At 62.9% G+C, this 54,443-nt stretch carries 56 protein-coding genes, 1 tRNA gene and 1 pseudogene (1 of these 58 running past the window's edge); 29 read left to right on the plus strand and 29 right to left on the minus strand.

The genetic code is table 11. The features are described from left to right. A pseudogene (locus tag AC0L3S_RS26075) lies at positions 1 to 670 on the plus strand (ATP-binding protein); the annotation flags it as partial. 12 nt (positions 671 to 682) lie between these two features. Here AC0L3S_RS26075 and AC0L3S_RS26080 read toward each other — a convergent pair. From AC0L3S_RS26080 to AC0L3S_RS26090, 3 genes are all read right to left on the minus strand, one after another. Beyond that, positions 683 to 1,495, minus strand: coding sequence for a class I SAM-dependent methyltransferase (locus tag AC0L3S_RS26080; protein WP_473282170.1), 813 nt, complete (start codon positions 1,493 to 1,495; stop codon positions 683 to 685). A gap of 117 nt (positions 1,496 to 1,612) precedes the next feature. Continuing rightward, positions 1,613 to 2,149: a VOC family protein gene (locus AC0L3S_RS26085; protein WP_473282171.1), complete on the minus strand. Its 537-nt coding sequence runs from the start codon at positions 2,147 to 2,149 to the stop codon at positions 1,613 to 1,615. Between the two features lie 25 nt (positions 2,150 to 2,174). Further along, on the minus strand, positions 2,175 to 3,164 hold the full coding sequence (locus tag AC0L3S_RS26090) for a Bug family tripartite tricarboxylate transporter substrate binding protein (RefSeq protein ID WP_473282172.1): 990 nt from the start codon (positions 3,162 to 3,164) through the stop codon (positions 2,175 to 2,177). 116 nt (positions 3,165 to 3,280) lie between these two features. Between AC0L3S_RS26090 and AC0L3S_RS26095 the strand changes: the two genes are divergently transcribed. From AC0L3S_RS26095 to AC0L3S_RS26105, 3 genes are read left to right on the plus strand one after another with little or no spacing between them, the layout of a single operon-like run. Continuing rightward, positions 3,281 to 3,982, plus strand: coding sequence for a TetR/AcrR family transcriptional regulator (locus AC0L3S_RS26095; RefSeq protein WP_473282173.1), 702 nt, complete (start codon positions 3,281 to 3,283; stop codon positions 3,980 to 3,982). Then, positions 3,960 to 4,511 carry a carboxymuconolactone decarboxylase family protein gene (locus tag AC0L3S_RS26100; protein ID WP_473282175.1) on the plus strand — a complete coding sequence of 184 codons (552 nt, stop codon included), beginning with the start codon at positions 3,960 to 3,962 and terminating at the stop codon, positions 4,509 to 4,511. Before AC0L3S_RS26095 ends, AC0L3S_RS26100 begins: the two co-directional genes overlap by 23 nt. 9 nt (positions 4,512 to 4,520) lie before the next feature. Next, positions 4,521 to 5,369 (plus strand): SDR family NAD(P)-dependent oxidoreductase, encoded by an 849-nt coding sequence (locus tag AC0L3S_RS26105; RefSeq protein WP_473282177.1) that lies wholly within the window; start codon positions 4,521 to 4,523, stop codon positions 5,367 to 5,369. Between the two features lie 15 nt (positions 5,370 to 5,384). Here the strand turns inward: AC0L3S_RS26105 and AC0L3S_RS26110 are convergent, their stop codons facing one another. Genes AC0L3S_RS26110 through AC0L3S_RS26125 form a run of 4 tightly spaced genes read right to left on the minus strand, consistent with a single transcriptional unit; the run spans position 5,385 to position 7,929 of the window. Beyond that, on the minus strand, positions 5,385 to 5,894 hold the full coding sequence (locus AC0L3S_RS26110; RefSeq protein ID WP_473282179.1) for a DoxX family protein: 510 nt from the start codon (positions 5,892 to 5,894) through the stop codon (positions 5,385 to 5,387). Continuing rightward, the gene (locus tag AC0L3S_RS26115) at positions 5,894 to 6,673 is read right to left on the minus strand and encodes an HvfC/BufC N-terminal domain-containing protein (RefSeq protein WP_473282181.1); all 780 of its coding nucleotides are present in this window, start codon (positions 6,671 to 6,673) and stop codon (positions 5,894 to 5,896) included. The genes AC0L3S_RS26110 and AC0L3S_RS26115 overlap by 1 nt, the downstream gene beginning before the upstream one ends. After that, positions 6,663 to 7,577, minus strand: a complete 915-nt coding sequence (gene bufB / locus AC0L3S_RS26120; protein ID WP_473282183.1) for an MNIO family bufferin maturase — start codon at positions 7,575 to 7,577, stop codon at positions 6,663 to 6,665. Before bufB ends, AC0L3S_RS26115 begins: the two co-directional genes overlap by 11 nt. A gap of 46 nt (positions 7,578 to 7,623) precedes the next feature. Then, on the minus strand, positions 7,624 to 7,929 hold the full coding sequence (locus AC0L3S_RS26125) for a BufA1 family periplasmic bufferin-type metallophore (protein WP_007600627.1): 306 nt from the start codon (positions 7,927 to 7,929) through the stop codon (positions 7,624 to 7,626). A gap of 318 nt (positions 7,930 to 8,247) precedes the next feature. Between AC0L3S_RS26125 and AC0L3S_RS26130 the strand changes: the two genes are divergently transcribed. The 4 genes from AC0L3S_RS26130 (at position 8,248) to AC0L3S_RS26145 (ending at position 13,288) form a co-directional block, all read left to right on the plus strand. Further along, a complete protein-coding gene (locus tag AC0L3S_RS26130) occupies positions 8,248 to 10,338 on the plus strand; it encodes an adenylate/guanylate cyclase domain-containing protein (RefSeq protein WP_473282185.1) in 2,091 nt (696 codons plus the stop codon). A 103-nt stretch (positions 10,339 to 10,441) separates the two neighbouring features. Continuing rightward, complete coding sequence (locus AC0L3S_RS26135; protein WP_473282188.1) at positions 10,442 to 11,026, plus strand: HutD/Ves family protein; 585 nt, start codon at positions 10,442 to 10,444, stop codon at positions 11,024 to 11,026. A gap of 142 nt (positions 11,027 to 11,168) precedes the next feature. After that, positions 11,169 to 12,353 carry an adenylate/guanylate cyclase domain-containing protein gene (locus AC0L3S_RS26140; RefSeq protein WP_473263326.1) on the plus strand — a complete coding sequence of 395 codons (1,185 nt, stop codon included), beginning with the start codon at positions 11,169 to 11,171 and terminating at the stop codon, positions 12,351 to 12,353. Positions 12,354 to 12,490: 137 nt separating this feature from the next. Continuing rightward, the gene (locus AC0L3S_RS26145) at positions 12,491 to 13,288 is read left to right on the plus strand and encodes an adenylate/guanylate cyclase domain-containing protein (protein ID WP_473263324.1); all 798 of its coding nucleotides are present in this window, start codon (positions 12,491 to 12,493) and stop codon (positions 13,286 to 13,288) included. A gap of 31 nt (positions 13,289 to 13,319) precedes the next feature. Here AC0L3S_RS26145 and AC0L3S_RS26150 read toward each other — a convergent pair whose 3' ends face one another. Together AC0L3S_RS26150 and AC0L3S_RS26155 are read right to left on the minus strand one after the other, a co-directional pair. After that, positions 13,320 to 14,321: an NADP-dependent oxidoreductase gene (locus AC0L3S_RS26150; RefSeq protein ID WP_473263323.1), complete on the minus strand. Its 1,002-nt coding sequence runs from the start codon at positions 14,319 to 14,321 to the stop codon at positions 13,320 to 13,322. Positions 14,322 to 14,368: 47 nt separating this feature from the next. Then, positions 14,369 to 15,226, minus strand: coding sequence for an oxidoreductase (locus AC0L3S_RS26155; RefSeq protein ID WP_473263322.1), 858 nt, complete (start codon positions 15,224 to 15,226; stop codon positions 14,369 to 14,371). 115 nt (positions 15,227 to 15,341) lie between these two features. On the opposite strand from AC0L3S_RS26155, the gene AC0L3S_RS26160 reads away from it, so the two are divergent. Further along, positions 15,342 to 15,893, plus strand: coding sequence for a TetR/AcrR family transcriptional regulator (locus tag AC0L3S_RS26160; protein ID WP_473282191.1), 552 nt, complete (start codon positions 15,342 to 15,344; stop codon positions 15,891 to 15,893). A 406-nt stretch (positions 15,894 to 16,299) separates the two neighbouring features. Here the strand turns inward: AC0L3S_RS26160 and AC0L3S_RS26165 are convergent, their stop codons facing one another. After that, entirely contained in the window at positions 16,300 to 17,106 is an 807-nt protein-coding gene (locus AC0L3S_RS26165; protein WP_473282193.1) for a hypothetical protein, read from the minus strand. Between the two features lie 576 nt (positions 17,107 to 17,682). On the opposite strand from AC0L3S_RS26165, the gene AC0L3S_RS26170 reads away from it, so the two are divergent. From AC0L3S_RS26170 to AC0L3S_RS26195, 6 genes are all read left to right on the plus strand, one after another. Next, on the plus strand, positions 17,683 to 18,201 hold the full coding sequence (locus AC0L3S_RS26170) for a hypothetical protein (protein ID WP_473282195.1): 519 nt from the start codon (positions 17,683 to 17,685) through the stop codon (positions 18,199 to 18,201). A gap of 303 nt (positions 18,202 to 18,504) precedes the next feature. Beyond that, on the plus strand, positions 18,505 to 18,675 hold the full coding sequence (locus tag AC0L3S_RS26175) for a YegP family protein (protein ID WP_473282197.1): 171 nt from the start codon (positions 18,505 to 18,507) through the stop codon (positions 18,673 to 18,675). Between the two features lie 11 nt (positions 18,676 to 18,686). Then, positions 18,687 to 18,983: a hypothetical protein gene (locus AC0L3S_RS26180; RefSeq protein WP_473282199.1), complete on the plus strand. Its 297-nt coding sequence runs from the start codon at positions 18,687 to 18,689 to the stop codon at positions 18,981 to 18,983. A 120-nt stretch (positions 18,984 to 19,103) separates the two neighbouring features. Beyond that, positions 19,104 to 19,976, plus strand: coding sequence for an RNA polymerase sigma factor RpoH (rpoH, locus tag AC0L3S_RS26185; RefSeq protein WP_473282201.1), 873 nt, complete (start codon positions 19,104 to 19,106; stop codon positions 19,974 to 19,976). 163 nt (positions 19,977 to 20,139) lie between these two features. Beyond that, positions 20,140 to 20,631 (plus strand): Hsp20/alpha crystallin family protein, encoded by a 492-nt coding sequence (locus tag AC0L3S_RS26190; RefSeq protein WP_473282203.1) that lies wholly within the window; start codon positions 20,140 to 20,142, stop codon positions 20,629 to 20,631. 155 nt (positions 20,632 to 20,786) lie between these two features. Next, the gene (locus AC0L3S_RS26195; protein WP_473263317.1) at positions 20,787 to 21,077 is read left to right on the plus strand and encodes a hypothetical protein; all 291 of its coding nucleotides are present in this window, start codon (positions 20,787 to 20,789) and stop codon (positions 21,075 to 21,077) included. A gap of 73 nt (positions 21,078 to 21,150) precedes the next feature. Here the strand turns inward: AC0L3S_RS26195 and AC0L3S_RS26200 are convergent, their stop codons facing one another. From AC0L3S_RS26200 to AC0L3S_RS26215, 4 genes are all read right to left on the minus strand, one after another. Next, the gene (locus tag AC0L3S_RS26200) at positions 21,151 to 21,447 is read right to left on the minus strand and encodes a hypothetical protein (protein ID WP_473282205.1); all 297 of its coding nucleotides are present in this window, start codon (positions 21,445 to 21,447) and stop codon (positions 21,151 to 21,153) included. Between the two features lie 105 nt (positions 21,448 to 21,552). Beyond that, the gene (locus tag AC0L3S_RS26205) at positions 21,553 to 21,765 is read right to left on the minus strand and encodes a hypothetical protein (protein WP_473282207.1); all 213 of its coding nucleotides are present in this window, start codon (positions 21,763 to 21,765) and stop codon (positions 21,553 to 21,555) included. A gap of 193 nt (positions 21,766 to 21,958) precedes the next feature. Next, entirely contained in the window at positions 21,959 to 22,138 is a 180-nt protein-coding gene (locus AC0L3S_RS26210; RefSeq protein ID WP_473282209.1) for a hypothetical protein, read from the minus strand. 123 nt (positions 22,139 to 22,261) lie between these two features. Further along, a complete protein-coding gene (locus AC0L3S_RS26215; RefSeq protein WP_473282211.1) occupies positions 22,262 to 22,471 on the minus strand; it encodes a hypothetical protein in 210 nt (69 codons plus the stop codon). Between the two features lie 248 nt (positions 22,472 to 22,719). On the opposite strand from AC0L3S_RS26215, the gene AC0L3S_RS26220 reads away from it, so the two are divergent. Continuing rightward, on the plus strand, positions 22,720 to 24,132 hold the full coding sequence (locus AC0L3S_RS26220; RefSeq protein WP_473282213.1) for an FAD-dependent oxidoreductase: 1,413 nt from the start codon (positions 22,720 to 22,722) through the stop codon (positions 24,130 to 24,132). A 28-nt stretch (positions 24,133 to 24,160) separates the two neighbouring features. Here the strand turns inward: AC0L3S_RS26220 and AC0L3S_RS26225 are convergent, their stop codons facing one another. From AC0L3S_RS26225 to AC0L3S_RS26260, 8 genes are all read right to left on the minus strand, one after another. Then, complete coding sequence (locus AC0L3S_RS26225; RefSeq protein WP_007600646.1) at positions 24,161 to 24,289, minus strand: hypothetical protein; 129 nt, start codon at positions 24,287 to 24,289, stop codon at positions 24,161 to 24,163. 72 nt (positions 24,290 to 24,361) lie between these two features. Then, entirely contained in the window at positions 24,362 to 24,829 is a 468-nt protein-coding gene (locus tag AC0L3S_RS26230) for a universal stress protein (protein ID WP_473282215.1), read from the minus strand. Positions 24,830 to 25,231: 402 nt separating this feature from the next. Further along, positions 25,232 to 26,872, minus strand: a complete 1,641-nt coding sequence (locus tag AC0L3S_RS26235; RefSeq protein WP_473282217.1) for an amidohydrolase — start codon at positions 26,870 to 26,872, stop codon at positions 25,232 to 25,234. 979 nt (positions 26,873 to 27,851) lie between these two features. Beyond that, the gene (locus AC0L3S_RS26240) at positions 27,852 to 27,977 is read right to left on the minus strand and encodes a hypothetical protein (protein ID WP_473282219.1); all 126 of its coding nucleotides are present in this window, start codon (positions 27,975 to 27,977) and stop codon (positions 27,852 to 27,854) included. Positions 27,978 to 28,041: 64 nt separating this feature from the next. Continuing rightward, positions 28,042 to 28,641 (minus strand): hypothetical protein, encoded by a 600-nt coding sequence (locus tag AC0L3S_RS26245; RefSeq protein ID WP_473282221.1) that lies wholly within the window; start codon positions 28,639 to 28,641, stop codon positions 28,042 to 28,044. 1,036 nt (positions 28,642 to 29,677) lie between these two features. Beyond that, the gene (locus AC0L3S_RS26250) at positions 29,678 to 30,034 is read right to left on the minus strand and encodes a hypothetical protein (protein WP_473282223.1); all 357 of its coding nucleotides are present in this window, start codon (positions 30,032 to 30,034) and stop codon (positions 29,678 to 29,680) included. Positions 30,035 to 30,458: 424 nt separating this feature from the next. Beyond that, on the minus strand, positions 30,459 to 30,896 hold the full coding sequence (locus AC0L3S_RS26255; protein WP_473282225.1) for a hypothetical protein: 438 nt from the start codon (positions 30,894 to 30,896) through the stop codon (positions 30,459 to 30,461). A gap of 191 nt (positions 30,897 to 31,087) precedes the next feature. Then, positions 31,088 to 31,822 carry a GIY-YIG nuclease family protein gene (locus AC0L3S_RS26260; protein ID WP_473282227.1) on the minus strand — a complete coding sequence of 245 codons (735 nt, stop codon included), beginning with the start codon at positions 31,820 to 31,822 and terminating at the stop codon, positions 31,088 to 31,090. 830 nt (positions 31,823 to 32,652) lie between these two features. Between AC0L3S_RS26260 and AC0L3S_RS26265 the strand changes: the two genes are divergently transcribed. Continuing rightward, positions 32,653 to 33,147, plus strand: a complete 495-nt coding sequence (locus AC0L3S_RS26265; protein WP_473282229.1) for a hypothetical protein — start codon at positions 32,653 to 32,655, stop codon at positions 33,145 to 33,147. Positions 33,148 to 33,445: 298 nt separating this feature from the next. Here AC0L3S_RS26265 and AC0L3S_RS26270 read toward each other — a convergent pair. Further along, positions 33,446 to 33,521: transfer RNA gene (locus AC0L3S_RS26270), tRNA-Ile, on the minus strand. 368 nt (positions 33,522 to 33,889) lie between these two features. Then, a complete protein-coding gene (locus AC0L3S_RS26275; RefSeq protein WP_473282231.1) occupies positions 33,890 to 34,864 on the minus strand; it encodes a Bug family tripartite tricarboxylate transporter substrate binding protein in 975 nt (324 codons plus the stop codon). A gap of 107 nt (positions 34,865 to 34,971) precedes the next feature. On the opposite strand from AC0L3S_RS26275, the gene AC0L3S_RS26280 reads away from it, so the two are divergent. Then, positions 34,972 to 35,949: a TAXI family TRAP transporter solute-binding subunit gene (locus AC0L3S_RS26280; RefSeq protein WP_473282233.1), complete on the plus strand. Its 978-nt coding sequence runs from the start codon at positions 34,972 to 34,974 to the stop codon at positions 35,947 to 35,949. 179 nt (positions 35,950 to 36,128) lie between these two features. Here AC0L3S_RS26280 and AC0L3S_RS26285 read toward each other — a convergent pair whose 3' ends face one another. Next, a complete protein-coding gene (locus AC0L3S_RS26285) occupies positions 36,129 to 37,358 on the minus strand; it encodes an ABC transporter substrate-binding protein (protein ID WP_473282235.1) in 1,230 nt (409 codons plus the stop codon). A 98-nt stretch (positions 37,359 to 37,456) separates the two neighbouring features. After that, positions 37,457 to 38,350: a substrate-binding domain-containing protein gene (locus AC0L3S_RS26290; protein ID WP_473263307.1), complete on the minus strand. Its 894-nt coding sequence runs from the start codon at positions 38,348 to 38,350 to the stop codon at positions 37,457 to 37,459. A gap of 299 nt (positions 38,351 to 38,649) precedes the next feature. On the opposite strand from AC0L3S_RS26290, the gene AC0L3S_RS26295 reads away from it, so the two are divergent. The 3 genes from AC0L3S_RS26295 to AC0L3S_RS26305 are packed head-to-tail and all read left to right on the plus strand — an operon-like array spanning position 38,650 to position 42,606. Further along, positions 38,650 to 39,483, plus strand: coding sequence for an ABC transporter substrate-binding protein (locus AC0L3S_RS26295; protein ID WP_473263306.1), 834 nt, complete (start codon positions 38,650 to 38,652; stop codon positions 39,481 to 39,483). Between the two features lie 54 nt (positions 39,484 to 39,537). Next, positions 39,538 to 40,644, plus strand: coding sequence for a molybdopterin-binding protein (locus tag AC0L3S_RS26300; RefSeq protein ID WP_473282237.1), 1,107 nt, complete (start codon positions 39,538 to 39,540; stop codon positions 40,642 to 40,644). Positions 40,645 to 40,656: 12 nt separating this feature from the next. Then, positions 40,657 to 42,606, plus strand: coding sequence for a molybdopterin biosynthesis protein (locus tag AC0L3S_RS26305; RefSeq protein ID WP_473263304.1), 1,950 nt, complete (start codon positions 40,657 to 40,659; stop codon positions 42,604 to 42,606). Between the two features lie 7 nt (positions 42,607 to 42,613). Here AC0L3S_RS26305 and mobA read toward each other — a convergent pair whose 3' ends face one another. Together mobA and fdhD are read right to left on the minus strand one after the other, a co-directional pair. Then, entirely contained in the window at positions 42,614 to 43,291 is a 678-nt protein-coding gene (gene mobA, locus AC0L3S_RS26310; protein ID WP_473282239.1) for a molybdenum cofactor guanylyltransferase MobA, read from the minus strand. Continuing rightward, a complete protein-coding gene (gene fdhD / locus AC0L3S_RS26315; protein ID WP_018456157.1) occupies positions 43,236 to 44,126 on the minus strand; it encodes a formate dehydrogenase accessory sulfurtransferase FdhD in 891 nt (296 codons plus the stop codon). The genes mobA and fdhD overlap by 56 nt, the downstream gene beginning before the upstream one ends. A gap of 208 nt (positions 44,127 to 44,334) precedes the next feature. Here fdhD and mobB point away from each other — a divergent pair, with 208 nt between their 5' ends. The 8 genes from mobB (at position 44,335) to ybaK (ending at position 54,102) form a co-directional block, all read left to right on the plus strand. Further along, positions 44,335 to 44,862: a molybdopterin-guanine dinucleotide biosynthesis protein B gene (mobB, locus tag AC0L3S_RS26320; RefSeq protein WP_473263301.1), complete on the plus strand. Its 528-nt coding sequence runs from the start codon at positions 44,335 to 44,337 to the stop codon at positions 44,860 to 44,862. A gap of 9 nt (positions 44,863 to 44,871) precedes the next feature. Beyond that, positions 44,872 to 46,128 carry a molybdopterin molybdotransferase MoeA gene (locus AC0L3S_RS26325; RefSeq protein ID WP_473282241.1) on the plus strand — a complete coding sequence of 419 codons (1,257 nt, stop codon included), beginning with the start codon at positions 44,872 to 44,874 and terminating at the stop codon, positions 46,126 to 46,128. Between the two features lie 55 nt (positions 46,129 to 46,183). Then, positions 46,184 to 46,447: a sulfurtransferase TusA family protein gene (locus tag AC0L3S_RS26330; RefSeq protein ID WP_473282243.1), complete on the plus strand. Its 264-nt coding sequence runs from the start codon at positions 46,184 to 46,186 to the stop codon at positions 46,445 to 46,447. Positions 46,448 to 46,765: 318 nt separating this feature from the next. Further along, a complete protein-coding gene (locus AC0L3S_RS26335; RefSeq protein ID WP_473263298.1) occupies positions 46,766 to 48,421 on the plus strand; it encodes an OFA family MFS transporter in 1,656 nt (551 codons plus the stop codon). Between the two features lie 90 nt (positions 48,422 to 48,511). Then, on the plus strand, positions 48,512 to 48,799 hold the full coding sequence (locus tag AC0L3S_RS26340) for a hypothetical protein (RefSeq protein WP_473263297.1): 288 nt from the start codon (positions 48,512 to 48,514) through the stop codon (positions 48,797 to 48,799). A gap of 245 nt (positions 48,800 to 49,044) precedes the next feature. Then, positions 49,045 to 50,754: an NADH-ubiquinone oxidoreductase-F iron-sulfur binding region domain-containing protein gene (locus tag AC0L3S_RS26345; RefSeq protein WP_473282245.1), complete on the plus strand. Its 1,710-nt coding sequence runs from the start codon at positions 49,045 to 49,047 to the stop codon at positions 50,752 to 50,754. Then, positions 50,751 to 53,519 (plus strand): formate dehydrogenase subunit alpha, encoded by a 2,769-nt coding sequence (gene fdhF, locus AC0L3S_RS26350; RefSeq protein ID WP_473282247.1) that lies wholly within the window; start codon positions 50,751 to 50,753, stop codon positions 53,517 to 53,519. The genes AC0L3S_RS26345 and fdhF overlap by 4 nt, the downstream gene beginning before the upstream one ends. A gap of 109 nt (positions 53,520 to 53,628) precedes the next feature. Beyond that, positions 53,629 to 54,102 (plus strand): Cys-tRNA(Pro) deacylase, encoded by a 474-nt coding sequence (gene ybaK / locus AC0L3S_RS26355; protein WP_473282249.1) that lies wholly within the window; start codon positions 53,629 to 53,631, stop codon positions 54,100 to 54,102. 12 nt (positions 54,103 to 54,114) lie between these two features. On the opposite strand, the gene AC0L3S_RS26360 is transcribed toward ybaK, so the two are convergent. Beyond that, on the minus strand, positions 54,115 to 54,443 hold the end of the coding sequence (locus AC0L3S_RS26360; protein WP_473282251.1) for a GntR family transcriptional regulator. Its footprint extends 367 nt past the window's final position; 329 of the gene's 696 nt are visible here — the last part of the coding sequence; the start codon falls outside the window, past its right edge — the gene reads right to left on this strand; it ends in the stop codon at positions 54,115 to 54,117.

Raw genomic sequence — 54,443 nt, forward strand, 5'->3', positions numbered from 1 at the left:
GCGACGCCATCCGGTGTCATGGGATCGGCCTTTCTCGTCCGTCGGCGCGGGAACGGTCTATCTCTGGCGCGGCAATCTCGACGCCGCCCAGCAGTACATCGATCGCTCCTATTCCCTGGCCGAAGCAAACGCCATGGGTCCGCTGATGGCGATCGGCCGGTGCCGCAAGGCCGAACTGATGATCCGCCGCGGAGACGTGAGGCTGGGGGTCGACGATTTGCGGGCCGGTCTCAAACCCATTCACGCCGCACGCCACGAATTGCTCACCACCGAGTTCAACATGGAACTCGCGCTGGGCTTGCTTGCTCTCGGGGAGGCCGGGGATGGCCTGATCCTCGTCAACGAGGCGATCGACCGGGTCAATGGAAGCGGTGAGCTGTTCCAGATGCCCGAGCTGCTGCGTGTGAAGGGCAAGCTCCTCGGCGCGATGCCGCGATCGAGCGGCGACGAGGGGGAAGGCTGTTTCCGCCAATCCATCGATCTGGCGCGCGCTCAGGGCGCCCGATCCTGGGAGCTGCGGGCGGCAACAGACCTGGCTGCGCTCATGGTCGAAACGGACCGTCGGGCGAGCGCCAGGGCACTGCTTCAAGACGTCTACGGCAGCTTTTCAGAGGGCTTTGCGACGGCAGATGTCAAAGCGGCGGCTGATTTGCTCGCCGATCTGGTGTAGCGGCTCCCGCGACTACCGTCGCGCCTCGATCACGATAGCCTGAATCTTGCCTTCGATCGGCCCGGCCCCATGGCGCATTCGGATCGCCTTGGCAACGATGTCGGTCGCGGCCTGAAGCTTGCTGGCATCGCGTGCCTCGATCTCGCTGCGCAGCGGCGTGCCCTGGCAGAGCGCGATCGCGACGTGCTCGGGCGACGGCGCGCGGCTTATTTCAGCTCGCGTTTCGATCGATATGTCACGGAAGCCTGCGCGTTCGAGGTCGGTTCTGATGACCGCCTTGTCGTGATAGCCGTGCGGCGTCCGGGCCATGAAACGAGGCGGGTCGTCGGGAAACAGCTTTTCGAGCGCGACCGTGGCTTCATGCGTCAGCACATTGTCCTCGATGCGATCCCAGACGTTGAACACGAACGTGCCGTCGTCCTTCAGGACGCGCTTCACTTCCCCGTAAGCCTTGACACGGTCCGGAAAGAACATGGCGCCGAACTGGCAGCAGACCACGTCGAATTCGGCATCGTCGAAGGGCAGGGCCGATCCGTCGGCCTGGCGCCACGAGATGCGATCGTCGTCTGCCTGACGCTGCGCCGCGACAGCGAGCATGGGCTCGTTGAGGTCGGTCGCGACATAACGGACGCCGCGCGGCAGCGCCGCCGCGACAGCGCGCGTCACGGCGCCGGTGCCCGCCGCGATCTCGAGCAGCACGGAGGGCGAGCGGGCCGCGACACGTCTTGCGATGTCCTCGGCGTAAACGGCGAAGATCAGCGGCACCAGATAGTCGTCGTAGAGTTTCGGGATCGAGCCGGCGAAAACCTTGTCAGTGTTGGACATGCTTGCCTCGCTGAAGGTTCGGACACGAAGCTCACGTTACCATGGATTGCCGTCTACCGCGCCAGCAGCACGGTGAGCCCGGCCGATTGCTGCATCGCCTTTGCCGGGCCGCCGGCGTCATCGGCTCCCGCCGACCTCCCGGATCGGCCGCGTGCCGTCCCAGCTCAAAGCAACCTGCCGGACCTTCTCGAAGAACGGCCCCTTGGTGCCGCTGATGTCGGAGATTTCGATCACGGTGCCTGGATGGGCCTGGGTGTCGAAATAGGCAAAGCGGCCCTTGTCGCCGCCGATCTGGCCCTCATGGCCGATCCTGTAGCCGAGCCCGAGCGCCCTGTCATAGAGCGCCTGGTAGTCGTGGCTCCAGTAGGACATGTGCTGGAGGCCTTCGTGGCCGGACTCGAGGAATTCCCTGTACAGCGAGGGCGCGTCGTTGCGCTGCTGGATCAGCTCGATCTGGAGATCGCCGGAATTGGCCAGCGCGATGCTCATCTCGACGGCAGAGTTTTCGCCGCGATGGCGAAACCAGTCGGTCTTGACGCGGTCCATGTAGTACCAGGGACCGACGCCCATCACCTCGATCCAGTGCTTCATCGCGGCGTGGATGTCCCGCACCACATATCCGTTCTGGCGCACCGCGCCGAAGATGCGGCTCATGCCAGCGTCCTCCTCGTCACTTGGCTCACTTCACTTCAATGCCCGCGTCCTTGGCAACCTGCTTCCAGGCCGCGATGTCGCGGGCGTTGATGTCACGCTGCTCGTCGCCGGGCACGAATTGCGGCGTGATGCCGAGCCCCAGCAGCTTCTCCTTCACGGTCGTATCGCCGAGCGCCTCCTTCAGCGCCGCCGACAATTTCTGCGCGATCGGCGGAGCGACACCCGCAGGCGCATACATCGCCCAGGACAGGCTGCGGTCGAACGGCACACCCTGTTCCTTGTAGCTGGCGACATCCGGCAGGCTCGGCGAGCGCTCGCCGCAGGCGGCCAGCGCCTTGATCGAGCCGTCCTTCACCAGCGGCGTCGCGGTCGCCATGTCGAGTGTCGCCAGCGAGATATGGCCGCCGAGCAGATCGCCGGCCAATTTGGCGATGCCATTGAACGGCACGTGGTCCATCTTGATTCCGGTCTGCTGCATCAGGATTTCCGCGCAGAATTGTCCGGTCGAGCCCACGCCCCAGCTTCCGTACTGGATCGGTTCGCCCTTCTTGCTCAGCGCAATCAGGCCCTTGATGTCGTTGGCGGCAAAATCCTTGGTCGCCACCAGCATGATCGAGGACGTGCCGATGCGCCCGATCGTGGTGAAGTCCTTGATCGAATCGTAAGGCAGTTTCGGATAGATCGCCGGCGCCAGCACATGCGTGGTCATGCCGCCGACGGTGATGGTGTAGCCGTCATTCGCCGATGCCGCGACCATCTGCGTGCCGAGCGTGCCGGCAGCCCCGGTGTGGTTCTCGATATAGACGCTCTGTCCGAGCGTCTTGCCCATCCTGTCGCCGAGCAGCCGCCCGATCACGTCGCCGCCGCCACCGGCCGCATAAGGCAGCAGCATCCTGATCTTGTGCGTGGGATAGGCGGCTGGGTCCTCGGCGCGCGCAGGCAGCATTGCCGAGGACGCTACGACCAATGACAATGTTGCAGCGCGCAGCAGACGAAAATGGACGAAGCGCGCCATGACCAAGTCTCCCAGATTGCTCTCCGCTTCTTTTGAGAGCGGAGTTGAAGCGCAAGACCGAACGAGCGATCGCGCCGACTGTTGACTAGCGAGCGATCGTTCGTTAGTCAAGCCGGATGGCTGTCCACACCACCAGCGCGGCCGAAGCGGCTGCGCCCACGACCCGCGCGCGCATCCTCACCGAAGCGCTCCATCTGTTTGCGCAGAGCGGCTATGGCGGCGCCTCGATGCGCGAGCTCGCGCGTCGCGTCGGCATCCGCGAGAGCAGCCTCTACAATCACTTCGCCGGCAAGGCCGCGATACTCGAGGCGATCGTCAGCGAGCACGGTCCGGCCAGCTCGGCGAGCCGGCTGGAAGAGCCGCGCTACAAGCAGCTCGCGCGCCAGCCCGCCGCGTTCTGCCGGCAGTTTGCATTGGACCTCGTCGAGCAATGGTCCGATCCGCGCGAGCACCAGTTCCAGAAAGTCATCACCGCCGAGCGCAATCGCGTGCCCGGCATCCGCGCCAAATTCGCCGATCATTTCTACGCGCGCGAGCAGAGCATGATGACGGATTACTTCCGCGGCTTTGCGCTCGCCGGTCTGGTCTCGACGCCGGACCCGCGCGAGACCGCGCGGCTGTTCGCAGCCGGGCTGATCTACATCCGTCTCGAGCATTACGTGATGGGCGCGGCACCGTCGCCGCGGCCAAAGGTGATCGAGGCGATCGATCGCTATCTCGCCTTCTTCCTGTCGCTGATCGCGGCGGATGGCGGGACGCGGGACAACAAGAAACGAAAAGCCAAGGGAGAGAATCGTGGCAAGGCTGCCCCTGATTGATCCGGAGACGACCAGCGGCGACATCCGCGCCTCGTTCGACCGCATGCCGGTCAAGCTGAATATTTTCCGCATGATGGCCCATGCTGAGGCCAACATGATCCCGGCGATGCGGCTCGGCAATTCGATCCTGCACAAGCAGAAGCTCAGTGCCGTCAACCGCGAGCTGTTGATCCTGCAGGCCGCGCAGCTCGAAGGCGGCGCCTATGAATGGCGCCAGCACGTGCCGATCGCGCTCGGGGTCGGCTGCAGGCAAGCCCAGATCGATGCGGTCGAGCGCACCGATTACGATGCCGCCGGCTTGAGCGGGGCCGAGCGCGCGCTGCTGAAATTCGGCCGGGAAGTGGTCGAGAACGTTCGCGTTCCCGAGGCGGTCTTCGCCGCCATGCGCGAGCATTTCAGCGACCAGGAGATCGTCGAATCCATCGTCGCGCTCGGCTTCTACATGATGATGGCGCGTGTCACCGAGGCGACCGAGACCGATCTCGATCCGGCAGCCGGCATGAAGGTGTATGACGGCGGCAAGAAATAGGCGGCTCGCATGTCCGAAAATCCCGACACCAGGCCGGAGCGCTATGTCCGCCCGCCGAGTGCGGAATCGCTGGGCGAAGCGCCGGGCAGGGGGCGCCTTAAGGGGCGCCGCATCCTGATCGTCGGGGGTGGCCAGCGTGTGTTCGACGCCGTCACCGATCCGATCGGCAACGGCCGCGCCATGAGCATTCTTTGCGCCCGCGAGGGCGCCAAGGTCGCGGTCGCCGATCGCAACCGAACCTCGGCCGAGCATACCGTCAAGCGGATCATCGACGAAGGCGGCGAAGCCTTTGCAATTGCCGCCGACGTCACCTCGGAGGCTGACGTCGCGCGCATGATCGACGAGGCGCATCGCGCCATGGGCGGGCTCGACGGCATGGTGCTCAACATCGGCACCTTCGGCAAGGTCGGGCTCGACGCCGTCAGCCCCGAGGAGTGGAATGCGATCTACGACGTCAACGTTCGCGGCCCCATGCTGTGCTGCCGCGCCGCGATGCCGAAGTTCGACAACGGCGGATCGATCGTCTTCATCTCCTCGATCGCCGCGCTGAAGGCCGGCTCGCAGATGGCGGTGTATGATTCCTCGAAAGCCGCGCTCGGCGGCCTCATGCGCAACATCGCCCATCTCGGATCGCGCCGCGGCATCCGCGCCAACCTGGTCTATCCCGGCCTCGTCGACACGCCCAACGGCCGCGAGGCCGGCGCCGGCCGCCCCTCGCGCGGCAAGGGCCACGTCCCGTTCGGCCGCCAGGCCACCGCCTGGGAAATCGCCTATGCTGTGCTGTTCTTCCTCTCGGACGAGAGCGTTTACGTCACCGCGCAGACGCTCGCGGTCGATAGCGGTCTGAGCGGGATGTGAGAGGGCGGCTCGCGCCTATGGCCGGGGGCCGCGCGCTTGGCAGATCAGGTGGTCCAGCGAGACGCGTCCGGGCCCGTAGGCCATGATGCCGAGCGCCATCGCCGCCCAGGTAATGTGGATCGGCCAGCCGTCAGGCACGGTCAGCTCGACGATGACGGTCATGAGCAGCAGTCCGAGCGCCGCAAACCGCGTGCCGAAGCCGAGCAGGAGGAGGATCGGGAACATGATCTCTCCGCATCCGGAGAGGAACGCCATCACCGTCGGCGCCGGATAGTGATAGGGCCCGCCGGGCAGATGCAGCATGAACTCGTCGCCGAACAACGTCACCGCGGTGTCGTTGAGCCTGAGGAAGCCTGCCCATTTGAGCATGCCGGAACGCCAGAACGGCACCGCCAACGCAAAGCGGAGCACGAGCTGAACGACCGACGGCGAAGCGATCGTCTGCACGAGATGATTGGCCTTGTCGACGAGGAGCCCGAGCGAGGGCAGGCCGCCACCCGCCTGCATGCGTTGGTCCGTGATCATCAGACGTCTCCGAAAGCGATTGAGGTGAAGGCGCCTGCCTCGATCAGGCCGGTGATGTTCGAAGCGAGGTCGAAGTCGGCCGCGGCGTCCAGCGCGCGTGCAGCGGCCTCGCCGAGCGGCCGACCCGACATCAGGCTGCTCGCGAATGCGGCTCCGCCGGGCGGCAGATGCCGGACCACGACTTCGAATTCGGCGCGCGTGACCAACGCATCCTCCGGTGTCGCAGCGTCGATGCGCCCGACCGGCGACGTGTCGCGATTGGCTGCGAATATCGTCACCGCCGCGAATTGCGACCGCACGATTCCCGCTGCCGGGTGCGGTACGAGAACGAGATCGCCCAGCCGCTCCGGCGCAAGCGCTGCAAGCTGCGCCGGCGACAGCGGTGCCGCGTCCGCGGCGTGATAGGCATCCAGCCATGCCCGCTCGATGCGGGCGACATCTGCGAGCCATGGCATCATCTGCGCATGTTCATATTGCGCGATGAAGGCCGGGAAGTCGCGGCCATAGTCGAACAGCAGCGGTGAGATCGGGGGCGTCTGGCGAACATGGAAGCGCGCCATGGCGCGGAAGAAGTCGGTGCCGGTGATGCGCTGCACCGCCGGATAGATCGCAGCGAGCGCGTCGATCAGGCTGACCGTGACGTTGTTGCGGTAGATATCGTAGCGCTTGCCGGGTGCCTTGCCGTTCGGACCAGCCACGATCTCAGGCGCGGGGCGCGCCGGGTCGAGCAGCGCCGGTGCAAAGGCTGCGGCAAAGCAAAGGTCAGGCTCAGGCGGCATGACGATCTCCCGTCAATCCGACCGTGCGGCAACGATCGAGGATAGCCTGCGCGGCGGCGGCTTCCGCCTGCAGGACCGGCCAATCCGGGATGTTGCTGTCCCACTCGATGAGCGTCGGCACGCCACCGCGGCGCTGGACGACGATCTCGTACAGCTTCCACACGGCGTCCGCGACCGGGCCGTCATGGCTGTCGATCAGCAGCAGATCGCCTTCGTCGTCGGTCTGCTCGGCATGGCCGGCGAGATGGATCTCCCCGACGCGCGCCAGCGGAAAGCCCGCGAGGTAGTCGAGCGCGGAGAATCCGTGATTGGTCGCGGATACGAACACATTGTTGATATCGAGCAGCAGCCCGCAACCGGTCCGTTCGGCAACGGCGCGGATGAAATCCGTCTCACTCATCGACGATTCGCGGAAGGCGACATAGGTCGACGGGTTTTCCAGCAGCAGCGGGCGGCGGATCGCGTCCTGCACCTGATCGATGTGATCGCAGACGTTTCGGAGCGTGGCTGCGGTGTAAGGTAGCGGCAACAGATCGTTGAAGAAGCTGGTCTCATGCGTCGACCAGGCGAGATGCTCGGATACCAGCGCGGGCTGGTAACGCGCCACCAGTTCGCGAAAACGGGCCAGATGCGCCTTGTCGAGCGGCTGCGGTCCGCCGATCGACATGCACACGCCGTGCAGCGACAGCGGATGGTCGCGGCGGATGGCTTCCAACGCGCGATGCGGCGGTCCGCCTGCGCCCATATAGTTCTCGGCGTGGACCTCGAAGAAGCCGCGCTGTGGTTTCGCGCCCAGGATCGCCTGAAGATGTTCAGGCTTGAAGCTCGTCCCGGCGACGTCGCCGATGGGGGCGGAATAGCGGAGGGGCACCGCAGACATGTCAGGCGCGATTGCCGTCGTCATGGTTTCTCTCCGCTCTTCCGTGTTGTGGTGGTCGCGAGCCAGCGCGTCAGACCGGCTTGAGCGAGCCCTTCTTGCCGCCCGGCAGCTCGATGCTGGTGCAGGTGCCGCCCTGGACGAATTTCCAGGCATTGCCCTGGAAGTCGGCGGTCGAGGTGCCCTGGCAGGTCGTGCCCGGTCCGGCGGCGCAATCGTTCTGGCCCTTTAGCGCGACGCCGAAGCATTTTTCCTTTTTGGCCGCGACGGCCGCGTCGCCCTCGGCCTTGGTCAGCGGAGCGGCAGTGGCCAGAGTCGCCAGTGCGGTCGACATGGCGCCGGCGAGAACGAGCGTGGTCACGGCAAGTTTGGCAGACATTGAAGTTTCTCCTGTTCGAGATGGCATCGCCTGGCAGGCGAACAGCGCCTTGTTCGGTTCGCCTCGCACCCGGCTCGCGTTACCAATCAAGTAGGTCACGAGTTTGTGAGGCGGTTAGATGGGCGCACGGGCTGTGCGCTTGGATCGGATTAGCGGTGACTGGCCGGTCAATCCAATGCCTAGTCTCTATCGAGACCTTAGCCGGAGAGCATTGGCGGCGGGGCGCGGTGGCTGCCACAGGTAACGAATGCATACGCGCTGCGTAGAGCGGTAACAGGAGGTGGCCAGTCGCCGCTTTGCCGGAGAACGGAAACAGCGATGAATGTTGATCCCGGACGGCACCTGCGCGCGATCGCGAAGCTGACGGTCAGCATTCGGCTCGCCGTCTCGGCGCTGGTCCTGACCGCGATCCTTTTGACCGCCGCCCTCTCCAGCCTGTTGTGGTGGCGCACGGCGGAGGCGGCGAGCCGGCAGCTCGCATCGACCATCAACGAACAGATCGTGGCCGCTGTCCGCAAGGAGGTCGCCGCGATCGTGGACGAGGCGCGTGCCGCCCACACCGCGATCCGCACCCTGTTCCTGCAGAACGTGCTCGACACCCGCGACGCCGACAAGCGCGAATTCGTGTTCTTGTCGCAACTACAATCGCAGGCGACGATCTCCTGGGTCGCCTTTGGCTGGCCCGACGGCTCCTTCTTCGCCGCGCACAAGCTCGGCGACCGCCGCCTCGAAATGATGGAGATCTCGCTGACTGATCATGCCGGCCAGCGCCGCATCGACGAATACGAGGTGGTGCCCGGCGACATCGAATTCGCCAATCGCCGTTTCGAGCCGACCGATTTTCGGGTCGCCGATCGCGCCTGGTTCAAGACCGGGCTGGCGGCCGGGGAGCCGGAGTGGTTCAAGGTCATGGACCATCCGACCGGCGAGCGGCCGTCGATTGCCTTTGCCGGTCCGATCGACGTCTACCAGGAGCGGCAGGGCGTCCTCGCCATCGTCATCGAGTACACAAGGCTCGCGCGCTTCCTGTCGCAGCTCGAGGTCGGCCGCACCGGAACGGCTTTCATTATTGACGGCAGCGGCGAGCTGATCGCGGCACCTGACAAGGATGCCGACGAGCTGCACGCCGCGAAGAGCGATACGACGCTGCTACCGCTGGCGCGGATGGCACTCGTGAAGGCGGGCGAAGATGGCCACAAGGAAGCCTGGCGAAGCCGGCTGACATCGGTTGGCGCGGCTTACGAGGTGGCGCTGACGCCGCTGCCGTTTCCTGGCTGGTCGTTGGCGACCGTGATCCCCGAGGCCGAGTTCCTCGGTCCGGTCGAGACGACATTGCGCCGCCTGATCCTCGGCCTTGCCATCGGCGCCGTGCTCGCAGCGCTGGCCTCGGCGATGCTGGCGCGCTCCGTCATCGCCGCACCGCTGTCGCGCGTCGTCGGCGAGCTGCGTCACGTCGAAGCCTTCGCGCTGGAGCAGGTCCGCCGCCATCCGTCGCGGCTGAAGGAGATCGCGAGCCTGTCCGGCGCGATCGCCGAGATGGCGGCCGGCCTGTCGGCATTTCGCAAATTCATCCCGGCCGATCTGGTCCGCTCGCTGTTGCGCCAGGGCGTCGAGGCTAGGCCAGGTGGCAGCATGCAGGAGCTCAGCGTGATGTTCGTCGACATCGCCGGCTTCACCGGGCTGTCCGAGCGGCTGGGCGACCGTGTCGTGCCGCTGTTGTCGCGCTATCTCGACCTCGCCTCCGAGGCCGTCGTCGCCCATGGCGGCACCATCGACAAGTTCATCGGCGACGCCGTCATGGCGTTCTGGGGCGCGCCGCAGCCGCAGGCCGACCACGCGCTGCGCTGCTGCCGCGCGGCGCTCGGCTGTTGCAGGGCCATCGCGGCGTCGGGCCTTGCCGACGATCTCGGCCAGCCGCTCCAGATCCGGATCGGGATCAACTCCGGCCGCATGCTGGTCGGCAATATCGGCTCCGAGCTGCGCCTGAATTATACCGTAATCGGCGATGCCGTGAACGTCGCGAGCCGCCTCGAGGGCGCCAACAAATCCTACGGCACGCAAATCCTCATTGGCGAAGCGACCGAACGTCTCGCACGCGGCGCCATCGTCACGCGCGAGATCGACAGCATCGCCGTGTATGGACGCGAGGAGGGTTTTGCGGTTTACGAATTGGTCGGACTCGCCGGCGAGGACGGCGGCCAGACGCTTGATTGGATCGTCCGCTACGAACAGGGCCTCGCCAACTATCGCGCGCGCCGGTTTGCGGCCGCACTCGCCGATTTCGAAGCCGTGCTGAATATGCGCGGCCCGGATCGCCCGGCTGAACTGATGCGCGACCGCTGCCGGCAGTTGCTTGAGAGCACGCCTGATGTCGCGTGGCGTCCGGTCGCGGCACTGACGACGAAGTAGTCGCCAAAGATTGGCGTGCTGCCGGAAGCGAGCTGGCTACGATCATGTCTGCATGATACGCAACTGACACTCGCCCTCTTGCGCTCCCGGACCACCTCGAGACATGAAAACCACACTGCTGAAATCCGAAGACTACACCCGCTCGCCCTGGAAGAACGGCGGCGGCATCTTCACCGATATCGCGGACGCCCATCGCGCTGGTTCCCCAGTGAAGGATTGGGACAGCCTGCTGTGGCGCTTCGCGGCCACGCCGATCGTGGCGCCCGGGCCGTTCTCCCATATGCTCGGCATCGACCGCTTGCAGATGGTGGTCGGCGGACGCGGGCTGGTGCTGAAATCGCCCACCCAGGAATTCGACGAGCGCGAGCCGTTCACGACGGTGCGTTTCACCGGCGAGCTCGATATCGTCACCGAGCTCGAAGAAGGGCCGGTCGAAGTCGTGAATTTGATGGGTCGGCGCGGTGCGGTCGCGCTTGAGCTCGAAGCGCTCAGGGAGCCCGGTGAGCGGCGATTGTCCGCCGGCACGCATCTAATTTATGCGGCGCGCGGCGACTGCAGCATCCGTCTCGACGGCACGGATTTTACGGTTTCGCACGAAAACACGTTGAAGGTCGAACTGACGGGGGCGTCGATGCTTGCGCTCGTCTCGGGGCTGGCCGTGCTGGGCTCCATCCAGATCGTCGGCTGAACGGCGTTCCCGCCCATCAGGCGATGCGTACAATCCGTGCAACTGGCTAGGTTGACGCCGTCGCGCCGGAGCACAATATCTGCCCTGATGCAGACCGCCGCCCAAAGCACGATGTGGGTGGCCACGATATGAACGGGCAGATATGACCACGCCAGAGAAGAAATCCGCCACGCTGTCCGACGGCGTCGTCGATTGGCTGATCAACGGAACGCGCGACGAGCGCTTCATCGACAATATCTTTGCCGAGATGTGCATCCGGCTTCAGCAGGCCGGCATTCCGCTGGCGCGGTCGACGCTTCACGTGCTGATCCACCATCCGCAATGGCTGGGGGCCCGCTTCATGTGGTCCGACGGCATGCGCGAGGCGGAGATTGCACGGGTCGACCATGACGTCCGCGAGCGGTCCGAGTTCATCGGCAGTCCCGCCAACGAAATGTTCGACGGCGCGACCGAGTTGCGCGAAAATCTCGAGCAGGACCCCGCGCTCGGCCGCAAGCACGCTCTCTACCGCGAGATGCGCGCGCAGGGCCTCACCGACTATGCGGCCTGGCCGCTCTATCACACGCTCGGCAAGCGCCATCTCGTCACCTTCGCGACCAACCGGCCCGGCGGCTTCGACGACGCGCACGTCGCCGCCCTCAAGAACATATTGCCGGTGCTGGCGCTGGTCAGCGAGATTCGCATTAAGAACCGGCTGGCGCGGACGCTGCTCGAGACCTATGTCGGCTCCCACGCCGGCGAGCTCATCCTCGCCGGCGCCACGCGGCGCGGCACCGGCACGACGGTGCGCGCCGCGATCATGATCTGCGATCTGCGCGACTTCACCAAGATTTCCGACAATTGGCCGCGCGACGACGTCATCGATCTGCTCAACGACTATTTCGACGCGATGTCGGAGCCGATCGCGCGACATGGCGGTGAGATCCTGAAATTCATCGGTGACGGCCTGCTCGCCATCTTTCCACTGAGCGAGCCCAAGGCCTGCGCAAACCTGCTGCATGCCGTGACCGAAGCCCGTCAGGCCATGATTGCGTTGAATGCGCGCAACGACGGCACCGGCCGCGCGCCGCTGAACTACGGCATCGGCGTCCATGTCGGCGACGTCATGTACGGCAATATCGGATCGTCCACCCGGCTCGATTTCACCGTGATCGGTCCCGCCGTCAACATGGCCTCGCGACTCGAAGCCTTGACCAAGCAATTGGGAAAGAAGGTGCTGCTGTCACGCGACTTCGCCGAACTGGTCGAGCGAGAGTTCGAGCTGGAGCATGTCGGCAAATATGAGGTGCGCGGCTTCAGCGATCCGATCGAGCTTTTTGCGTTTTGAAGATGACGGACGCCCCCGGGGCTACGCAGCGGGCGAGCTCCGAGTCCTGTTGCCAACGCAGGATTGTGTGACTACGCTCTGGGGCGACGCCGCCCGAGCGTTTCATCCAAGCGTGTCATTCGATCGGCCGCACGTTCATGCCAAAATTCCTCCGAATCGGAATCCATCAGTCGAACGTATCGGGTTACACGTCGAAGGCGTGGTGCGTCCGGCGCGTGGGCACGGCGATCCTCCTGAAATGGGGCGCCGTGGAGGTCCAGGGCGCCGGTGACGGACGAAAGGTCTACTGGACCCGTCTGCCGCAGGAGAAGACCATTCGCTGCGGCAGCGCGCAGCGTGCCCAGGATTACGCCAAGGCCGCGATCGCGCGGCGCCGCAACCATCGCTATGAACCGCTGACCGGCGCCATCGTGCTCCGGCGCCGACCGGCCGCGGGCAACACCGAGCTCAAGCGAGCCCTCGCCACGATCCTGATCGTCGATATCGTCGGCTCCACCGCAAAAGCCGCAAAGCTCGGCGATGTCCGCTGGACCAAAATCATGGGCCATTATTACGCGGCGGTCCGCAAGGAGCTGAAGAGCTCGCGCGGCAAGGAAGTCACGACGACCGGCGACGGCGTGCTGGCGACGTTCAAGACGCCGGCTGCGGGAATCAATTGCGCGGCCGCGATCCAGAAGGCCGTGCGTACGCTCGGCCTCGAGGTCAGGGTCGGCCTGCATGCCGGCGAATACACCGTGAGCGGCACCGAGGCGGTCGGCCTCGCCTTCCATATCGGCACCCGCGTCGCCGCAAAGGCGCGCGCCGGTGAAGTCTTGGTCTCCAGCGCGGTCAAGGAGCTGCTGGCGCCGCAGTCCGAGATCCGCTTCAGGGATCACGGCGTGCATCAGCTCAAGGGCGTCCCGGAGCGCTGGCGGCTGTGGCGGGTGGAGGGCTGAGGCGATTGCGCGTGAGCGCGCGTCAACGCCATCATCTCATCTGGACGACGACCTTGCCCTTGGCCCGCCCCTTTTCGAGATAGGCCAGCGCCTGTTTCGCCTGTTCGAACGGAAATACCTTGTCGATCACCGGTCGGATGCGCTCGGCCTTGAGAAGCTCGCCGATCTCAGCGAGCTGGCTGCCGTCGGGATGCACGAACACGAACGAATATGAGGCGCCGATCTTGCCGGCGTGGCGAATGATCTTGCGGCTCAGCCATCCGAACAGGAACACCATGACGAAGTTCATGCCCCGGCCCCGCGCGAACGCGGCGTCCGGCGGCCCGACCAGCGAAGCAATCCTGCTCCCCCGCTTCAGGATTTGAAGCGATGTCTCGAGCGCATCGCCCCTGAGCGTGCCCAGCACCGCGTCGTAGTCCCGCAGCACCGCTGCGAATTGCTGCGTCTTGTAATCGATCACCTCATCGGCGCCGAGGCTGCGCACCAGATCAATATTGCCGGTGCTGGTCGTCGTCCCCACTTTTGCTCCGAGATATTTCGCGAGCTGGATCGCGAACGTGCCGATCCCGCCGGCGCCCGCGGGGATGAACACCTTCTGGCCGGGCTTGAGGCCTATGCGCTCTCTGAGCGCTTGCCACGATGTCAGACCGACCATCGGAATCGAGGCCGCCTGTACGAAGTCCAGGTTTGGCGGCTTGAGCGCGGCGGCATCCTCCGGCACGATCGCGAATTCGGCGAGAGCGCCGGTGCCGAGATCGAAGATGCTGGCAAAGACGGCGTCGCCCGGCTTGAAGCGGGTCACGCGGCTTCCGACCTCGACGACGACGCCCGCGAGGTCGCTGCCGAGCGTGGCCGGCAGCTGAAACTTGAGGATCGGCTTGAACGTCCCTTTCGGAATCATGTTGTCGATCGGGTTCAAGCCCGCGGCGTGAACCTGGACCAGGATTTCGTTCGGCTTGGGCGTCGGCCGGGGGATGTCGGCCAACGCGATCTGGTCCGGCTTGCCGTAGCGCTTGAAGACGAGTGCTTTCATTTTTCCTCTCGATCCGAAGGTTCTTCGCAACGGCAAGCTTGCTGCCGTCAGAAAGCCCGCGCGGTGCGGGCGGGCTGCGGCGTCGGCGGCGTATCAAGCCGCAAATCCTTTCGAAGCCCGGCATCCACCAGGGCTGCAGGCGCAAACCGCCGTAGAAATCGCAGGCGCTTCGCAAGGCTGCCGGCCGCGTATTTGAGCTGCGGGCGCGCCGCGCTCGCGGCCTTCAGCACGGTCTCGGCCACCACGCCGGGCTGTTCGGCCGTCGCCATCACCTCGTTCACCCGCTTGGTCACGCCGGCGCGCGCCTCGCGATATTCATCGAGCGTGGCGTCGGGCTCCATGAAGTTCGCGTCGAACGGCGTCTTGGTGTAGGCGGGCTCGACCACGGAGACGCGGATGCCCCGCGTGCGCAGTTCATGGTCGAGCGATTCCGAATAGCCTGCCACCGCATGCTTGGTCGCGGCATAGAGCGCGCCATAGGGCATCGGCAGAAAACCAAGCACCGAGCCGATGTTGATTATGCGGCCATTGCCCTGGCGGCGCATGTGCGGCACGACGGCGCGCGTCATCCGGATCAGGCCGAAGAAGTTCGTCTCGAAAATCGCGCGCGCCTGCTCCATCGAGCTCTCTTCCGCGCCGGCAGGCGCAACGCCGAAGCCGGCGTTGTTCACCAGCAGTTCGATGCGGCCCTCGCGCCGGATCAACTCGCCGACGGCGGCTTCCACCGATGCATCGCTGGTGACGTCGAGAGCCAGCATCTCGAAGGCTTGCTTGCCCGCCTGCGCGCCCCGCCTGCTGGTGCCGAACACCTTATAGCCGGCATTGGCGAGCCGTTCCGCCGTGGCCTGGCCGATGCCTGAGGAGGCGCCGGTCACCAGCGCGATCTTCGGTGTAATCCTGTTCATAATGCCTCTCCGACGCCACTACAGGGCCTGAAATCGTTTGATTACGATCGTAACTATTGATATACATGACGACCGTAATTATAAAAGTCAAGCCCCGTGCCCGAGGATCAGTCCCATGCGCGTCTCAAAGGAACAGGCCGCCAAAAACCGCGAGCATATTCTCGAGACCGCCTCGCGGCTGCTGCGGGAGCGCGGCATCGCGGGCGTCGGTGTCGACGCGCTCGCGGACGCAGCCGGGATGACCCACGGCAGCCTGTACAGCCAGTTCGGCTCCAAGGAGCGGCTGGTCGAGGAAGCGGTGGCCCATGCGATCAAGGCCAAAGGCCAGGAATTGCCCGAGGCCTTCGCGCTCGAGGATTATCTTTCGGAATATCTCTCGCCGGGGCATCGCGACGATCCCGCCGCCGGCTGCCCCTTCGCTGCGCTCGCTTGTGAGGTGTCACGTCAAGGCAGCGGCCTGAGGCAGCGCTTCACCGCCGGCGTGCGCGGCACGATCGCCCTGCTGAGCAGCCGGATGGCCACCACGCTGAAGCCGCGTCAGCGCGAGGACAAGGCGCTCGCAGCGGCCGCCTCAATGGTCGGCGCCCTCGTGCTCGCCCGCGCCGTGGACGATCCCAAGCTGTCGGATGATATTCTTCGCGCGACGAGGAAGTCGCTGGAGGGGTGAGGGGGCGCGTCGGGGGGACGCTGGCCTGTTTCCGACCTCAGTGGCCTAGCGTGATTTTGCGGGCGGCCTGATTTGGATCTGAGGGCTTAAAAAGCAAAAAGCACCTCGGTCGCGACCCTGGGTGCTTTCTGTGCTTATCATGGCACTTGGCGAGGGTGATAAAGTCCCGCCAAATCACTGTGCGGACGTCAGCATAGTTGGGCTGGTTGAACATTCCCAGTCCACGCCCTCTGGGGACAGTGGTGGGTTTGGGGCTGGCTGGCCTAGTCCAACTTGAGCTTACCTTGGCTCCCTAGATGCAAATCGTAGGTTTAACGTTCCCGACTACTTTTGCCGGTTTTTCCACGCGGTAAGCATCGCTCCCAGCTTTAGGCAGAAGTAAGGCCGCCTCAGCGGGCGGCCTCTTTCATTCTTCGTCTGGATTGCGGCCGTATCGTTCCGGGGCCGCCTTATCGGCTTGGCGTTTTGCCTTCCGCAAGAACAGGTCTAAGTAATCCTTCAAGTCCTCGTAGCTCTCTGCAGACAGAGAGGCAGGGAAGGTCAGCGTCACCGGACCCTCGTCGAGATTGAAAACCTCCTGCAACATCCCTGTTTTTTGTTTGGACGCTTGATAGGCAGCGTACCCGGCCACATTTCCGTCTGTCGGTAAGCTGGAGGCTGCCGCCTGTGGTTGATCCATTACCGGCTCCTCTTTTTCTGCTTCAACGGGAGCAGCCTTATCACCAGCCTTGAGTTCGGCAAAGGCCAGATTTTCCTTATAAATTGCTAGCAAGCTACGCGCGCCCTGATCGTTCAAGCCACGCTCTGCCTTTAGGTGACTGCGCGCTACCGTATCAGCGGGCGGCGACGCATGCCAGGTTAGCCACAGTGACTGAATCAGCTTCGGGCCAAGCGCAAAATCGCGAGCTAGCTTTTTCTTTTCCTCGTCGCGCTCGTCTCGAAAATAACGCAGTGCCGCATCGGAAAGGGCAACCTTCCGGCTGTCACCGGAGCTGGAATCCTTCAGGAGAAGGTACATTTTTAGCGCTGCAATCGTTTGGAACCCGCCGCTGCTTTTCTCGGAGTATCCCCACACCCCAAAAGCGGCAGCGATTGGCATCTCGCGCCCCTTTTGATCGGCGTTGAACAATTCCTGAGCGCGACCGATTGCCTTCTCCAAATTGATAAATGGAAAACGGGTCGTGGCGGGGTTGGGTCTAATTTCCAGTTCCATCCTTCTCCTCCTACCTTTGGAAGGTTATGGCAGCGCCGCCTGAAATAGTCAAACTGAATTTCAAAATTACTTCTTTCACCCTTGCCTGAAATGTGGTTTCTTCAGAATCAGCAAGGATGGAAGCCATGATCAGAAGGGTTTGAGCCTTTCGACGCGCTGGCCGAGCGACGAAGGGCGGGAAAAAGGAAGGGCCGCTGCGCTAAACCTCGGGGGAGGAACGCAACGGCCCTGCAATCGGCTCTATTTCTCAGGGATCGCCTAACGGTAGGACACCTGCCCTACAAGGGTGAAAGGTGTCGGTCCGAATCCGGCTCCCTGAACCATCCGAACTAGTGGGACCGGCCGCGTTGGCGCGCTGCCGATCCCAAGCTACCAACCCCGGTATTGCGCCCCGAAGCGATAATCAACAGTGAATATAGGCCTTGGCGGGCCAAATATCCAGAGTCGCTGACGGGCCATCCTAACCAGAGGACTGCGCCCTCATGAACGTCTTGTCCCGCGAAAAGCAGATTGAAGTCATTGCCGCCCTCTGCGAAGGCGTCGACTAGCGTAGCCCTCCGCGTTGGCCTTGGCTGCATGGAATTGCACGACCGCATCATGGTCGGCGTGCGCACCGAGCGCCTAGAGCTTCACGAGCTGTGGAGTTTCGTCGGCAAGAAGCAAAAGAACGTCCAACGCCACGAGATCAACGCCAAAGGCGACCAGTACGTTTTCATCGGCATGGCCGGGACGCAGAAGGCAATCATTGGGGAGTCGGCAAGCGGAATGCCGAAAGCGCAAGGTGACTACCATGGCCGAAGCGGAAGCCCTTCTAGACAGCCAGCTCAAAAATCTGAGCCGCCAAGTATTGAGGGCTGCGGTGCGGTTAAAGCCGTACAAGCCAAAGCTCATGCCCTTGAACAATACAAGCTGTTCAACGTTAGGCGCAAAGCAGTGCGCCGCGCTGAGGCCGATGCAGCCTTAGCGCCCTCAAGGTACGAGAGAAATTGCTTCCAAAGCCAACTCGAAAAACGCGCCGCGTTCCCTAAGCAACACTGGCCTACTTTGAGATCCTTTGTGGCGGGCCTCAATCCGATTCGCACGACCGCAAGCTAAAATTGTATCGGTCGAACAGGTTTATTTCATGCGTGCGCAACGCCGGGTCTCTTGTGGCCCGGCGCTCGTCTCCCAAGTCAAATGCTTAAGGCAGCCCGGATTCGGGAAAGAGCCCGAACAACCGGGCCGGGGACTACGGGGACCTTCGCGTAAATCTCCCCTTTGTACTGCGCCCAACTGATCGCCTTCAGTCTCTCGTTCGCCTCAGCAGGGTTAGCAGCAACGATCTCGATACCCCATTCCGAGTTGTCGAATTTGTATTCGAATAAGTACCTCTGACTCACACTTCCATTGGAGATTGTCATGTTCTTCTACCTGTATGTTGATGCGCAGAACTACTGGCGGTGGACTCTGTACGCTGCCAACAATCGCAAGGTCGCCAATTCCGGCGAGGGCTATAACAACAAGGTTGACTGCATTCATGCGATCAACCTTGTGAAGGGCACCAACTCCGCGACACCAGTTCGCGAGTAGCTGAATCCTTCTTGGTTAACGAGTTCCTAAGACCCGGCTTTCGAGCCGGGTTTTTCGTCAGTGGCCTGTTTCGAAAAGCGGCGAGGCCGGATTCGGCCATCACCCGTCTTGGCGCGACGCCAAAGGTCTGGAACAAAATTCCGGTGACGACGTTCGATGTCGCGGATAGCCAATGGCAATGGCTGCCGATCTTCGACATCGACACACGTCTCGAACGCGCATGGATGATGACAGCGATCTGGTGCTCGGCATGTTGGCCCTGGCCGTCGCTGCCCTCCTATTGGTGGCGGGCGAGCTCTATCTCGTGACGCGGCCAGAGCCGCCGCAAACTCACGCGCCGGCGCCACCAGTCGTAACATCATCGGCCGAAGTCATTTTTTGTCATGTCGATTTTGGAGCGTAAGCAGGCCAACTCGAAGAGGTGGGCAATGGGAAGCACTGCAACTGTTCCGATGCTGTCGCCTGAGGGCGGATTGACACATTACCTGGCGGAAATTCGCAAGTTTCCGATGCTGCGGCCCGACCAGGAAATCGCCTACGCCAAGCGATGGCGCGAGCACGGCGACCGTGAGGCAGCCTATCATCTGGTCACAAGCCATCTGCGGCTCGTTGCCAGGATTGCGATGGGATATCGCGGCTACGGCCTGCCGGTTGCGGACATCATTTCCGAAGGAAACGTCGGCCTGATGCACGCCGTCAAGCGCTTCGAGCCGGAGCGGGGCTTTCGGCTTGCGACCTACGCGATGTGGTGGATCAAGGCGTCGATCCAGGAATACATCCTGCGGTCCTGGTCGCTGGTCAAGATTGCCAACAGCGGCGCGCAGAAGAAGCTGTTCTTCAAGCTTCGCCGGACCAAGGCGGAAATCTCCGCCCTCGAGGATGGTGATCTCCGCCCCGAGCACGCCAGCCAGATCGCGCGGCGGCTCGGCGTGCAGGAGAACGACGTGATCGAGATGAACCGCCGCCTCGGCGGCGACCTGTCGCTCAATGCTTTGGTGCGCGACGCCGACGGCGGCGAAGTCCAGGACTGGCTCGTCGACCCCGCGTCCAGTCCTGAAGCTGCGTACGCCGAGCAGGAAGAAACCAGACGGAGGCGTGAAGCCCTCGCCGGCGCGCTGGACGTCCTCAAGCCGCGCGAGCGCGACATTCTCGAGGCGCGCTGGCTCTCCGAGCCGCCGCTGAGACTTGAGCAGCTCGCGGCACGGTATGGCGTTTCACGCGAGCGGGTGCGGCAGATCGAAATGCGCGCGTTCGAAAAGGTTCGGGCTGCCATCGGGGGACGCCTGGCAGCCGCCTCTTGAAACCAAATCGCCGCCTCCTAATTCTTTTGGCAACCCCGACCGAAACATCGAGCACAAGCAGGCGGCCTGACGAGTTGATCGTCCAGGCTTTGCAGCGCCGCTGCGTGGCCTTCGCCGCGCGCTGAGCTGCGCCAATCGAGAGAAGAGAGAAGGAGAAACGACAATGGCACTACGCGATCTCATCCCGTGGAACAACGGCTCACGCAACATGGCCGTTCAGCGCGGCGAAGCCGGCAACCCGCTGCTTGCGCTTCATCGCGAGATGAACCGGCTGTTCGACGACGCCTTCCGCAGCTTTGATCTCAGTCCGTTCGGCTCCTCGACCGCGATGGGCTGGCCGAACGTCGAACTCGACGAGAGCGACAAGGAAGTCAAGGTTGTCGCCGAGCTTCCCGGTCTCGAACAGAAGGACGTCAACGTCGAGCTTGCAAACGGCGTGCTGACGATCAGCGGCGAGAAGAAGAGCGAAACGGAAGACAAGGAGCGTCTCTTCAGCGAGCGCTACTATGGCCGTTTTGAGCGGCGCATTCCGGTCGATGACGTCGACCAGGACAAGGTCGCGGCTTCCTTCAACAACGGCGTTCTCACCGTCACCCTGCCGAAGTCACCGGCGGCACAACAGAAGGTGAAGCGCATCGCGATCAACGGCAAGTAAGCATGACGCGGGCGGGAGCCAGCGCTCTCGCCCGCTTTCCGGCCGGCGCCCGCATTCGCGTCCGTCGTCTTGCTGGCAAAATTTTCCGGAACGCTCGGAAACTTCAATTCCGGTCTGGCGTTTTGCGGTCGGTTTCCAACTTCTGGGAGTCGCTCATGAAGAAACTTGCTTTAGTCCTGACGTTGATCTCGGCCCTGTTCGTGGCGGCCGCTTCGCCGGCGGAAGCCCATGGCTGGCGCGGCGGCTGGCACGGCCATTGGGGAGGCCCCGGTATCGGCTTCGGTCTTGTTGCCGGTGCGCTTGCGGCGGGGCTCGCGGCCGACGCCTATTATGGCCCGCGCTACTATGGCCCGCCCTACGGCTACTACGGGCCGCGCGTCGTGCGGCGGGCCTACTATGTGCCTTATGCCTACGCTCCACCGCCCTATTGGGATCCCTGGTGGTGACGAGACAAGGCCCGGACGATGGTCCGGGCCTTTTGCGTGAGGACAATCCACTGGATGCGCGTTCGCGGCGCGCCTATTTGCGGTTTGCTCCCGTGGAGCCGGAACCCGGCATGGCCTGCTGGCCGCCCTGAGTTTGCCTTGTATCGTTGTCGCCTGGCCGCGTCGTCGACGATTTGGCCGGCGCGTTCGCGCCGCCGCCGTTGTTGTCCGATGACGTGTTGAGGCTGGAGGCTCCCGCTCCCGTCGCGCCGCCGGTGCTGGAGGAGTCGATGCTCGACCCGGTCCTGGACGCACCCGTGCCGCCTTGCGCGAATGCGGCAGGGGGAAGTGCGAGAGCCGCAACGAGCCCTGCGAGAACCAGCTTTTTCATGTCCGCTCCTTTGCTTGACGTCGTCACATGCCGTGCCGGGGCAAAGATTTGGGGAGGCACCTGTTCCTGCGCGGGAGCGGAAATGCCGCACCAGCGACGATCAAGTCACCCCGGACTCATCGCGCCCGGGGCGATCCGTTGCTGCGCTTCCGGCGTCAGCTCGTAGCGGTCGCCGGCTTTCACCAGCCAGCCCGCCTCGATCATGCGTCGCGTCATGCCCGCGCTGCACAGCGGATGGCTGCCGCCGGGATGAAACAGCGCGCCCTCGCGTTCGATCAGGTAGCCGTAGAGCCGCGCCTGTCGAAGCGGGTTTTGCATCCCTGGTGTGGGCGCCTCCATGGTCTCTCGCGCAGTCCTCCATCAGGCGGCCCCGGCCTGTGGCCCGGGGGCGGGGCTTCGAGCCGCCATTGCCGGAATCGCAAGGACCCGGCGCGGCCCAATACGCAATGGCCCAAAGCCGTTCCTATCGGCCGTTGTTAATTCCGGATTGGTGCCGGAAAAGGCGAAGCGTCTAGGCCGACCAACGATCCTGCTCTTCCTGGTGGGCATGCTCGTTCAGCCGTTCGGCGAGCTGATCCGCGATCTTGTCCGACTCGGCCGAGGCGACCGGCTCGCCCTTGTGAGTCCTGAGCTTGTCCTTGTCGGCTTCGATGGGAAAATCGTCGGGCTTCAGTCCGGGATCCCTGGTCATGGCGCGCCTCATTGTTTCTCGCATCCCGGAAAACACGGATGCAGGCTGTTCGTTGCTGGAACAATGAAGCTGCGATCGAAAGCCACAGCCTGGCTCAAGCGCCGCGCCGGCCCTGCGCTTTGCTCACGCCCCGCCGACGGCCCGGATCACGGTCCCGCTGCCGCCGCACGTCGCGCAGGGCGCGCCGTCGATCCGCCCCTTGCCATGGCAATCGGGGCACACATCTTCGCCCGTACCCGTCGTTCCCGGCGGGGCTTCATCGCCGGGGTTGAGCGCCGCCGAACCCGTCGGCGATGTCCCGGTCTTTACGCCTTGCGTGTCGGTCTTGGTCATCTGCAGCTCCCTCGAAAAGACCGCAACGCGCCTTGCCGCAGGAAGTGCCAATCGAGGTTGCACTCGCCGAGACGGCTCCACTTGCGGGATGGCGGGAATTTATCACAACCAGAGCTTGCGCGGCCGCTGGAAAACCAGCAGTATGCATGTCGGCTCATGGTCGATCTCAAGTTGAACGATGCCGCCGCGTCACGGCGTCATCGTCCCGGGATCGGCCCGACACATCCGCGCTTCATCCAGGAAACCTCATGACCCGCATCGACGCAGTCGACTGCCACGCGACCATTGCAATCATCGGCGCGGGCCCGGCGGGCCTGTCGACCGCATGGTTCCTGTCGAAGAACGGGTTTCACAACGTCACGGTGCTCGAGAAGCTCGGCCAGATCGGCGGGCTCTGCAAGAGCCTCACCGTCGACGGCATGAGCTATGACCTCGGTGCCAACTACGTCACCTGGGCCTACCAGGAAACGCTGGAGATCGCGGCAGAGGTCGGCGCGACCACCTATGCCGAGGAGCCTTATACCTCGATCGACATCGCGCCGGATGGCAACAGCTTCACCTACCGATCGCTCAAGGAGGCCGTGCTCTACGACCCCTACACCAAGTCCACGATCTCGTTGTGGACCTTCCTCTGGGCGGCGGTTCGATACCTCTATGTCCGGTGGCAGCTCAGCGGCGTCATCGACGCGCCGGACTATCTCGACAAGATCCACGAGCGCCCCGAGCTCTGCGTCGACTTCAAGTCCTGGCTTGCAAGACAGGATCTGATGCCGCTGGCAACGCTGTTCCAGTTTCCGATCACGATCATGGGCTACGGCCAGCTCGACGACATCGCGACGCCCTACGCGCTGCGCTACATGTCCGTCCGGACGTTCTTTCCGATGGTGTTCGGGCTCGGCCCGGTCAACTGGATCATCGGGAGCTGGCCGCGGCGCTTCACCGACGGGTTTCAGCGGCTGTGGGAGCGGGTGTCCTGGCGCCTCAACGTCCGGCTCAACGTCAACATTACCAAAATCGAGCGCTCGGCGGCCGGCATCCGGATCGACATGGAGTATCCCGAGCAGGACCTGAACGAGCTCAAGATCGTCAAGGACAGCAAGCTCTATGATTATCTGGTGCTCGCCTGTCCGTTGACAAAGGACGTGTTCGCGCAGCTCGGCCTTGCTCCCAATGCCGCGGAGCAGAACGTGAATCACGAGATCAAGTTCAATCCGTACTGCATGACGACGTTCTGGATCGACATGAAGATGGATGCGCCGGTTGCGCCGGTGCTGCCGCTCACCGAACAGGGCACGCCGTGGGCGGTCGCGCGGCAGTTTCAGGACAGCGGCAACATGTTCACGCAGTTCTACACGCGCCCCAGGGACAAGCAGACCGGCGAAGAGGTCATCGGGGAGGTCAAGCGCCTGACCAAGCTGCTCGGCGGCACCATCGACACCAGCCAGCCGCGCTGGCACACCTTCGACGAGTTCACCTACTTCCAGCACTTCACGCCGGACCAGATCAAGACCGGCATCTACGCCGACCTTGCCCGCATGCAGGGCGCCGACCGGACGTTCTACGTCGGCGGCGCCACCGACTTCGAACTGGTCGAGCCGATCGTGGTGCATTCGAAGTACATCGTCGAGAAGCACTTCGCCGGCGGGGTCTGCGCGAACTAGCGGGGCGGGGGAGGTCATCACCTCATCATCACCGCACGCCCGTGCCCTTGCAGCGCTGGCACTTCACCACCTTGTCGCCCTTCTTGAGCAGGCCTTTGCCCTCGCAGTTCTTGCATTTCTGCTTCTTCTTGATGTTCGGGCCTTTTTCACTGGTCATGGATGGCTCCTGCCGCGGGAGAGCGGTCTTGTGCGGTCGTTCAGCGGATCAGCTGAGTGGTGCCAATAATCCCTACACTGATGCCGGCTTCGGCACCACCAGCACCGGGACGCTGCCGTCCACCAGGACCTCGGATGTCTGGCTGCCCAAAAACAGCTTCCTGAGGCCGCGTCGTCCATGAGAGGCCATGACGATCAGGTCGTATCCCCCGAGCTTGGCTGTTTCAATGATCGCAGTCGCCGGGTGCGCATTCGGAACGTGCAAGAATTCTGCAGGCGCGCCGATCTGCTCCGACATCGCGCGCGCTTGATCGAGCACCTTGCCCGCGCGGACCTTGCAGGCCGCGTCAAAGCTATCGATCTCGTCCTGCGTCGGAATCCATCCCGAGTCGTGTCCGCCCCCAAAGTCGATCGGCAGTGCTTCCGTGACAGTGATGATCGTCAGCCTGGCGTTCAAGGCCTTCGCCAGGGCAATGCCATGCTCAACGCCCTTCGTCGCGACGTCCGATCCGTCCGTGCTCAAGAGAATGTTGGCGTACATGCGGTGGCTCCCTTGCTCGTCGAACAAAGTGATGCCTGGGTAATATGGGCCGGTATGCCGCGGGGGTCTATGTGCGTTTTCGGCGATGGTCTCGCCGTCACAGCTTCAAAAAGGCAGCCGCGCACGAGGTGAGCACGTCTCGTCGTGGTGCGTAGATTTTCATTCGCGTCTGCAATAAAGGATTACGGTGACAGTGCACTTAATTCAAAGTCTTCGTAGCCCAAAAGGGGGCGGGCTCACTGAGTGCACAATCACCATATCGATGCCGCAGGGATAGCAGGCGGCGAGATTGGTATGCCATCCGGCTCGGCCGCCGAAGCTGCATGTGTGGGCCGAGAGCATGTCGCTGCAATGGGCAACAGGCCGAGATTTCGTGAGAGCAGCACGGTCGCCCTCCAGCTCCTATTTAACGGCCGAGAAAGCATCCGCTGCGTAGACGACCTTGCCGCCCACGACCGTCAGCAGAGACGATGTGGCGCCAATTTGCTCGACGGGGACGGACATGAAATCCCGATCGAGGATGGCGAAGTCGGCGAACTTGCCGGTCTCCAGCGTGCCGCGCCGCGTCTCGTCGAAGCAGAACCACGCGCTTCCCACGGTGTAGAGGCGCAAGGCATCTTCGCGGCTGGGTGTTTCGTCCGGGCCGCGCGTCGACAGTCCGCCGACGGTCTTGCCGTCGAGCATCCATTGCAGCGCCACGAACGGATTGTAGGATGCGACCCGATGCGCATCCGTGCCGGCCCCGACATGGACCCCCATGCGCAACGCCGTGACGATGGGCGGCATGCTGCGCGCAGCTTCGCCGGCCTGCGCCACGATACGGTCGCCTCCGAGATACATCGCGTCCTGCATGGTCCAGCCGACGCCAAGGGCTTTCATGCGCGCCAGCGTCTCGGGCGAGGTGTTGTCGAGATGGGCGATGGACCAGCGCAACGGCGCGAGCGGCGTCTCCTTGTTGACCTCGTCATAGAGGTCCAGGAGGTGATGGACCGATTTGTCTTCCTGCCAGTGGATGGTGACCGTCAGCCCTTGTTTGGCCGCCCAGCGAATGATCTCGCGAAACTTGTCCTTGGCGGCCGCGTCGGGCGCGTTGTTGTTGTACATGGCGCCGGTGATCCGCTCGCCTAGTCCATTGAACCGCAGCATGTCGTCGCCGAATCCCATCGGCAGGAACGGCGTGAGAGACTTGTACTCCTCGAATTCCGCGCCGACATTCTGGGCGAACAGGCTGAAGGCAACCCGAACCGACAGCGATTTGTCTCGCCAGAGCTTTTGCAGGGCGGCGTAATGGCTGGGATAAATGCTGAAGCCGCCAGGATCCACGATCCCGGTCACGCCGAGACGATTGAGCTCCGTGAAGAACTGCCGGGTCCCGGCGACATTCTCTTCGAAAGTCGGCCTCGGCAGCCGATCGAACAGCGCGGAGATACTGACAATGGAGCCGTTGAGCCAGCCCGTGGCGTCGCCCGACGCGGCAGTGATACCGGCCGGCAGCTGATCCGCGGAGATCCCGAGGGCTTGTTGCGCTTTGGGCGTCATCAGCACCGCCGAATAGAAAAGCTGGATGTAAGCCGGATTGTCGGGAACGGCCGACATCACTTCGGCGAGCGTTGGCCGCCGCTTCTCCGCAAATTGCAATTCGCTCCAGCCACCGGCCACGATGATCCAGGACGCCGGGCGTGCCTTTGCCGCCTGGCGCAAGCGTTCCATGGCCTCGGGGATAGTCTTTGCGCCGATCCAGTTGACCTCGGTCGCGTAGGTGAGGCCGGCGCGCACGGCGTGAATATGGGAATCGATCAATCCCGGAATGAGTGTGCGTCCACCCGCGTCGACACGGCGCGTCGCGGGCCCGATCAGGCCTTCCATGGCATCGTTGCCGCCAATTGCGACGATCCTGCCGTCGCGGACGGCGAGAGCCTGCGCGATCGTCGATGCGGGATCGAGCGTCACGAGCTTTGCGTTCGTGACAATGAGGTCGGCCTTTTGTGCGTAAGCCAAACTGGCCCAGCACGAGATCAGCAATATCGCCAGAAGCTTTCGCATGTTCAGTCCTGACATGAGAGAGGCCGAAGCGGCGCCACGCGTCCGCCGCCGGATGCGCTCGCGGACATCGCGTCGCAGCGGGGAGTGTGGTGATCCTGACTATGGCTGGCACCAACAAAATCAGCCGGTCCACCGGAAATTTTGGTGAAGGTCCAAATGAATGATTTTAGACCCGCCTTTGCCCGTTGGGCTTCGGCGCGACAGCCTTCGCCCGCTTCGCTTGCCATTTGTGGCTCCGGCTTGCCTAGCCGAAGCTCGCGAAGCGAGCGAAGGCTGGTGGGCCCGGCAGGACTCGAACCAGCAACCTGACAGTTATGAGCGGCTGGCTCTAACCATCGAGCTACAGGCCCCGCCGCGAGACGGCCGCGAGGCGCGGCCGGCAACGGGGCGCGGTTCGTTTACAGATTGCGATGACAGTGCATTTAATCGTGAGCTTTCGAGCCAATACATCGAGTGCACTTATCAGATGCCTTCGAACCAGCGAAAGCGGTCGGAGCTATTGAGTGCACTGTATCGTAATTCCCAAGTCAATTCTGGGAGCAGAATTGACTTGGCGTGTGGCATTCTCTGAGGCCGCCTAGTGGGCAACGGAGCCTTATGAAGGCCAACCGCGCTATCCGCCTCATCAAAGAAAACGATCAGGATGGCGTTCTTAGTATAAACGATGGGTTCGCTCTCGATCTGGCGTGGACGAATGCCGCAACGTACCATATTGCGAGTACACCGAGCTGCGAGACTAAACCCGTGCCGTAGGACGCCAGTGACCGGAATGATGATGAATCGCCCCGTCGAGAATTCCCGTTGGGCGGAGCGTCGCTGATGGAGCGCCTGATGGTATATTGTTTACGGACTCGAAAAGGTCGAGTGAATAACCATTTATCGAAGGGGGAGCCCCCGGCGATGATCCGCGCGAGGATCATACCGGCCCAATGGGACCGGGGCAGGTGATCCCCATAAAGGGGCCAAATCGCCCGCGACCTTAAAAGCCAAACTCACGTTCTCGCTTCTCGACCACTCTCAACCACTCCAGCATAGCGGACGGCCAGCGACCCGCCGCCAACTGTAGATTGATTTCGGCGATTGCTTTTGCTTTGTCGCCAGACATTCTCATTCCTTTCGTAGATCAAAAGTCGTTCTCACCATCCGCACCGAGTCTTGCTCAAAGAGGCCTACCGAAAGGTTATACCCTCAGTTCCAAAGTGGATTGCTGTAAAGGCCCGCCGCAAGGTCTGTTTTATAAAAGCCTCTACGGAAAAAGACGCTTTCACTCCGACAATCATCATAAGAAGGGGAATAGCGCCAAGGATCGTTAGGGCTGACAACGCCAAAGTCAAAGGTACCCGCAACATCTCTATAGTCGAACAACGAGACAGTACCTCTGGTAGGCGGGGATCTTGCCACATCGGATTGGCGGACCCTCCTGTTTCATGAAGCTCAGCGAGTTTCTTAAGAGACTCAAGCTGAACTCTATCAAGTGCTCTAATATCGATTGGACTCGTCGATTCCCGAAGAACCTCTATGGTTGCGGACATGGCCGCGACGGGGGCCAAGAATGGAATAACCATATTAGCAACGAACGGCATTTGCTCGGGCGATGAAGCCCATTCGAGAATTCTGAGATCTTCTTTGGAATAACGGGGATCAGCTTTAATTTCGCTGACTAGGCGCGCAAGCTCACGTTTTTTCGGACGCGCGATCATTGCTGCAAACAACTGCACCGCGGGGTAACCAAGCAAAACTGCCAGCAATACTACTATGGGAATTGGCATTGCTACTCCGAAGTGTCCAACCAATGGAACATCGCGTATGTAATCATAGATAGCATCAGTACCACGGTCATAATGCCGCGATTTTCTGCAAGCCACGCTTGGACTTCTTGCTGATAACCGAACAGCCAGCTGACAGTTGCTCCCAACCCGCCAACGGCTATCAAAAATCGCAAGTATCTTAGAAAGAAACTCTTAAACCACTCGAACATTCCGCCCCCTGGGGCACCATACCGCAGGTTGATGAGGGCCGGAAGCACTCTCTTCCGCAACCCGATGCTCTTTGTGATTTCAAAAACGGAACGCTATGCGGGGGCGCGTTCCTTCGCAGGAACACCTAAGGCCGCTCTATCAGCAACGCAGTGCTGTCCGAGGAAAGGAGCGCATTTGCATCTGGATCAAACGGGTTGGATGCGCCGTGCTCTAGTTGCGCTGCCCGTCCCCCTGGTGCGTTGACAAGTTGGTAACATACCTAAACCCTCTATTCCCCGGACTGTCCCAAGACGCTGAGGCTCCGAAGCCTGCAATCGGAGTTGCCAAAAATGAATGGCAACGACGGGCTGGCGCAACGTGGACTCGTTCTGAAGTTGAGCAATACAGATTGCGGTACGAGATCGGCAGCAAGCAACGTTCGCTGGCGAGTTCATGCTCAGCGTAGAGGCTCGTCGATAAGACGCATGCAGAATCGAAAGCTAACATGAGCACGGCGCGGCGTGTTACAGCTTGTCGCATGGAAAAAAGTAACAAGAAATCGCGTCAGACGATCGAGTGCAAGATCTCGAAAGAGCTGTTTTCTGCTATCGCAAAGGGGCGCGCATACTTGCACAGGCGGCCATCGGGACCCGCCCACTGTTTCAGATAAGACTCAGAGACATGGTGATGCTTTTGACCCGACAAATGAACGCCCCGATATGCTACTTCCACATAATTCCTAAGCGACCATTGCGCGCGTCACCAACGAACTGAACGATTGGTGCCGGCAAAAGGCCTCTTGTACGTTCTCGCCAATCATCGCCGCGCGGAATAGCCGGGCAATCCACTATCGATTCCCCTTCTCTTGCTTTTTCTTTTTATCCTCCTTCCAAGCGCTTAGTGTGCTTATGATAATGAAGCCGCCGAAGAGGATGATTAGAATCACGACGACGGGACCGAGAAAGATTGATGCCCCGATAACGAGCGTACAGAAGGCGAGCACACCAGCGGCCAGACCGACATCCTTGAGCGATTTGATGCCAGTCAAGGAAGTCTTCGCCATTATCCAAAGACAGGGCACGAGGACGAACAGCGATAAGGCTGTGAGCATGTTCCAGCCGCAATTGTAGTGACACGAACTCGTATAGTGACCACCGCCGCGCGCATGGGCGGCCATGTCAAAAGTAGCGGTTAGCACGTCCATGCCCCCCCCATCGGCGTACTCAAGCGCCGAACCTATCGGTTCTGGCGCCTCTTGTCTTGAGGGTTGTAGCTCGAGCAAGATGCTCGCGGCGGATTCCTGGGGCGCAATCCGTGAGTCCGTTTTACCGGTTTAAGGCTAACTACGTTGAAAGTGCCGTCAACGTGCTAGAATCCAAATTCGCGAAGCAGGCGCGGTTGAGTTCACTATCACTGCAACTCCCGTTCAATCTTCGTCGTCCTCCTCGTGGCGGTCCGGGTCGAGATTGCCTTTGCCCTTCATAGCGAGGGTATGGGCCGCGAGGTCATCCACATTCGCGCTGTTGATCGTGAGGTCACCGACGGGGCAACGAAAAAGTTCGAGAAAAAAACGGTATGCCGTCCAACTGCATTGATCATACAAAGTACGATCAGTAGCTCCCGCGATTTTAGTGGCGGACGCTGCGCAGTCCCTTCGGGTCATAAGCGAAAACAAACGATGCGGCCGAATGTCCGAGCATTTTGTTGCACTGACCAACCAGCTCTTTGTGCGGCGTGGGCGACATCGCTGTGCCAGGTCCAATTCGCTTAGCTTGCACGAGGACGCCTTTGGAATATTTGTATTGGGGAGTATCGAGTTTGACGTGGATTAAGAGATCGGCGCCGTAAGTTTTTTCCTCACCACTTTTCCGATGTGTCAGGACGGCCGCGTTCCAAGTGACCCCGCCGGCTTTGTAGTCGTTGACTTCATACTCGATAGCCATGGCGAGCGCTGGCGTGAGATCGTCCTCATGCTTGATGAGCCCCAACGAAAGCTTACCCATGCTAAGGTTGCTGCCGCGTGCTGCGCGCTTGGCAACTTTTCTCATGGCGTCTTCAAATTTCATCGGGCGACCGAAGTCAGGGGGACATCAAGACTACGTTAGATTGTATTCCTAAAAAGCCGTTCTGAACAAAGCCTTTCGTCGAAACGCTGACCGAATTGCGATATTTAAACAAGTATCACGGTGACAGTGTACCTAATTCTCTGAAAGCAAGAAATTGGTTGCAGTCGTTGAGGGCGCTGTCACCGTAATCCTCAACGGACGTACACAGGCGTTCCAGCCTTACGAATTTTGGTGAGCCGCACCCAGTTTCCGCGTCCCCGTTCGATCTGCCAAAACCACCAACCGTTCGTGGGCCGTTTGATGGCAGCCTTTGCGGCTAGAGACAATGACTTATAAGTAACGTTCCTAAAACGAACCGTGCCATTTCTGCGGACACGTGCGCGGAAAACCTCGTCTCTTAAAGTGCCCTTGATGCGAGCGCCCTGCGGAAAGAGTTTGGTGAGGTCATTCTCTACGCCCGTAGTTTGCGTAGCGATAGGAGCCGTACCCCTCCCAAAGAGGGAGGAAACCTCGCTAGTTTGCTTGCGACGAATTGCTTGAGCGATGCGTCGTCGCATATCCACAGACTGCGCCAACTTACCCTTCTGCCGCGCACCCGGCGGCTTTGCGATCCGCAACAAAAGCGCTTCTATTTCTCGAAGGTGTTGGTCCTTAATCGTGAGGTAAATTGAAAAGCTGTCCCACGAATTGCCGTGGCGATTTTTTACATGCGCTTTGAGGCGACCGCGAAGCGCCGTAGCAAGTCCGACATAGTATAGTTTTCCCTTTCGGAAGAGCGCGTAAATTCCGGCATTACGTCCAATAAACTCTCGCACCAATTCGGGATGTTTTTCGAGCAGATTTCGGGAAACGTTTTCGAGATGCCGGTGAACCAAGGGCTCCCGTTTTCGCCGTCGAATACTTTTAGCTCTCTTTTTGAGTGCCACTGGGCCGCGCCTTTATGCCCGAAATGAGTCGGACAGATTGTGGCACGGTGAGCCATCAACTTCCAATCGCTCACGGCGCAAATCACAACAAAACAACAGATATCAAGGGTAATCAGCCCGGCTAGGTCACCCCCGTTTGTGGACGTGCAAGTGGTACCCGTCGATCAATGTGTTACGAGGGGCAATACTCCGACCACAGGGAACTTAATTCTCGCTTCGAGGCGGGCGGAATGGCTGAGGCGGGTTCTCGAACGTCTCTGTGGATAACTGACTCGCAAGTTCGTGCAAGTTCGAGCGGGTTTAAGCGAGTTCGAGCAAGTAGATGCCGGTTGGTGGAAGTTCATGCCAGTTCGGGGAATGTGTATAGGTCGCTTGTCAGATGATTTAGCCTTGACCACTGGTTAGATCGTCGGCCACATAAATCGACCCCCGAAAGGCACGGATTCTCAGAACTTAATGGAGAGCTGTGCCATGTCCGACCATAAATTCGAGATCAGTTTTTGGGGTATCAAAATTAGCGCCCAGGGTTTGGCGGGGATCACCGCGGCCGTCGTGGTGGTCTGCCTGCTGTTGTATCGGTACTAAATTGGCTCTCTATATTTTCTTGGAATGCACCACTGTTGGCGGATGAGTGCCGCGCGTTGATATTGCTCATGTTCGTTAGTCATCCGGCGGCAACGGGCTGTTCATTCCGTAGGAATATGGTGAGGGGTTCAATCTCGAAAGTGATGCTGCAGAAAGGTACTGCTTCGGATTTTAAGATGTCTGTATTAGTCATTATTGGAGTTCTGATCGCCGTGCCGTAGATTTGGCGATAGCCGGGAGGCAGCGTGTTAAATTCGGATGCCGTGACCGAACAGCAGAAGAAGCTCATCGATGACATCGTTTACCTGCGAGGGCGAATCATCACGTCGTATTCTCAGGTTGAATTCCTGCTCGCCGACATCGCGGTCAAGCTGGAGCTGAAGTTTCCCTACCTGATAGCGTCGCGCCTCAAGGCTGCGAAGCGCATAGCCGAGAAGGAGGGCTTCGAGACCTATAGGAAGGAATTGGAAGAGGTCTGCGATGGGCTTGGCGACTTTGACGACATTAGAAAGTTCATGTCCCATGGATGGGCGGATCTCGAAGTCGATCGGAATGGCAATCACAAATTCTCGCTGAGGATGTATGAGCGAAAGGGCGAGGGCCAGTTCGAGTTGATGCAGGCCTCATCGACGCGGGAGCGCTTGCTGGAAGCAGCTAACGACATCAACGCTTACACCAATCGGGTCATCAACCTCTTCCATCGTATTTATCTGGAAAAGGGATTGGAGAAGACAAAATAAAGCACTCCGAGCAGGCTCGTTCTGGCGCCGAAGGGTGGGCGAGGAGGCGCCGAACCTCTGAAACTTAGCTGACTTCCAATTGCGGGACAGTGCTTATGCCCGTTCGCTCTTCCGAAGCAAACCGACGTCGGGTGCAGGATTCATTCCTGCGCTCGTGGGCCAGGATTAGTCGTCCGGTAGCTTGTCAAATGCGGGCCCACCTTCGCCCTTTGGGCTTCGGCGCGGCAGCCTTCGCCCGCTTCGCTTGTCATTTATGGCTCCGGCTTGCCGAGCCAAAGCTCGCTTCGCGAGCGAAGGCTGGTGGGCCCGGCAGGACTCGAACCTGCAACCAGACCGTTATGAGCGGCCGGCTCTAACCATTGAGCTACAGGCCCCGCCGCGAGGCGGCCGCGAGAGGCACGGCCGGCAACGGTGCGCGGTTCGTTTACAGGGACGGAGGCGGGGGTGCAATGCTGGCTCGGGCGGATGCAACCGCCGACGCGGCAAGGTCTAATATTTTTGAATAACCGAAATTGGCGATGATGCCCTTATAGTCCTGTTTTGCCCGACGGCGCAAGCCCGCCCCCGCCGAGCCTTCGCCCCCGCCCTCTGGCAATCGCGCCAGGGGGTGTGCTTTCGATTCTATAACCCCTTGTAATCCCAAGATCTTTCTACTGTGCATGGGGTTGTTTTCGCATTTTTTGTTTGGAGGGGTCTTCCGATCCCCTCCGATGTCGCGTTGGCGCGCGGCAGTTCCACTGGCCTAGTCCACCGACACGCCGGCGAACTCCACCACCTTGCGCCACTTCTCGGTCTCGTCGGTGACCAGCTTGCCGAACTCGGCCGGCGTCATCGGCTTGGGGATGCCGCCGGTCTCGGTGAGGCGCGCGACCAGCTTCGGGTCCTTCAGCGCCTCGTTGACGGCCTTGTTGAGGATCTCGATCACGTCGGCCGGCGTGCCCTTCGGCGCGGAGATGCCGTAGAAGCCGACCGATTCGAAGCCGGGCAACGTCTCGGCGATCGCCGGCACGTCGGGCACGCTCGGCCAGCGCTGCGGCGAGGTGACGCCGAGCGCGCGGACATTGCCGCCCTTGGCCTGCTCCATCGCGGAGGGGAGGTTGTCGAAGATCAGCTGCACCTTGTTGGAGATGATGTCGGGGAAGGCGATCGCAGATCCCCGATAGGGCACGTGCACCATGTCGCACTTGCTCATCACCTTGAACAGCTCCGCCGACATGTGCACCGAGGTGCCGTTGCCGGACGAGGCAAAGGAGATCTTGCCGGGGTTGGCCTTGCAGTAGTCGATGAACTCCTGAACCGTCTTGGCCGGGAACGCGTTGGAGACGACCAGCATGTTGGTGAGCTGCATGATGCTCGCCACCGGCACGGTGTCGCGCAAAAAGTCGAACGGCAGCTTCTTGTAGAGCGAGGTCGAGATCGCGTTGTTGGGCGCGACGAACAGCAGCGTGTAGCCGTCCGGCGGTGAGGTGATCGCGGCAGCGGCCGCGATGTTGCCGCCGGAGCCGGTGCGGTTCTCGACGATGAACTGCTGGCCGAGGCGGTCCGACAGCCATTGCGCCATGATCCGCGCCACGATGTCGACCGGGCCGCCGGCGGAGAAGCCGATGAGCCAGTGCACGGGACGGTCGGGATAAGCGGCGGAGGCGGGAGGTGCGGCGCCCAACAGCGTTGAAAGGAAAACCAGCCCGAAAACACTGTTACGCAAAATTCGCAACATGACGCCTCCCATTGTTCTATTGTCGTTGGGCTGCATGCTTTCACAAAATCGGGGCGCTGCCTACATCGCCGCAAGTCGATGTTGACGCGCCCCCGCCGGGACCGACCATGAGATTCGCGATCACCCTTGTTCTCGGTGCGGCGCTGCTGGTCAGCCCCGCCGCCGCTCAAACCGGAGGCAACGCCATTCCGACCACGACACCCGGCCTGACGATCAGCCTGGGCACCGCGACGCCTGGCGGCGGCTTTCCGCTCTATGGCAACGCCTTTGCGCAAGCGATGAACGCGGCCGATCCGGAAACGATCATCGCCCCGCGCAACACCAAGGGCAGCAACGAGAACATTCCGCTCTTGGAGAAGGGCGAGCTCGATCTCGCTCTGGTCGCGGGCGAGCCGGCCTATGAAGCCTTCGCCGGCATCGGCCGCGCGCCGGTCCGGTTGAAGATTCTCACGGCGATCTATTCCAACCCTGGAATGTTCGTGGTGCGCGCGGACAGTCCGTACAAGACCATCCGCGATCTCGTCGGACAGCCGGTCGCATTCGGTGCAAAAGGCTCGGGCCTGCCGATCCTGGCGCGCTACGTGCTCGATGGTCTCGGCCTGAAGCAGGACGAGGACTTCAAGGCCGTCTATCTCGACCGCGCCGGCGACGGCCCCGCGATGGTCGAGGACGGCCGCGTCGCAGCACTCTGGGGCGCGGGCATCGGCTGGCCCGGCTTCGCCGCGGTCGCCTCGAGCGGATCAGGCGCGCGCTTCATCGCGCCCAGTGCCGAGGACATCACGCGCATCCGCGCCAAGCACGCGTTCCTCAAGCCGCTCACCGTGCCCGCCGGCAGCTATCCGAACCAGTCCGCGCCGATCGCCTCGCTGGGGTCCTGGAGCTTTGTGCTGACCCGCGAAGATCTGCCTGACGACGTCGCCTATCGGCTGGCGAAGACGCTTCATGGCGTCGAGCCGACATTCTGCAAGCAGCTCGCGCAAGCCTGCGAGACCACGGCCGCAAACACGGTCGCCGCCGCGCCGAAGCCCGAGCTGATCCACCCCGGCGTGATGAAGTATTTTCGCGAGATCGGGGTGGTGAAGTAGGGCGCTTCCTTCTCCCCCTGTGGGAGAAGGTGGCGCGAAGCGCCGGATGAGGGGTATCTCTCCGCGCGTTCCGCGAGAGCTGGTCGAGCGGAGACAACCCCTCACCCGGCTGCGCTACGCGCAGCCACCCTCTCCCGCAAGGGGAGAGGGTACACCGTCAGCGCGGCTTCGCTACACCCTCACTTCTTCACCATCGCGCACGCCGGGTCCGGCGGGCCAAACGCCTTGTCGCCCGAGATCGTCGTGAGGATCTTGTAATAGTCCCACGGATATTTGCTCTCCTCCGGCGTCTTCACCTGCACCAGCCAGAGGTCGTGCACCATCAGATTGTCCTCGCGTAAGCGGCCGTTGCGGGCGAAGAAATCCTCGATCGGCTTTTCCCGCATCTTGGCCGCGACCTTGAGCGGATCGTCGGTGCCGGTCTCCTTGATGGCGTTGAGATAGTGCATCACGCTCGAATAGACGCCGGCCTGCCACATCGACGGCATCTTGTTCATCTTGGCGAAGTAGCGCTTCGACCATTCTCGCGTCTTGTCGTCCAGATCCCAATAGAACGAGGTCGTCAGCAACAGCCCTTGCGCGGCCTGCAGGCCCAGGCCGTGAATGTCGGTGATCAGCGCCAGCAGCGCGGCCATCTGCTGGCCGCCCTTGAACACGCCGAACTCGGAGCCGGTCTTGATCTCGTTCATGTTGTTGGGCGGACCGGCGGCGATGCCGATGATCTTGGCCTTGGAGGCCTGCGCCTGCAGCACGAACGAGGAGAGGTCGGGCGTTGCCAAGGGTGGCTTCACCGAGCCCAGCACCTTGCCGCCATTGGCGGTCACGACCGCGGAGGCGTCGCGCTCCAGCGAATGGCCGAAGGCGTAGTCGTCGGTGATGAAGAACCAGCTGTCGCCGCCGCGCTTGACGACCGCGTCCGCGGTGCCGACCGCGAGCGCGCGGGTGTCGAACACCCACTGGATCGCGTAAGGCGAACAGAACTTGCCGTGGAAATCCGCGGTGCCGGTGGAGTGGGTGATGAACAGCCGCTTCTTCTCGTTGGCCATGTTCTGCACCGCGAGGCCGACCGCGGAGACCGGCACGTCGACGATCAGGTCGACCTGGTCGACGTCGTACCAGCGCCGTGCAATCGCGCCGCCGATGTCGGCCTTGAGCTGGTGGTCGCCGACGACGATGCTGATCGGCTTGCCGAGCACGGTGCCGCCGAAATCGTCGATCGCCATCTGCGCCGCCGTCACCGAGCCCTGGCCGGTCGGTGCCGAGGCCGGACCGTTCATGTCGGTGAGCACGCCGATCTTGACGATTTCGTCGGACACCTGCGCCATTGCGGCGCCGGGCATCAGCGTCGCCGCCAGGAACGTCGTTGCAAAGCCGGCAGCAACCGGCAGTCCAAATCTCGTTGGCTTCATGCTCGTCCTCCCCTGATCCGGCGCGTTGGCCGGTGTGCCCCGGGTATGGCCCGGCTGAATTGGTTTCTTTTGCAACTATTTGGGGGCGGGCGTCAACGTCAGCCGGCGAAGCGGATTTGTCCGGCCGGCGAGGGATCGTAGCCGGTCAGCTCCGCGGCGCGCTGGAGCAACCGCTTTTCGCTGAGGAACCGGATCAGGCCCTGCATGGCGGGGCGGAAATAGCTGCGCTGCCGCATCGCGAGGTCAAAGTTCTCCCAGACCAGCGGCACGAAATCGAGGCCGGCCGAGCGCGCGGACGCACGCGTCGCGATGCCGCAATCGGCTTGTCCCGCGCGGACGATCTCGGCGAGATCCGGCCCGGTCAGGGCCGGGGTCTCGATCCGGCGCAAATCGCGGGTCGAGGCGCCGGCGCGCTTGAGCAGCACATCGAGCAGCATCTGCGCGCCCGTGCCCTGTTGCCGCATCGCCATTCTGGCCCCGAGCGCGAGCACGTCGGAAAGGCCGCGCAGCCGCTTGGGATTGCCCGGCGGCAGCACGAGACCCTGCTCGCGGCGCACGAACGCGACCAGCAATGCATCATGCAGGTCCGGAGCGTCTCGCAGGACCGTCGCATTGGCGTCGGCGGCGAGATTGCCGTCGGCATCGAGGCTGTGGAAGTGCATGGCCACGGCCAGCACCTCGTCCCGCTGCAACCGCTCGAGCCCGCGCGCGCTGCCCTCGCTCATCGATCCCAGGCCCGAGCCGGATTCGCGCAGACTCCAATCCAGAAGCTCGTCCTGGCTGCCGCCGACGACCGGCGGCGGCTCCGCGATCAGCATGCCGGCCGGACGCGCCAGTCCGGACAGCACCCAGAGGTCGAGCTCGTGCCGCGGGAAGAGCCACTTTCCGGTTACCTTGGTGCAGGGGATCGCACCGGTGGTGACGAGTTCGTAAAGCTTGCGTTCGCCGAGCCGAAGATAGTCGGCGGCTTCGCTGGTCGTCAGGAATTCCATCCTGCATTCCTATGCAAATTCTTGCTTCTTTTGGTGCTCGACGCAGGTGGAATCTGCATTTCAAGTTTTGTCCGCCACGACCATGCCCGATCATCTCGCTGCTTTGCAACACATCCCCACGCGCGATCTCTGCTTTGGTGAACGATCCTGAATCGCTCGCGTGGGGCGGATCTTGCGGCAGTCGCGCGCGCCGCATTGCCGGAATTTCCCGACACGGCGGGCACAACGAGCAAACGCGTCACGAGTGCGGCGCAATCGATCATCATCATGATCGCGTCATAGCCAGTGGGAACCCGATCATGGCCGTCCGCCGCCTCTCCATTGCACTCGCGCTTCTCTGCGGCCTCGCCGCGAGCGTTGCGGCGTCATCCGCGGAGGACCGCGCCATCGTCATGGCCACGACCACAGCGACGCAGGAGTCAGGCTTGCTCGACTATCTGCTGCCGATCTTCCGTGAGAAGACCGGCATCGAGGTGACGGTGATCGCGCGGCGCGCCGACGAGGTGCTCGACGGGGCACGAAGGGGCGAAGTCGATGTCGTGCTGATGCATGCACGGCCGCAGGAGGAGAAATTCGTTGCCGACGGTTTTGCGGTGAAGCGCTTCGATGTGATGTACAACGACTATGTGCTGATCGGGCCGAAGAGCGATCCCGCCGGCGTGAAGGGCAAGGACATCGCGACCGCGCTGAAGGCGATCGAGGCCAAGGGCGTGCCGTTCGTGACGCGCGGCGACCGCTCGGGCACGCACGCCGCGGAGCTCGCGCTCTGGATCGTCGCCGGCATCGACATCGCCCGCAACAAGGGCGGCTGGTATCGCGAAGCCAAGCAGGGCATGGCCTCCGCCCTCGACGCAGCGCGCACGGCGAACGCCTATGTGCTGTCCGACCGCGGCAGCTGGATCGCTTTTCGGGAGCGCGGCGATCTCGACATCGTCGTCGAAGGCGACAAGCGGCTGCTCAATCAGTACGGCGTGATGCTGGTGAACCCCGCGAAGTTTCCGAACGTGAAGAAGGAGCTGGGGCAGGATTTCGTCCACTGGCTGATCTCGCCCGACGGGCAGGCGGCGATCGCCGGATACAAGGTCGACGGACAACAACTGTTCTTCCCCAATGCGGACAAGTCGGGCGGCTGACGTTCGTATCGCCAGCGGTTGCCAAACCGGGCGATGCGTGGTCCATCATGACGCATGACCCAGCGCCTGCCGCCATCGCTGACGCCGCTCGACGCCGCGCTCGCCGCGTTGCTGACGGGGCTTGATCCGGTCGCGGCGGTGGAGTTGCCGCTGAGCGAAGCGGCCGGCTGCATCGCGGCCGGCAATCCGCTGCTCGCGGCCCGACCGTCCCGTGACGTCGCTGCCGCCGACGGCTGGGCGCTATGCGCCAATGATCTGGTCGGCGCGTCCTCCTATTCACCGCTGCCTCTCGCAACAGCGCCCCCTTGGGTCGACGCCGGCGACGCGATGCCGGCCGGATGCGACTGTGTGCTCGATGCCGACGCAGTCGAGGTATCTGGTCCGCTAGTCCAGGTGTTGGCGGAGAGCGTGCCAGGGCAAGGCGTCAGGCGCGCTGGAAGTGACATCGACGGACGCACGCCTGCCGCGGCAGAGGGGTATCCGATCGGTCCTGGCGCTCCGCTGCTGGCGCGCGCCGCCGGACTGGACCGACTGAGCGTGCGCCGTCCGCGGCTGCGCATTATCAATGTACCAGGCGCAACGGGGACCATGCATCTGATTGCGGACATCGCACGCGCCGCAGGACTGGATGTGCAAACGCACGAGGCCGGCGCGCGAGACGCGGGATCGATTGCGGGGGCGTTCGGCGCGCCCACCTGCGATCTCCTGCTGACGATCGGCGGCAGCGGTCTCGGTCGCAAGGATGCAGCCGTCACGGCGCTGGCTCGGCATGGTCATGTGATCGCCCATGGTCTTGCGCTCCAGCCCGGACGCACCGCCGCAATCGGGCGGCTCGGAACCATTCCTGTCGTCGCCTTGCCCGGATCGCCGGATCACGGGCTTGCGGTCTGGCTTGCGCTCGTGCTGCCGCTCCTCGACCGGCTATCGACGCGGCTGCCGCGCCGACAGATAGCCTTGCCGCTCGCGCGAAAAATTGCATCAAGCGTCGGGATCGCCGAAATGGTCCTGCTGGCCGAGGAACATCATGCCTGGGTGCCGCTTGCGGTAGGAGAATGGCCGCTCCAGGCAATTGCCCGTGCAGATGCATGGCTGCTTGTTCCCGCCAACCACGAGGGATTTGCAGCGGGCGCGCCGGTCGATGCCTATCTGATTCGGGAATGATATGGGTTTAGCATGACCATGATCCCGCAATCGCAAGTCCGCAGCGCGCTCGAGCAGGAGCAGTTCCTCAAAATCCTTTCCCGCGAGGAGGCCCTGGCTCGCTTCGAGGCCGCGCTGTTTCCGCGCGCGCTTCCGAGTGAAACGCGCAAACTCGGTGCTGCGCTCGGCGCGTCGCTCGCTGAAGACATCACTGCGCCAATCGACGTGCCGCCGTTCGACCGTTCCAATGTCGACGGCTTTGCGGTGCGCTCAGCGGACCTTGCAACAGCCGGCGAAGGCGCGGCGGTTCGCCTCGGGCTGAATGGCGAGACCATTCACTGCGGCATCGTACCGGCGCTGCAAGTCGCCGCGGGAACGGCAACGCCGATTGCCACCGGCGGTCCGCTGCCGCGCGGTGCCGATGCCGTGGTCATGGTCGAGCATACCCAGCCGGCAGGATCGGGGGCGATCGACGTCCGTCGCGCGGCCTCGCCCGGGCAATTCGTATCCTACGCAGGATCCGATATCGCGCGCGGCGAGGCGCTGCTGCGCGCCGGCACGATCATCGGCTCGCGCGAGGTCGGCATGCTGGCGGCTTGCGGTCTTGCCGAGGTGAGCGTCGTGCGCAAACCTCGTGTTGCCGTGATCTCCACCGGTGACGAACTGGTTCAGCCCGGCGCGGTGCTCGCGCCTGCTGCGATCTACGACACCAACGGCGCGATCGTCACTGCTGCGATCGACGAGAACGGCGGAGAGGCGGTTTTCCTCGGTGCCATTCCCGACGACGAAGTTCAGCTCGAAGCCGCCATGCGACGTGCGCTCGCGGACGCCGACATGCTGGTGCTCTCCGGCGGCACGTCGAAAGGCGCGGGCGACCTGTCCCATCGCATCATCGGCCGGCTCGGTCAGCCCGGCATCATTGCGCATGGCATTGCGCTCAAGCCCGGCAAGCCGCTGTGCCTTGCGGTGTGCGACGGCAAGCCGGTGGTGATCCTGCCGGGATTTCCGACCTCGGCGATGTTCACCTTCCACGACATGATCGTGCCGGTGCTGCGCAAAATGGCCGGACTGCCCCCGCGCTCCGATGCCAAGGTGAGCGCAACCGTGCCGGTGCGCATTGCTTCCGAGCTCGGCCGCACCGAATTCGTCATGGTCTCGCTGGTCGAAGGCAAGGACGGCTTGATCGCCTTTCCCTCCGGCAAGGGGTCCGGTGCGATCACTTCATTCGCGCAGGCCGACGGTTTTCTGCGCATCGACGCGCTCGCCGACCAAATGCCGGCCGGGACCGAGGCCGAGGTGACGCTGTTCACGCCGCATGTGCGGGTGCCCGATCTCGTCATCGTGGGCAGCCATTGCACTGGCCTCGATCTCGTCACGGCGCAACTCGCGCATGCCGGCCTGACCGTGCGCTCGATTGCGGTCGGCAGTCTCGGCGGACTTGCGGCGGCACGGCGCGGCGAATGCGATCTTGCGCCGATCCATCTGTTCGATGACAAGAGCGAAGCCTACAATACGCCTTACCTCGTTGAAGGGCTCGAGCTCGTGCCGGGCTGGCGGCGGATGCAGGGCATCGTGTTCCGCAAGGGCGACAAGCGTTTCGAAGGCCACAGCGCGAAGGACGCCGTCGCCGCGGCGCTCGCGGATCCCTCCTGCATCATGGTCAACCGCAACCAGGGCGCCGGCACGCGCATCCTGATCGACCGGTTGCTCGGTGGTGCGCGCCCGGACGGCTATTGGAACCAGCCGCGCTCGCACAACGCGGTGGCCGCAGCGGTCGCACAGCATCGCGCCGACTGGGGCATGACCATTGCGCCGGTCGCCCATGCGGTCGGCCTCGGTTTCATTCCGCTCGCGGAGGAGCATTATGACTTCGCGCTGGTGACGGCGCGCAAGCAGCGGCCGGCAGTGCAGGCCTTTCTCGCTGCACTCAGTTCGGACGAAGCGCGCGCCGCGCTGGAGCGGGCCGGATTCCGACCGGCGTAGCGCTTGATTAATACGCCGCATCCAGTGCGGCCAGCCGTTCGGCTTCCGCGATATCCTCGACCGTGTTGGCATTGAAGAACGGATCGAGCGGCTCGGTCGGCCATGTTACGGTCGCGAGCGGATAACGCGCGGTCCAGCGATCTATCTTGCGGAGGTCTTCGACCACCAGAGCGTGACGCAGTTCGTCGCGCAAGCCAACGCGCCACAAGCCGATCACCGGATGCGATTGGTCGCCTGACGCTGCGACGGCGAGCTCGGCATTCGCCGCGATGCGTTCTTCATGCAAGCGCGCGACCAGATCGCGCGGCAGGAATGGGCAGTCGCCGGCGGCACTGAGCACCCATTCCACCTCAGGCCGGTTCGCCGCGGTCCAGTCGAGCGCGGCAAGGATGCCGGCGAGCGGACCGGGAAAGTCGGGCACGTCGTCGGCGACGACCTGCAAACCGAACGTGGCGAAGCGGGCGGGATCGCCGTTGGCATTGAGGATCAGCCCGCTGCATTGGGGTGATAGGCGCGCGATCACGCGTTCCAGGATGGTGCGACCGCCAATGGTGCGCATCGGCTTGTCGCCGCCGCCCATGCGCCGCGCGAGGCCGCCGGCGAGCAGCACGCCTTGCGTGGTCGGACAGCTAATCGTCACCACCTTCACCCTTGCGCTTGTGCTTGGCCGATTCCTCCTCGACATAAGCGAGGTTCTGGTCGTAGACGATGCGCTCTTCCCCCGACAGCGCGATGAACCGCTTACCGCGCGCGCGTCCGACCAGCGTCAAGCCCACCTGCCGGGCGAGATCGACGCCCCAGGCGGTGAAGCCGGAGCGCGACACCAAAATCGGAATTCCCATGCGGACCGTCTTGATCACCATCTCGGAGGTGAGCCGTCCCGTGGTGTAGAGGATCTTGTCGGATGCATCGACGCCGTGGCGGTACATCCAGCCCGCGATCTTGTCGACGGCGTTGTGACGGCCGACATCCTCGGTGTAGCAGAGCGGCTCGCCCTCCCTGCACAGCACGCAGCCGTGGATCGCACCAGCCTCCAGATAGAGCGAGGGCATGGTGTTGATGGTCTGGGTCATCTGGTACAGCCAGGAGGTACGCAGCTCCGCTTTCGGCAACGCCACGCTCTCGACCGCCTCCAGCAGATCGCCGAAGGCCGTGCCCTGTGCGCAGCCCGATGTCTGCGTGCGCTTCTTCAGCTTGGCTTCGAAATTGGTGTGGTGCTCGGTGCGCACCACCACCACCTGGAGGTCGTCGTCGTATTCGACCTCGGTGACCGCGTCATTATACTTCAGCATGTTCTGGTTGAGTAAATAGCCCAGCGCCAGATATTCCGGATAGTCGCCGATCGTCATCATGGTGACGATCTCCTGCGAATTCAGGTAGAGCGTCAGGGGGCGCTCCACCGGCACCTTGATCTCGATCCTGGCGCCGGACTGGTCGGTCCCGGTCACGCTCTCGGTGAGACGCGGGTCGTCGGTATCAGGGACGATCAGGGGCACTGGGGCTTTGTCGATTTTCATCATGGCCGCGACGTTAGCATGACATTCGGGTCAAGCCGATATAAGCATGCTAGCGAGAGAACGAAATGCCGCCTATTCGTCATTGCGAGCGAAGCGAAGCAATCCAAGCTGCCGCCGTGGATGCATTCCTGGATTGCTTCGCTGCGCTCGCAATGACGGAGGAGAGAGTGGTTCCATCAAGGACCGGGTCGCTCGCGGAGACGGAGCTGGAATGAAAGTCATCGGCCTTGCGGGCTGGAGCGGTGCGGGCAAGACCACGCTGTTGACGCGGCTGATCCCGCATTTCAATGCGCTTGGCTTGCGCGTCTCGGTCATCAAGCATGCGCATCACCAGTTCGACGTCGACGTGCCCGGCAAGGATTCCTGGCGCCATCGCGAGGCCGGCGCGGCCGAGGTGCTGGTTGCTTCGTCAAATCGCTGGGCGCTGATGCACGAGTTGCGCGGGGCGGCAGAGCCGCGTCTGCCGGAACTTATGAGCAAATTGTCGGCGGTCGATCTCGTCGTGGTCGAGGGTTTCAAGCGCGAGCCGCATCGCAAGATCGAGGTGCATCGCGCCGCCAACGACAAGCCGTTGCTGTTTCCCGATGATCCAGGAATTTTCGGGATCGCGGCCGACGTCGCCATTGAAACCAGACTGCCGACCGTCCATCTCGACGATATCGCTGCAGCCGCGGAATTGCTGCTGCGCGCCGCGATGCCAGTCGAGGAAGCGGTCGCGAAAAGCGCTGCGATGCGCTGACGAGGCACCATGGCTCAACTGTCGGACGATTGTTTTGCCTTCGGCGGACCGATGATGTCGGTCGACGAGGCCGTTGGCCTGATCACGACGCGCGTCAACGCGATTGTTGATCTCGAAACCGTGGCGCTCATTGATGCAGATGGGCGGGTGCTGGCCCGCGATATCGCGGCGCCGCTTCCGTTGCCGCCCTTCACCAATTCCGCTGTTGACGGCTACGCCGTGCGCAACGCAGATCTTCCGGACAGCGTCGAGCGGGCACTCCCGCTCGACGGCCGCATCCAGGCCGGCGGTCTGGCACTGGCGCCGATCAAGGCCGGCCACACCGCGCGCATCTTCACCGGCGCGCCGATGCCGCCGGATGCCGAAACCGTCTTCATGCAGGAAGACGTGCAGGTCGATGATGCCGGCCGAATTGTGCTGCCGCCAGGGCTCAAGCCGGGCGCGAATGTCCGCCCTGCGGGAGAGGACATTCCCCAGGGCCATATCGCGCTGCGCGCAGGACAGCGCTTGCTGCCGCAGCATGTCGCGCTCGCGGCCGCGTTCGGCCTTCTCAGGCTCGACGTCGTCAGGCGCGTCCGTGTCGCGGTGTTCTCGACCGGTGACGAACTGGCCTCGCCCGGCGAGCCGCGCGCAGCCTCGCAGCTGTTCGACTCCAACCGCTTCATGCTGATGGCGATGCTGCGCCGGCTCGGCTGCGACGTCAGTGATCTCGGCATCTTGCGCGACGAACGCACTTCGCTTGCGGATGGCCTGAAGCGGGTAGCAGGCAGCCACGATCTGATCCTCACCACCGGCGGCGTCTCGACCGGGGAGGAGGATCACGTCAAGGCGGCGGTCGAGAGCATCGGCTCGCTGGTGTTGTGGCGGATGGCGATCAAGCCGGGACGGCCTGTGGCGATGGGCATCATCGAGGGCACGCCGCTGATCGGATTGCCCGGCAATCCCGTCGCGAGTTTCGTCACCTTCGTGCATGTGGTGCGGCCGACGGTGCTGGCGCTTGCGGGCAGCCTGCCGGCGCCGCTGTTGCCGATTCCGGTGCGCGCGGCATTCACCTACAAGAAGAAGGTGGGGCGTCGCGAATATGTTCGCGCCTCCTTGCGGCGCATGCAGGACGGCGCACTCGAGGCAATCAAGTTTCCACGCGAGGGGGCAGGGCTGTTGTCCTCGCTGGTCGACACCGACGGCCTCATCGAGCTCGATGAGGAGGTCACGCGCGTCGAGCCCGGGCAGAGCGTGGGTTTCTTGTCCTATGCCGACTTGCTCTGAATCTGGACCTTGTCTTGGCGTTGACGCCATTGGCCCCTCCCGCCATGTTGCGCCGATGACCAGAACGACGCTCGATCTCACCGGACTGAAATGCCCGCTGCCTGCCCTGAAGACGCGCAAAGCGCTGAAGCCGTTGCAGCCGGGAGATCAGCTCGAAGTGTACTGCACCGATCCCCTGTCGGTGATTGACATTCCAAACCTGATCCGGGAGACCGGCGACATGGTGGAGATCACCGAGCGCAGCGAGGCGCGTATCGTGTTCTTGATTGAGAAGGCCAATCGATCGATAGAAAATATCAATGGTGCGCCGCCCACTTAGCCGGCGGTCACTCGGTTGATACCTACCTTTTGTCTATCGACATCGATCACCACTTCTGCCCCAATTGAGTTCCTCCGCCGAGACGCGGAGGTCGAGTCTTGCCTGCGATATGCGGAGCAAATGGGCCATCGAAAGAAGCCCGGCCGTGGTGTCGGGCATAGCCCCCAAGGTTAGGGGTTTAACGTCTCGGATGCGCGTGACGATCCTGGCGCGCGTCGATCATTGTGCGGAGCAGCAGGGACAAAGGCTGCGCTGCAGGCTGAGGAACAGGACCGTCGTGGCAGGCCGCTCAGAAGGGCGGCTTTAGGGGAGGAATGCATGTCTACCATCGAGAGCGCTGGAACACTTTCGGGTGCCGGCGCAGGTTTTCTGGATCGCGAGCGGACCATCGCGACCGCCGGGTTCAACCGCTGGCTGGTGCCGCCGGCTGCGCTTTGCATCCATCTCTGCATCGGCATGGCCTACGGCTTCTCGGTGTTCTGGCTGCCGCTGTCGCGCGCGATCGGAGTGACCGCGCCGAAGGCGTGCGCAGAGATGTCGCTGTTTCAGGAGCTGTTCACGACCAGCTGCGACTGGAAGGTCGCCAGCATGGGGTGGATGTACACGCTGTTTTTCGTGCTGCTCGGTATCGCGGCTGCGGTCTGGGGCGGCTGGCTGGAGCGCGTAGGCCCGCGCAAGGCCGGCTTCGTCTCGGCGCTGTGCTGGTGCGGCGGCCTCTTCCTCGGTGCGATCGGGGTTTACACCCATCAGCTCTGGCTGTTGTGGCTGGGTTCGGGCGTGATCGGCGGCATCGGTCTCGGCCTTGGCTACATCTCGCCGGTGTCGACGCTGGTGAAATGGTTTCCGGACCGCCGCGGCATGGCGACCGGCATGGCCATCATGGGCTTCGGCGGCGGCGCCATGATCGGCGCGCCGCTGGCGAACCTCTTGATGAACTACTTCAAGACTCCGACCTCGGTCGGCGTCTGGGAGACCTTCGTCACGATGGGCGTCATCTACTTCGTGTTCATGATGATCGGCGCGTTCCGCTATCGCTTGCCGCCGCCCGGCTGGCAGCCCGAGGGCTGGACCGCGCCGTCGAAGGCCAATGCGATGATCTCGAAGGCCAACGTCCATCTCAACGACGCGCACAAGACGCCGCAGTTCTGGCTGATCTGGTGGGTGCTGTGCCTGAACGTGTCGGCCGGCATCGGCGTGATCGGCATGGCCTCGCCGATGCTCCAGGAGATATTCGCCGGCAAGTTGATCGGCCTGCCTAACGTCGGCTTCAACGCGCTCGATGCGGGGCAGAAGGCGCAGATCGCCGCGATCGCCGCGGGCTTCGCCGGATTGCTGTCGCTGTTCAACATCGGCGGCCGCTTCTTCTGGGCATCGCTGTCGGACAAGATCGGTCGCAAGAACACCTACTATACGTTCTTCATCCTCGGCATCGTGCTTTACGCGCTGGCGCCGACTTTTGCGGCGATGGGTTCGAAGCTCCTGTTCGTGCTTGGCTTCGGCATCATCCTGTCGATGTATGGCGGCGGCTTCGCCACCGTGCCGGCCTACCTCGCCGATATGTTCGGAACCCAGTTCGTCGGCGCCATCCATGGCCGGCTGCTGACGGCGTGGTCCACCGCGGGCATCATCGGCCCCGTCGTCGTCAACTACATCCGCGAGTTCCAGCTCGCGGCCGGCGTGCCGCGCGATCAGCTCTACAACACGACGATGTACATCCTCTGTGCGATGCTGATCGCAGGTTTGATCTGCAACTATCTGATCAAGCCGGTCGATTCGAAGTGGCACATGAAGGAGGCCGATGTCGCCAAGTTGCAGGCTGCAAGCGCCAACGCCGCCGCCGCGGGGCCGCACGGCTCCTACGGCATCGGTTTTGGCGGGCTCGACGCCAAGGCGGCGATGTTCTGGGCCTTCGTCGGCGTCCCCCTGCTTTGGGGTGTTTGGAAGACATTAGAGAGCGCGGTCAAGATCTTCTGACCGCCGTCGAGACGGAAGCGGGATGCTCATCAGGCGTCCCGTTTCGTTGGCCTTTCAGACATCATCAAGAATGGGACTTAGGGGATTGAAATGATTCGCAACCGAACTTGCCTTCGAATTTGCCTTGCGGCCGTGTTGGTCGTCGCTGGCCTTCATGCCGCATCCGCGCAGACGGCAACGACACCGGCGGCGCCTGCTGCAACGACCGAAGCCAAGCCTGGCAAGATGAAGCTCACGATGCAGAAGCTAAAAGACATGAAGGCGAAGTGGGCGGCCAACAAGCCGAAGCTCAAGGCCTGTCGCGCCGACGTGAAAGCCAAAGGCCTCGCCGGCGATGACCGCTGGTTCTACATCGAAGAGTGCATGAGCAAGACCTGAGATCGGGTTCCCTCCGACGCTTGCGTAAAGGGCATGGCGGGCGACCGCCTGCCTCCTAAATCACTCTAGAGACGCTCTAAATTGTCTTGCATCTGGCATACCAGAGATTAGAGTTGCGTCGAATTTGGCTTGGTCGGCGGGACTCGGGAACTGGTGGTTCCGCTGATCGAATCAGGAAACGAAGGCGCATCGCTTGGCGATCCGGCCTAAACTCATCACGCATTTGAAGAGAACGCGACGTCTCCATGAGCAGCAACGACGACGTTCACAAGGTCAGAGAATTCGAGCATCCGGGTCAGGGACGGAAACGCGCCAAGTCCACGCCCAAGGGACGGCAGGTCGATCCCACCGCCGCGCATGAAATCGCGCAACTGCTCGGCGACAGGCCGCGACGTCGCGATCTCTTGATCGAATATCTGCATCTGATCCAGGACAAGTACCGCCAGATCTCGGCCGCGCATCTCGCCGCGCTCGCCGACGAGATGAAGCTTGCCTTCGCCGAAGTGTTCGAGACCGCAACCTTCTACGCACATTTCGACGTGGTGAAGGAAGGTGAGCCCGATATCGCACCGCTGACGATCCGCGTCTGCGATTCGCTGACCTGCGCGATGCTCGGCGGAGAGAAGCTGCTTGCCGAGTTGCAAGATGCGTCCGGTCCCGGCATCCGCGTGGTGCGTGCGCCCTGCGTCGGTCGTTGTGATACGGCGCCTGCCGCGGAAGTCGGACACAACTTTGTTGACCACGCGACGGTCGCCGATGTCATGGCGGCGGCGAAGGCTGGCGACACCCACGCGCATCTGCCCAAATATATCGGCTATGACGCCTATGTCGCCGACGGCGGCTACAAGCTGCTCAATCGCCTGCGCTCGGGCGAGCTAGCGACCGACGACCTGCTGAAGGCGCTCGACGACGCCTCGTTGCGCGGTCTCGGCGGCGCCGGATTCCCGACGGGGCGCAAATGGCGGGCGGTACTTGGTGAACCCGGCCCGCGCCTGATGGCAATCAACGGCGACGAAGGCGAGCCCGGCACGTTCAAGGATCGCGTCTATCTCGAAAGCGATCCGCACCGCTTCCTCGAGGGCATGCTGATCGGCGCCCATGTGGTGCAGGCCTCGGATATCTACATCTACCTGCGCGACGAATATCCGGCGTCGCGCGAAATCCTCGAGCGCGAGATTTCAAAGCTCCCGCCGGGCGGTCCGACGCTGCATATGCGCCGCGGCGCCGGCGCCTATATTTGCGGCGAGGAATCCTCGCTGCTCGAGAGCATAGAGGGCAAGCGGGGCCTGCCCAGGCACAAGCCGCCTTATCCATTCCAGGTCGGCCTGTTCGGCCTGCCGACGTTGATCAACAACATCGAGACCTTGTGGTGGGTGCGTGACATCGTCGAGAAGGGTGCCGATTGGTGGAAGGGCCACGGCCGCCATGAGCGGCACGGTCTGCGCAGTTTCTCGGTCTCGGGCCGCGTCAAGAATCCGGGCATGAAGCTCGCGCCTGCTGGCATTACCGTGCGCGAGCTGATCGACGAATATTGCGGCGGCATGGCCGACGGCCAACAGTTCTATGCGTACCTGCCGGGCGGCGCATCCGGCGGCATCCTGCCGGCGGCGATGGACGATATCCCGCTCGATTTCGGCACGCTTGAAAAATACGGCTGCTTCATCGGCTCTGCCGCGATCGTGATCCTGTCGCAGAAGGACAGCGTGCGCGCGGCTGCGTTGAACCTGATGAAGTTCTTCGAGGACGAGAGCTGCGGCCAGTGCACGCCGTGTCGCGTCGGAACCCAGAAGGCCGCGGCTCTGATGCAGCAACCGGTCTGGAACCGCGCTCTCCTGGACGAATTGAGCCAGGCGATGCGCGATGCCTCGATCTGCGGGCTTGGACAGGCGGCATCGAATCCGCTGTCCACTGTGATCAAATATTTCCCTGACGAGTTCAAGGAAGCGGCCGAATGACGAAGATTACGTTCGAGCTCGACGGCAAGCAGGTCGAGGCCAATGCAGGCGAGACGATCTGGCAGGTCGCAAAACGCCAGGGTCGCGAGATTCCGCATCTGTGCTATTCGCCGGCGCCGGACTATCGCCCCGACGGCAACTGCCGCGCCTGCATGGTCGAGATCGAAGGCGAGCGTGTGCTCGCGGCGTCCTGCAAGCGCACGCCATCGGTCGGCATGAAGGTGAAGACCGAGAGCGCGCGCGCTGTTTCCGCGCAAAAAATGGTCATGGAGCTGTTGGTCGCCGATCAGCCGGCGCGCGAGACCTCGCACGATCCGGACTCCAAATTCTGGCATTGGGCCGAAACCACGGGGGTCACCGAGAGCCGCTTCCCCGCCGCCGAGCGTTGGGCGACCGATGCCAGCCATCCGGCAATGCGCGTCAATCTCGACGCCTGCATCCAGTGCGGCCTGTGTGTGCGCGCCTGCCGCGAGGTCCAGGTCAACGACGTCATCGGCATGGCCTATCGCAGTCATGGCTCGAAAATCGTGTTCGACTTCGACGATCCTATGGGCGAGTCCACCTGCGTCGCCTGCGGCGAATGCGTGCAGGCCTGTCCGACCGGGGCGTTGATGCCGGCGGTGATGCTGGACGAGAAGCAGACCCGCGTCACCTATGCCGACAAGAAGGTGGATTCGCTTTGCCCGTTCTGCGGCGTCGGCTGCCAGGTGACCTATGAGGTCAAGGACGAGAAGGTGATCTATGCCGAGGGCCGTGACGGCCCGGCCAATCGCAACCGGCTTTGCGTCAAGGGCCGCTTCGGCTTCGACTACATCCACCATCCGCATCGGCTGACCAAGCCGCTGGTGCGGCTGCCTAACGTGAAGAAGGATTCCAACGACCAGGTCGATCCGGCCAATCCGTTCACGCATTTCCGCGAAGCGAGCTGGGAAGAAGCGCTCGACATCGCGGCCAAGGGCCTCGTCAAGATTCGCGACGAGAAGGGCGTGAAGGCGCTTGCCGGTTTCGGCTCGGCGAAGGGCTCCAACGAGGAGGCCTATCTGTTCCAGAAGCTGGTGCGCACCGGCTTCGGTTCGAACAACGTCGACCATTGCACACGTCTGTGCCACGCGTCGTCGGTCGCGGCGCTGTTCGAAGGCCTGAGCTCGGGCGCGGTGTCGGCGCCGTTCTCGGCCGCGATGGACGCCGAGGTGATCATCGTGATCGGCGCAAACCCGACCGTGAATCATCCTGTCGCCGCGACCTTCATCAAGAATGCGGTCAAGCAGAACGGCGCAAAGCTGTTCGTCATGGACCCGCGCCGGCAGACGCTGTCGCGCCATGCGACCAAGCATCTGCAGTTCAAGCCGGGCTCCGATGTCGCCATGCTGAACGCGATGATCCACACGATCATCACCGAAGGGCTGACCGACGATCAGTACATCGCCGGCTACACCGAGGGGTTCGAGGACCTCAAGGAGAAGATCAAGGAGTTCACGCCGGAGAAGATGGAGCCGATCTGTGGCGTCCCGGCGCAGACCCTGCGTGAGGTCGCGCGAACGTATGCGCGGGCAAAATCGTCGATCATCTTCTGGGGCATGGGCATCAGCCAGCATGTCCACGGCACCGACAATGCGCGCTGCCTGATTGCGCTGGCGCTGATCACCGGCCAGGTCGGCCGCCCCGGCACCGGCCTGCATCCGCTGCGCGGCCAGAACAACGTTCAGGGCGCTTCCGATGCCGGTCTGATCCCGATGTTCCTGCCGGACTATCAGCCGGTCGGCCGCGACGACATGCGCGGTGCCTTCGAGAAGCTGTGGGGCCAGGATCTCGATCCCGTGCGCGGCCTGACCGTGGTCGAGATCATGAATGCGATCCATGCCGGCGAGATCAAGGGCATGTATATCGAGGGTGAGAACCCCGCGATGTCCGACCCCGATCTCCAGCATGCGCGCCAGGCGCTGGCCATGCTCGATCATCTCGTTGTGCAGGATCTCTTCGTCACCGAGACCGCGTTCCACGCCGACGTCATCCTGCCGGCCTCGGCGTTTGCCGAAAAGGAAGGCTCGTTCACCAACACCGATCGCCGCGTGCAGCTCGCACGCCAGGTGATCAAGCCGCCGGGCGATGCGCGGCAGGATCTCTGGATCATCCAGGAGATCGGCAAGCGCATGGGCCTGCCGTGGAATTATGCCGGTCCCGGCGATGTCTTCACCGAGATGGCAGAACTGATGCCGTCGCTGAAGAACATCACCTGGGAGCGGCTGGTCCGCGAGGGCGCGGTGACCTATCCGGTCGACGGTCCCGACGTGCCCGGCAACGAGATCATCTTCACCACGGGATTTCCGACCGCGAGCGGCCGCGGCAAGATCGTGCCGGCTCACGTCATCCCGCCGGACGAGATCCCCGACGCCGAATATCCGATGGTGCTCTCGACCGGCCGCGTGCTCGAGCACTGGCACACCGGCTCCATGACCCGCCGCGCGCAGGTGCTCGACCAGATCGAGCCCGAGGCGGTCGCGTTCATGTCGCCGAAGGACATGCACAGGAAGAAGCTCGCGCCGGGCGATTTCATCCGGCTCGAGACCCGCCGCGGCGCGGTCGAGGTCAAGGTCCGGTCCGACCGCGACGTTCCCGAGAATATGGTGTTCATGCCGTTCTGCTACGCGGAAGCGGCGGCGAATTTGTTGACAAATCCGGCGCTCGATCCGTTCGGCAAGATCCCGGAGTTCAAGTTCTGCGCGGCGAGAGCCGAGCGCGCCGAGTTGCGGGACGCGGCGGAGTAGGACGCGCCGTCATTGCGAGCGAAGCGAAGCAATCCAGACTGCCTCCGCGGCAAGATTCTGGATTGCTTCGTCGCTTCGCTCCTCGCAATGACGGTGATAAACCTGATCCATGTCCAAAGCCACCCCAGCCACACGCGCGCTCACAGCCGCAAAGGTTGCCTTCACCGTCCACGCGTACGACTATGATCCCGATGCCGAGAGCATCGGCCTCCAGGCGGCTGCTGCGCTTGGCGAAGACCCCGCGCGTGTGTTGAAGACGCTGATGGCGCTGATCGATGGCAAGCCGGTCTGCGTGATCGTGCCATCCGACCAGGAAGTCTCGATGAAGAAGCTCGCCGCTGCTTTCAGCGGCAAGTCGGCGCAGATGATGAAGCCGCCGGAGGCCGAGCGCCTCACCGGCTACAAGGTTGGCGGCATCAGCCCATTCGGGCAGCGGAAGCCCGTGCGCACCGTGATCGAGCAGAGCGCGGTCGCGCATCATTGCGTGTACGTCAATGGCGGTCAGCGCGGACTGCAAGTGCGGCTCAGTCCGGGCGATGTGCGGGACGTGTTGAAGGCGATCGTCGCAGAACTGGTCGCCTGAGCGCGCGCTCTGCTACTGCTTTTGCAACAGCTTCAGCCGACAGCGTAGCGCTTCGCGGATGTGTGCACGCGCGAGCTGCTCCGCTTGGCCGCCGTCGCGAACCGCGATTGCGTCGATGATGGCCTGGTGCTCGCTGTGGCTGGTCGAGGGACGGCCTGTTACCGTGAAGGTGGTCGGACCGAGCAGCGCGATCCAGTCCTGCAATTCCCGCGAAGCGTTGTCGAGATAGCGGTTGCGCGCGGCGCGGCAGATCGCTTCGTGGAAGGCGCGGTTGAGCCTTGCCATTTCTCCTGCCATCTCGGCCGGGTTGGTCTCGGACGCTTCGACAAAAGTCTGCTCGA

It is taken from the genome of Bradyrhizobium sp. Ken01, from assembly GCF_055807355.1.

What these genes read in the sequence shown, in the direction of transcription:
- AC0L3S_RS26145 (WP_473263324.1), top strand. Translation starts at nt 12,491, where the DNA reads ATGCCAAAATTCCTCCGAATCGGAATCCATCAGTCGAACGTATCGGGT.
- AC0L3S_RS26205 (WP_473282207.1), bottom strand. Translation starts at nt 21,765, where the DNA reads ATGCAAAACCCGCTTCGACAGGCGCGGCTCTACGGCTACCTGATCGAA.
- ybaK (WP_473282249.1), top strand. Translation starts at nt 53,629, where the DNA reads ATGTCCAAAGCCACCCCAGCCACACGCGCGCTCACAGCCGCAAAGGTT.
- AC0L3S_RS26110 (WP_473282179.1), bottom strand. Translation starts at nt 5,894, where the DNA reads ATGATCACGGACCAACGCATGCAGGCGGGTGGCGGCCTGCCCTCGCTC.
- AC0L3S_RS26250 (WP_473282223.1), bottom strand. Translation starts at nt 30,034, where the DNA reads ATGGACGTGCTAACCGCTACTTTTGACATGGCCGCCCATGCGCGCGGC.
- AC0L3S_RS26105 (WP_473282177.1), top strand. Translation starts at nt 4,521, where the DNA reads ATGTCCGAAAATCCCGACACCAGGCCGGAGCGCTATGTCCGCCCGCCG.
- bufB (WP_473282183.1), bottom strand. Translation starts at nt 7,577, where the DNA reads ATGACGACGGCAATCGCGCCTGACATGTCTGCGGTGCCCCTCCGCTAT.
- AC0L3S_RS26245 (WP_473282221.1), bottom strand. Translation starts at nt 28,641, where the DNA reads ATGCCAATTCCCATAGTAGTATTGCTGGCAGTTTTGCTTGGTTACCCC.
- AC0L3S_RS26275 (WP_473282231.1), bottom strand. Translation starts at nt 34,864, where the DNA reads ATGTTGCGAATTTTGCGTAACAGTGTTTTCGGGCTGGTTTTCCTTTCA.
- AC0L3S_RS26130 (WP_473282185.1), top strand. Translation starts at nt 8,248, where the DNA reads ATGAATGTTGATCCCGGACGGCACCTGCGCGCGATCGCGAAGCTGACG.
- AC0L3S_RS26335 (WP_473263298.1), top strand. Translation starts at nt 46,766, where the DNA reads ATGTCTACCATCGAGAGCGCTGGAACACTTTCGGGTGCCGGCGCAGGT.
- AC0L3S_RS26340 (WP_473263297.1), top strand. Translation starts at nt 48,512, where the DNA reads ATGATTCGCAACCGAACTTGCCTTCGAATTTGCCTTGCGGCCGTGTTG.
- mobB (WP_473263301.1), top strand. Translation starts at nt 44,335, where the DNA reads ATGAAAGTCATCGGCCTTGCGGGCTGGAGCGGTGCGGGCAAGACCACG.
- AC0L3S_RS26085 (WP_473282171.1), bottom strand. Translation starts at nt 2,149, where the DNA reads ATGAGCCGCATCTTCGGCGCGGTGCGCCAGAACGGATATGTGGTGCGG.
- AC0L3S_RS26195 (WP_473263317.1), top strand. Translation starts at nt 20,787, where the DNA reads ATGAAGAAACTTGCTTTAGTCCTGACGTTGATCTCGGCCCTGTTCGTG.
- AC0L3S_RS26175 (WP_473282197.1), top strand. Translation starts at nt 18,505, where the DNA reads ATGTTCTTCTACCTGTATGTTGATGCGCAGAACTACTGGCGGTGGACT.
- AC0L3S_RS26200 (WP_473282205.1), bottom strand. Translation starts at nt 21,447, where the DNA reads ATGAAAAAGCTGGTTCTCGCAGGGCTCGTTGCGGCTCTCGCACTTCCC.
- AC0L3S_RS26230 (WP_473282215.1), bottom strand. Translation starts at nt 24,829, where the DNA reads ATGTACGCCAACATTCTCTTGAGCACGGACGGATCGGACGTCGCGACG.
- AC0L3S_RS26165 (WP_473282193.1), bottom strand. Translation starts at nt 17,106, where the DNA reads ATGGAACTGGAAATTAGACCCAACCCCGCCACGACCCGTTTTCCATTT.
- AC0L3S_RS26125 (WP_007600627.1), bottom strand. Translation starts at nt 7,929, where the DNA reads ATGTCTGCCAAACTTGCCGTGACCACGCTCGTTCTCGCCGGCGCCATG.
- rpoH (WP_473282201.1), top strand. Translation starts at nt 19,104, where the DNA reads ATGGGAAGCACTGCAACTGTTCCGATGCTGTCGCCTGAGGGCGGATTG.
- AC0L3S_RS26345 (WP_473282245.1), top strand. Translation starts at nt 49,045, where the DNA reads ATGAGCAGCAACGACGACGTTCACAAGGTCAGAGAATTCGAGCATCCG.
- AC0L3S_RS26095 (WP_473282173.1), top strand. Translation starts at nt 3,281, where the DNA reads ATGGCTGTCCACACCACCAGCGCGGCCGAAGCGGCTGCGCCCACGACC.
- AC0L3S_RS26080 (WP_473282170.1), bottom strand. Translation starts at nt 1,495, where the DNA reads ATGTCCAACACTGACAAGGTTTTCGCCGGCTCGATCCCGAAACTCTAC.
- mobA (WP_473282239.1), bottom strand. Translation starts at nt 43,291, where the DNA reads ATGTCGAGGAGGAATCGGCCAAGCACAAGCGCAAGGGTGAAGGTGGTG.
- AC0L3S_RS26235 (WP_473282217.1), bottom strand. Translation starts at nt 26,872, where the DNA reads ATGCGAAAGCTTCTGGCGATATTGCTGATCTCGTGCTGGGCCAGTTTG.
- AC0L3S_RS26325 (WP_473282241.1), top strand. Translation starts at nt 44,872, where the DNA reads ATGGCTCAACTGTCGGACGATTGTTTTGCCTTCGGCGGACCGATGATG.
- fdhD (WP_018456157.1), bottom strand. Translation starts at nt 44,126, where the DNA reads ATGATGAAAATCGACAAAGCCCCAGTGCCCCTGATCGTCCCTGATACC.
- AC0L3S_RS26150 (WP_473263323.1), bottom strand. Translation starts at nt 14,321, where the DNA reads ATGAAAGCACTCGTCTTCAAGCGCTACGGCAAGCCGGACCAGATCGCG.
- AC0L3S_RS26330 (WP_473282243.1), top strand. Translation starts at nt 46,184, where the DNA reads ATGACCAGAACGACGCTCGATCTCACCGGACTGAAATGCCCGCTGCCT.
- AC0L3S_RS26305 (WP_473263304.1), top strand. Translation starts at nt 40,657, where the DNA reads ATGACCATGATCCCGCAATCGCAAGTCCGCAGCGCGCTCGAGCAGGAG.
- AC0L3S_RS26225 (WP_007600646.1), bottom strand. Translation starts at nt 24,289, where the DNA reads ATGACCAGTGAAAAAGGCCCGAACATCAAGAAGAAGCAGAAATGCAAG.
- AC0L3S_RS26295 (WP_473263306.1), top strand. Translation starts at nt 38,650, where the DNA reads ATGGCCGTCCGCCGCCTCTCCATTGCACTCGCGCTTCTCTGCGGCCTC.
- AC0L3S_RS26190 (WP_473282203.1), top strand. Translation starts at nt 20,140, where the DNA reads ATGGCACTACGCGATCTCATCCCGTGGAACAACGGCTCACGCAACATG.
- AC0L3S_RS26285 (WP_473282235.1), bottom strand. Translation starts at nt 37,358, where the DNA reads ATGAAGCCAACGAGATTTGGACTGCCGGTTGCTGCCGGCTTTGCAACG.
- AC0L3S_RS26255 (WP_473282225.1), bottom strand. Translation starts at nt 30,896, where the DNA reads ATGAAATTTGAAGACGCCATGAGAAAAGTTGCCAAGCGCGCAGCACGC.
- fdhF (WP_473282247.1), top strand. Translation starts at nt 50,751, where the DNA reads ATGACGAAGATTACGTTCGAGCTCGACGGCAAGCAGGTCGAGGCCAAT.
- AC0L3S_RS26280 (WP_473282233.1), top strand. Translation starts at nt 34,972, where the DNA reads ATGAGATTCGCGATCACCCTTGTTCTCGGTGCGGCGCTGCTGGTCAGC.
- AC0L3S_RS26140 (WP_473263326.1), top strand. Translation starts at nt 11,169, where the DNA reads ATGACCACGCCAGAGAAGAAATCCGCCACGCTGTCCGACGGCGTCGTC.
- AC0L3S_RS26115 (WP_473282181.1), bottom strand. Translation starts at nt 6,673, where the DNA reads ATGCCGCCTGAGCCTGACCTTTGCTTTGCCGCAGCCTTTGCACCGGCG.
- AC0L3S_RS26170 (WP_473282195.1), top strand. Translation starts at nt 17,683, where the DNA reads ATGGAATTGCACGACCGCATCATGGTCGGCGTGCGCACCGAGCGCCTA.
- AC0L3S_RS26215 (WP_473282211.1), bottom strand. Translation starts at nt 22,471, where the DNA reads ATGACCAAGACCGACACGCAAGGCGTAAAGACCGGGACATCGCCGACG.
- AC0L3S_RS26160 (WP_473282191.1), top strand. Translation starts at nt 15,342, where the DNA reads ATGCGCGTCTCAAAGGAACAGGCCGCCAAAAACCGCGAGCATATTCTC.
- AC0L3S_RS26155 (WP_473263322.1), bottom strand. Translation starts at nt 15,226, where the DNA reads ATGAACAGGATTACACCGAAGATCGCGCTGGTGACCGGCGCCTCCTCA.
- AC0L3S_RS26240 (WP_473282219.1), bottom strand. Translation starts at nt 27,977, where the DNA reads ATGTCTGGCGACAAAGCAAAAGCAATCGCCGAAATCAATCTACAGTTG.
- AC0L3S_RS26220 (WP_473282213.1), top strand. Translation starts at nt 22,720, where the DNA reads ATGACCCGCATCGACGCAGTCGACTGCCACGCGACCATTGCAATCATC.
- AC0L3S_RS26300 (WP_473282237.1), top strand. Translation starts at nt 39,538, where the DNA reads ATGACCCAGCGCCTGCCGCCATCGCTGACGCCGCTCGACGCCGCGCTC.
- AC0L3S_RS26135 (WP_473282188.1), top strand. Translation starts at nt 10,442, where the DNA reads ATGAAAACCACACTGCTGAAATCCGAAGACTACACCCGCTCGCCCTGG.
- AC0L3S_RS26210 (WP_473282209.1), bottom strand. Translation starts at nt 22,138, where the DNA reads ATGACCAGGGATCCCGGACTGAAGCCCGACGATTTTCCCATCGAAGCC.
- AC0L3S_RS26090 (WP_473282172.1), bottom strand. Translation starts at nt 3,164, where the DNA reads ATGGCGCGCTTCGTCCATTTTCGTCTGCTGCGCGCTGCAACATTGTCA.
- AC0L3S_RS26290 (WP_473263307.1), bottom strand. Translation starts at nt 38,350, where the DNA reads ATGGAATTCCTGACGACCAGCGAAGCCGCCGACTATCTTCGGCTCGGC.